General features: G+C 62.4%; 38 protein-coding genes and 1 pseudogene (1 of these 39 cut by a window edge). 17 read left to right on the forward strand and 22 right to left on the reverse strand.

The genetic code is table 11. The annotated features are described in order from the left end of the window. A protein-coding gene (polA, locus tag ABE528_RS05795; protein ID WP_152958422.1) for a DNA polymerase I crosses the window boundary here: on the forward strand, positions 1-2,105 show its 3' portion. Its footprint begins 643 nt before the window's first position; the window shows 2,105 of its 2,748 coding nt (coding positions 644-2,748); its start codon lies off the left edge, out of view; its stop codon occupies positions 2,103-2,105. Between the two features lie 336 nt (positions 2,106-2,441). Here the strand turns inward: polA and yihA are convergent, their stop codons facing one another. Continuing rightward, positions 2,442-3,074 carry a ribosome biogenesis GTP-binding protein YihA/YsxC gene (gene yihA / locus ABE528_RS05800; RefSeq protein ID WP_152958421.1) on the reverse strand — a complete coding sequence of 211 codons (633 nt, stop codon included), beginning with the start codon at positions 3,072-3,074 and terminating at the stop codon, positions 2,442-2,444. 193 nt (positions 3,075-3,267) lie between these two features. Between yihA and ABE528_RS05805 the strand changes: the two genes are divergently transcribed. The 7 genes from ABE528_RS05805 (at position 3,268) to ABE528_RS05835 (ending at position 10,464) form a co-directional block, all read left to right on the forward strand. After that, entirely contained in the window at positions 3,268-3,570 is a 303-nt protein-coding gene (locus tag ABE528_RS05805; RefSeq protein WP_027917189.1) for a c-type cytochrome, read from the forward strand. Between the two features lie 31 nt (positions 3,571-3,601). After that, positions 3,602-4,219, forward strand: a complete 618-nt coding sequence (locus ABE528_RS05810; RefSeq protein WP_152958419.1) for a c-type cytochrome — start codon at positions 3,602-3,604, stop codon at positions 4,217-4,219. Between the two features lie 153 nt (positions 4,220-4,372). Beyond that, a complete protein-coding gene (gene dsbA, locus ABE528_RS05815; RefSeq protein WP_152958418.1) occupies positions 4,373-5,008 on the forward strand; it encodes a thiol:disulfide interchange protein DsbA in 636 nt (211 codons plus the stop codon). A 12-nt stretch (positions 5,009-5,020) separates the two neighbouring features. After that, positions 5,021-5,875 (forward strand): endonuclease/exonuclease/phosphatase family protein, encoded by an 855-nt coding sequence (locus ABE528_RS05820; RefSeq protein WP_152958417.1) that lies wholly within the window; start codon positions 5,021-5,023, stop codon positions 5,873-5,875. A gap of 98 nt (positions 5,876-5,973) precedes the next feature. Next, the gene (locus tag ABE528_RS05825) at positions 5,974-7,920 is read left to right on the forward strand and encodes a diguanylate cyclase (RefSeq protein ID WP_346652419.1); all 1,947 of its coding nucleotides are present in this window, start codon (positions 5,974-5,976) and stop codon (positions 7,918-7,920) included. Between the two features lie 53 nt (positions 7,921-7,973). Further along, positions 7,974-8,762: an N-acetylmuramoyl-L-alanine amidase gene (locus tag ABE528_RS05830; RefSeq protein WP_346652420.1), complete on the forward strand. Its 789-nt coding sequence runs from the start codon at positions 7,974-7,976 to the stop codon at positions 8,760-8,762. A gap of 82 nt (positions 8,763-8,844) precedes the next feature. Then, the gene (locus ABE528_RS05835) at positions 8,845-10,464 is read left to right on the forward strand and encodes an EAL domain-containing protein (RefSeq protein WP_152958414.1); all 1,620 of its coding nucleotides are present in this window, start codon (positions 8,845-8,847) and stop codon (positions 10,462-10,464) included. 12 nt (positions 10,465-10,476) lie between these two features. On the opposite strand, the gene ABE528_RS05840 is transcribed toward ABE528_RS05835, so the two are convergent. After that, positions 10,477-12,255, reverse strand: coding sequence for a KinB sensor domain-containing domain (locus tag ABE528_RS05840; RefSeq protein ID WP_346652421.1), 1,779 nt, complete (start codon positions 12,253-12,255; stop codon positions 10,477-10,479). Further along, positions 12,252-13,598, reverse strand: coding sequence for a sigma-54-dependent response regulator transcription factor AlgB (gene algB / locus ABE528_RS05845; RefSeq protein WP_346652422.1), 1,347 nt, complete (start codon positions 13,596-13,598; stop codon positions 12,252-12,254). The genes ABE528_RS05840 and algB overlap by 4 nt, the downstream gene beginning before the upstream one ends. A 210-nt stretch (positions 13,599-13,808) precedes the next feature. Here algB and ABE528_RS05850 point away from each other — a divergent pair, with 210 nt between their 5' ends. The 6 genes from ABE528_RS05850 (at position 13,809) to ABE528_RS05875 (ending at position 19,212) form a co-directional block, all read left to right on the forward strand. Next, positions 13,809-14,630, forward strand: coding sequence for a BON domain-containing protein (locus ABE528_RS05850; RefSeq protein WP_346652423.1), 822 nt, complete (start codon positions 13,809-13,811; stop codon positions 14,628-14,630). A gap of 177 nt (positions 14,631-14,807) precedes the next feature. After that, entirely contained in the window at positions 14,808-15,101 is a 294-nt protein-coding gene (locus ABE528_RS05855) for a hypothetical protein (protein WP_152958411.1), read from the forward strand. A gap of 42 nt (positions 15,102-15,143) precedes the next feature. Next, positions 15,144-15,305 (forward strand): DUF1328 domain-containing protein, encoded by a 162-nt coding sequence (locus tag ABE528_RS05860; protein WP_003252966.1) that lies wholly within the window; start codon positions 15,144-15,146, stop codon positions 15,303-15,305. Between the two features lie 2 nt (positions 15,306-15,307). Then, positions 15,308-15,781, forward strand: a complete 474-nt coding sequence (locus ABE528_RS05865) for an inhibitor of vertebrate lysozyme family protein (protein ID WP_346652424.1) — start codon at positions 15,308-15,310, stop codon at positions 15,779-15,781. 729 nt (positions 15,782-16,510) lie between these two features. Beyond that, on the forward strand, positions 16,511-17,839 hold the full coding sequence (gene gltP / locus ABE528_RS05870; protein WP_152958409.1) for a glutamate/aspartate:proton symporter GltP: 1,329 nt from the start codon (positions 16,511-16,513) through the stop codon (positions 17,837-17,839). 143 nt (positions 17,840-17,982) lie between these two features. After that, positions 17,983-19,212 (forward strand): spore maturation protein, encoded by a 1,230-nt coding sequence (locus tag ABE528_RS05875; RefSeq protein WP_152958408.1) that lies wholly within the window; start codon positions 17,983-17,985, stop codon positions 19,210-19,212. On the opposite strand, the gene ABE528_RS05880 is transcribed toward ABE528_RS05875, so the two are convergent. The 9 genes and pseudogenes from ABE528_RS05880 to ABE528_RS05920 form a co-directional block, all read right to left on the reverse strand. Then, on the reverse strand, positions 19,194-19,829 hold the full coding sequence (locus tag ABE528_RS05880) for an ABC-type transport auxiliary lipoprotein family protein (protein ID WP_152958407.1): 636 nt from the start codon (positions 19,827-19,829) through the stop codon (positions 19,194-19,196). The two genes, ABE528_RS05875 and ABE528_RS05880, sit on opposite strands and share 19 nt — an antisense overlap. Then, positions 19,826-20,764 carry an MlaD family protein gene (locus ABE528_RS05885; protein WP_152958406.1) on the reverse strand — a complete coding sequence of 313 codons (939 nt, stop codon included), beginning with the start codon at positions 20,762-20,764 and terminating at the stop codon, positions 19,826-19,828. The genes ABE528_RS05880 and ABE528_RS05885 overlap by 4 nt, the downstream gene beginning before the upstream one ends. A 3-nt stretch (positions 20,765-20,767) precedes the next feature. Beyond that, on the reverse strand, positions 20,768-21,559 hold the full coding sequence (locus tag ABE528_RS05890) for an ATP-binding cassette domain-containing protein (RefSeq protein WP_346652425.1): 792 nt from the start codon (positions 21,557-21,559) through the stop codon (positions 20,768-20,770). Next, positions 21,556-22,689, reverse strand: a pseudogene (locus ABE528_RS05895) (MlaE family lipid ABC transporter permease subunit). The gene ABE528_RS05890 and the pseudogene ABE528_RS05895 overlap by 4 nt, the downstream one beginning before the upstream one ends. An 80-nt stretch (positions 22,690-22,769) precedes the next feature. After that, positions 22,770-23,792: a DUF5924 family protein gene (locus tag ABE528_RS05900; RefSeq protein WP_346652426.1), complete on the reverse strand. Its 1,023-nt coding sequence runs from the start codon at positions 23,790-23,792 to the stop codon at positions 22,770-22,772. A gap of 75 nt (positions 23,793-23,867) precedes the next feature. Beyond that, positions 23,868-25,274, reverse strand: coding sequence for a pitrilysin family protein (locus ABE528_RS05905; RefSeq protein WP_152958403.1), 1,407 nt, complete (start codon positions 25,272-25,274; stop codon positions 23,868-23,870). 30 nt (positions 25,275-25,304) lie between these two features. Then, the gene (locus ABE528_RS05910) at positions 25,305-26,963 is read right to left on the reverse strand and encodes a Na/Pi cotransporter family protein (RefSeq protein WP_152958402.1); all 1,659 of its coding nucleotides are present in this window, start codon (positions 26,961-26,963) and stop codon (positions 25,305-25,307) included. Positions 26,964-27,191: 228 nt separating this feature from the next. Then, the gene (locus tag ABE528_RS05915) at positions 27,192-27,962 is read right to left on the reverse strand and encodes a TerC family protein (RefSeq protein WP_085676644.1); all 771 of its coding nucleotides are present in this window, start codon (positions 27,960-27,962) and stop codon (positions 27,192-27,194) included. A gap of 70 nt (positions 27,963-28,032) precedes the next feature. Continuing rightward, complete coding sequence (locus ABE528_RS05920) at positions 28,033-29,340, reverse strand: CitMHS family transporter (RefSeq protein ID WP_346652427.1); 1,308 nt, start codon at positions 29,338-29,340, stop codon at positions 28,033-28,035. A 278-nt stretch (positions 29,341-29,618) separates the two neighbouring features. Between ABE528_RS05920 and ABE528_RS05925 the strand changes: the two genes are divergently transcribed. Continuing rightward, a complete protein-coding gene (locus ABE528_RS05925; protein ID WP_346652428.1) occupies positions 29,619-30,020 on the forward strand; it encodes a GFA family protein in 402 nt (133 codons plus the stop codon). Between the two features lie 69 nt (positions 30,021-30,089). On the opposite strand, the gene ABE528_RS05930 is transcribed toward ABE528_RS05925, so the two are convergent. The 10 genes from ABE528_RS05930 to ABE528_RS05975 all read right to left on the reverse strand — a co-directional run bounded on the left by ABE528_RS05930 (position 30,090) and on the right by ABE528_RS05975 (position 39,891). Then, the gene (locus tag ABE528_RS05930) at positions 30,090-32,048 is read right to left on the reverse strand and encodes a DUF4105 domain-containing protein (protein ID WP_346652429.1); all 1,959 of its coding nucleotides are present in this window, start codon (positions 32,046-32,048) and stop codon (positions 30,090-30,092) included. Further along, a complete protein-coding gene (locus ABE528_RS05935) occupies positions 32,045-32,365 on the reverse strand; it encodes a DUF2388 domain-containing protein (protein ID WP_346652430.1) in 321 nt (106 codons plus the stop codon). The genes ABE528_RS05930 and ABE528_RS05935 overlap by 4 nt, the downstream gene beginning before the upstream one ends. Before the next feature lie 36 nt (positions 32,366-32,401). Further along, complete coding sequence (locus ABE528_RS05940) at positions 32,402-32,695, reverse strand: DUF2388 domain-containing protein (protein WP_152958399.1); 294 nt, start codon at positions 32,693-32,695, stop codon at positions 32,402-32,404. A gap of 89 nt (positions 32,696-32,784) precedes the next feature. Further along, on the reverse strand, positions 32,785-33,102 hold the full coding sequence (locus ABE528_RS05945) for a DUF2388 domain-containing protein (RefSeq protein ID WP_152958398.1): 318 nt from the start codon (positions 33,100-33,102) through the stop codon (positions 32,785-32,787). 300 nt (positions 33,103-33,402) lie between these two features. After that, a complete protein-coding gene (locus ABE528_RS05950; protein ID WP_054884336.1) occupies positions 33,403-33,618 on the reverse strand; it encodes a DUF1127 domain-containing protein in 216 nt (71 codons plus the stop codon). Between the two features lie 353 nt (positions 33,619-33,971). Further along, entirely contained in the window at positions 33,972-35,465 is a 1,494-nt protein-coding gene (locus ABE528_RS05955; RefSeq protein ID WP_152958397.1) for an acetyl-CoA hydrolase/transferase family protein, read from the reverse strand. Positions 35,466-35,651: 186 nt separating this feature from the next. Continuing rightward, positions 35,652-37,103, reverse strand: coding sequence for an NAD(P)(+) transhydrogenase (Re/Si-specific) subunit beta (locus ABE528_RS05960; protein ID WP_152958396.1), 1,452 nt, complete (start codon positions 37,101-37,103; stop codon positions 35,652-35,654). A 2-nt stretch (positions 37,104-37,105) separates the two neighbouring features. After that, a complete protein-coding gene (locus ABE528_RS05965) occupies positions 37,106-37,420 on the reverse strand; it encodes an NAD(P) transhydrogenase subunit alpha (RefSeq protein ID WP_003256966.1) in 315 nt (104 codons plus the stop codon). Between the two features lie 11 nt (positions 37,421-37,431). Then, positions 37,432-38,553 carry a Re/Si-specific NAD(P)(+) transhydrogenase subunit alpha gene (locus ABE528_RS05970; RefSeq protein WP_015268506.1) on the reverse strand — a complete coding sequence of 374 codons (1,122 nt, stop codon included), beginning with the start codon at positions 38,551-38,553 and terminating at the stop codon, positions 37,432-37,434. Between the two features lie 423 nt (positions 38,554-38,976). Beyond that, positions 38,977-39,891: a LysR family transcriptional regulator gene (locus ABE528_RS05975; RefSeq protein ID WP_346652431.1), complete on the reverse strand. Its 915-nt coding sequence runs from the start codon at positions 39,889-39,891 to the stop codon at positions 38,977-38,979. Between the two features lie 162 nt (positions 39,892-40,053). On the opposite strand from ABE528_RS05975, the gene ABE528_RS05980 reads away from it, so the two are divergent. Together ABE528_RS05980 and ABE528_RS05985 are read left to right on the forward strand one after the other, a co-directional pair. After that, complete coding sequence (locus ABE528_RS05980; protein WP_346652432.1) at positions 40,054-41,235, forward strand: acyl-CoA dehydrogenase; 1,182 nt, start codon at positions 40,054-40,056, stop codon at positions 41,233-41,235. Between the two features lie 14 nt (positions 41,236-41,249). Further along, the gene (locus ABE528_RS05985; protein ID WP_152958394.1) at positions 41,250-42,470 is read left to right on the forward strand and encodes a CaiB/BaiF CoA-transferase family protein; all 1,221 of its coding nucleotides are present in this window, start codon (positions 41,250-41,252) and stop codon (positions 42,468-42,470) included. Positions 42,471-43,075 lie beyond the last annotated feature (605 nt).

The raw sequence follows: 43,075 nt of genomic DNA on the forward strand, positions 1-43,075 counted from the left end.
ACCTCGACAAGGTCCCGGCCCTGGCCATCCGTGGCGCCAAGACCTTGCCCGCCAAGCTCGAGGAGCACCGCGATGCAGCGTTCCTGTCCTATGAGCTGGCCACCATCAAGTGCGATGTACCGCTGGATGTGGAAGTCGAAGCGCTGGTCTGCGGCGAGCCTGACCGCGAAGCGCTGCTGGCGCTGTACACCGAGATGGAGTTCAAGAGCTGGATTGCCGATGTGCAGCGCGATGCGGCCAGGGCCGGCGATGTTGTCGCAGCGGTCGAAGTGCCGGCCGCCACGGTCGAGCCCAAGTACGAGACCATCCTCGATCAAGCTCGCTTCGACGCCTGGCTGGAGAAGCTGCGCCAGGCGCCGCTGTTCGCCTTCGACACCGAGACCACCAGCCTGGACGCCCAGCAGGCGCAGCTGGTTGGCCTGTCGTTCGCGGTCGAGCCCCATGAAGCCGCTTATGTGCCGCTGGCCCACGACTACGAAGGCGCACCGGCCCAGCTGGACCGCGAGGCTGTGTTGCTGGCGCTGAAGCCGCTGCTGGAAGACCCGGCCAAGGCCAAGGTCGGGCAAAACGCCAAGTACGACATCAACATCCTCGCCAACAACTCGCCAGCCATCGAGATGCGCGGCGTGGCCTACGACACCATGCTCGAATCGTACGTGCTCAATTCCACTGCCACCCGGCATGACATGGACAGCCTGGCGCTGAAGTACCTCGACCACACCACCATCGCCTTCGAGGACATCGCCGGCAAGGGCGCCAAGCAGCTGACCTTCAACCAGATCAACCTGGACAAGGCCGGCCCTTACGCCGCCGAGGACGCCGATATCACCCTGCGCCTGCACCACGCGCTGCAGGCGCGCCTGGCGCAGACGCCAAGCGTGCAGCCGGTGCTGATGGACATCGAGATGCCGCTGGTGCCGGTGCTGGCCAAGATCGAGCGCCAGGGCGCGCTGGTCGATGCTGCGTTGTTGCAGGTACAAAGCGGCGAGCTGGGCGTGAAGATGGTTGACCTGGAGCAGCGCGCCTACGCGCTGGCCGGCGAGGAATTCAACCTCGGTTCGCCAAAGCAGCTAGGCGCGATCCTCTATGACAAGCTGGGCATGCCGGTGCTGAGCAAGACCGCCAAGGGCCAGCCGTCCACTGCCGAAGCGGTGCTCGACGAACTTGCCGAGCAAGGCTACCCGCTGCCTGAGGTGCTGATGCAGTACCGCAGCCTGAGCAAGCTCAAGAGCACCTACACCGACAAGCTGCCAGGGCAGATCAACCCGCGCACCGGGCGTATTCACACGTCCTACCAGCAGGCAGTGGCCGCCACCGGGCGCCTGTCGTCGAGTGACCCGAACCTGCAGAACATCCCGATCCGCACCGCCGAGGGCCGACGCATTCGCCAGGCGTTCATTGCCAGCCCCGGCTACAAGCTGCTGGCGGCGGACTATTCGCAGATCGAACTGCGCATCATGGCCCACCTGGCCAAGGACGAAGGCCTGTTGCATGCCTTCCGCAACGATCTGGACGTGCACCGCGCGACGGCGGCGGAAGTGTTCAACGTAGCGCTGGAAGACGTCACCACCGACCAGCGCCGCAGCGCCAAGGCCATCAACTTCGGCCTGATCTACGGCATGAGTGCGTTTGGCCTGGCCAAGCAGATTGGCGTCGACCGCAAGCAGTCGCAGGACTACATCGACCGCTACTTCGCCCGCTACCCGGGCGTGTTGGCCTACATGGAGCGCACTCGCGCCCAGGCCGCCGAGCAGGGCTTCGTCGAAACCCTGTTCGGCCGTCGCCTGTACCTGCCGGACATCAACGCCAAGAACCCGGCCCTGCGCAAGGGCGCCGAGCGCACGGCGATCAACGCGCCGATGCAGGGCACAGCCGCCGACATCATCAAGCGCGCCATGGTCAACGTCGACAACTGGCTGAACGAGAGCGGCCTGGACGCACGGGTGATCCTGCAGGTGCACGACGAACTGGTGCTTGAGGTGCGTGAAGACCTGGTCGAGCAAGTGAAAGATGAAATTCGCACGCACATGAGCAACGCCGCGCAGCTGGATGTTCCGTTGGTGGTCGAGGCAGGTGTTGGTTCGAATTGGGACGAAGCTCACTGATTGAGCGGGGAAAGGTGTGTAGGATCTGCGACGTAGTGACGCGGATCCTGGCATGGCTCGATGCCATTAGTTCAGGAGTTGCATGAAACTATCGCAAATAGTTTTGAGCGCTCCGGAACTAAACCGGTGAAGCGGAACTCAGAGTAACTGAATGGCTGGTGAAGCCTTTCGATGCTCCTATGTTGTGTTAAGTGTTGGCAGATACCTGGACCCCGCCCTAGCGGTCCAGACTTGAACCCCGAACTTCCCCCTCCCCATACGAAGTCCGGGGTTTTTTTTGCCCGAAATTCGAGTATCGGTCCCTGCGGGCTGCCCACAGGGACCGCTATCTACAGATCAGGCAACCGGCTTGTCTTCCAGTTTCATCCAGTCAGCCAGCACCCGGTAGGCTTCTTCCAGGCCCAGGCGCTTGGGCGCCGAGAACAGCTGGATGGTCGCCGTGTCACCCCACCCTTTACGGATTTCCGACTGCACCTTGAGCAAGGTGTTCTTGCCAGCGCCGTGGGTGAGCTTGTCGGCTTTGGTCAGCAGAATATGCATCGGCATGCCACTGGCTCTGGCCCAGTCGAGCATCATCTTGTCGAAGTCGGTCATCGGGTGACGCACATCCATCATCAAGATGATGCCTTTCAGGCAGTCACGGCTGCCCAGGTAGGCTTCCAGGTGCTTCTGCCAGTGCTGCTTGAGCGGAATCGGGACTTTTGCATATCCGTAGCCCGGCAGGTCGACCAAACGCCGTTCATCGTCCAGACTGAAGAAATTCAACAGCTGGGTGCGCCCCGGGGTTTTCGAGGTACGCGCCAGGCTGGCATGAGTCAGGGTATTGAGGGCGCTGGATTTGCCGGCGTTGGAGCGGCCGGCGAAAGCCACCTCGTAACCCTGGTCGTCCGGGCATTGTTCGACCTTGGCAGCGCTGAGGGCGAATGTGGCTTTCTGGCAGAGGCCGAGGATGGGGTTCTTGACTTGCATGGGATATCCGATGTGGGTGTTGCCAAAGCCGAGGCTGGCAAGCGGTGTCGTTTCCGTTTGGATGGCGGAAGTATATAATGCCCCAGTTTTTGTGTGCTCATTCTCTCAGCGAAGGGGAATGTGCATGGGGTGTCGAACAATAGCTCGCGCATCAGAACGCAGCGCGTCCCCCAACCCTGTCAGGTCGTTTCGCTTGGCGAAATGGCTGCTAGCTGTCGGTATGTTCCTGCCGTTTTTCAGCGCACAGGCTACACAGGATCCCGAGGCGTTGTACAACCGCACGTGTGCGGCCTGTCACGCCGGGCAGTTGCCACAGGCACCCAAGAAGGGTGACCCGGCAGCTTGGGAGCCAAGGCTGGCGCAAGGCATGGAGCAGCTGGTGGTGCATGTTACCCAGGGTTTCAAGGCTATGCCGCCGCGTGGATTGTGCATGGACTGCAGTGCCGAGGACTACCGTTTGGTCATCCTTTGGATGAGCGGCAGTCCCGATACATAACATTTCACCCTTAGCCGTGTTGGATTAGCTGATGAACAAACTAGTCGTGAGTCTGCTGTTGACCCTGGGTGTCGCAGGTGCGGCCACTGCTGCGCAACCTATCAAAGGCGATGCCGCCGCTGGCCAGGCCAAGACGGCCGTCTGTGGTGCTTGCCACAACCCGGACGGCAACAGCCTGGCGCCGAACTTCCCGAAACTGGCTGGCCAGGGCCAGCGCTATCTGGAAAAGCAACTGCACGACATCAAGTCGGGCAAGCGCACCGTGCTGGAAATGACCGGCATGCTGGCCAATTTCAGTGACCAGGACCTGGCCGATATCGCCGCCTGGTTCTCCAGCCAGAAAGGCAGCGTCGGTGCTGCCGATCCCAAGTTGGTCGAGCGTGGCCGGGCGCTGTTCAATGGTGGCAACCTGGAAAAAGGCATGCCTGCCTGTACCGGCTGCCACTCGCCCAACGGCGCGGGTATCGCCCTCGCCGGCTTCCCGCACCTGGGCGGCCAGCATTCGCAATACGTGACCAAGCAGCTCACTGACTTCCGCGAAGGCAACCGCACCAACGACGGCGATGCGATGACCATGCGCACCATCGCCGGCAAGCTGAGCAATCATGAGATCGAAGCGCTGGCCAGCTACATCCAGGGCCTGCATTAACATTCGGTTAATGCTGCAACGCTAAAGATGAAAGGGCGGCGCGGGCCGCCCTTTTTTCTGTCCGCAGCCGTTACACTACAGAACTCGGGCCCTTCGCCACCGGTCACAGCACAGGTCGCGTCGAGGCGACCAATGAATGCTCAGGAGTAAAGCATGCGTAAACTGATTCTCAGCGCCGCGCTGGTCGCTGCCAGCGTCTTCGGGATGACTGCCGTCCAGGCTGCAGAGCCTGCCACTGCCGGCAAGGAATACATCGAGCTGAGCAACCCTGTTCCGGTATCCCAGCCAGGCAAGATCGAAGTGGTCGAGCTGTTCTGGTATGGCTGCCCACACTGCTACCACTTCGAGCCGACTATCAACCCATGGGTCGAGAAGCTGCCCAAGGACGTCAACTTCAAGCGCGTACCGGCCATGTTCGGCGGCCCGTGGGACGCCCACGGCCAGATGTTCCTGACCCTCGAAGCCATGGGCGTCGAGCAGAAGGTTCATGCCGCAGTCTTCGACGCCATCCAGAACCAGCGCAAGCGCCTGACCGACCCGCAAGACATGGCCGACTTCCTCGCCACCCAGGGCGTCGACAAGGACAAGTTCCTCGCTACCTTCAACTCGTTCGCCATCAAGGGCCAGGTCAACCAGGCCAAGGAACTGGCGAAGAAGTACGAAATCACCGGCGTACCGAGCATGGTGGTGAACGGCAAGTACCGCTTCGACCTGGGTACCGCAGGCGGTCCGGACGGCGTGCTGAACGTCGCCGACCAACTGATCGCCAAGGAGCGCGCCGCTAAGTAAGCGGCGTACCCCATGCGCCGCTTCAGAACCGCGCGTGGCATTGGCCTGCACCAGCCGCAGGTCAACGAGCATCACCTGCAGGCCACAGGCCTGCCCGAGGATGGTCGTCTGCGGCTGCTCAGCTTCAACATCCAGGTCGGCATCAGCACCGAGCGCTACCGGCATTACCTGACCCGCAGTTGGCAGCACCTGCTGCCGCACACCGGGCGGGCCGGTAACCTGCAGAAAATCGGTCAGTTGCTCAACGACTTCGACCTGGTGGCCCTGCAGGAGGCCGATGGCGGCAGCCTGCGCTCTGGCTACGTCAACCAGGTGGAGCACCTGGCCCAACTGGGTTCCTTCCCTTACTGGTACCAGCAGCTCAATCGCAACCTCGGGCGTTTTGCCCAGCACAGCAATGGCGTGCTCAGCCGCCTGAAGCCGCAGCTCCTCGAAGATCACCCGCTGCCCGGCCCGGCCGGCCGGGGTGCGATCCTGGTGCGTTTTGGTGAGGGTGAGGATGCGCTGATCGTGGTCATGATGCACCTGGCCCTGGGTGCCAAGACGCGCGCCCTGCAATTGGGCTACATCCGTGAGCTGATTGGCGGCTACCGCCATCAGGTCCTGATGGGGGACATGAATACCCACGCAACCGACCTGCTCGAGCATTCGCCCCTGCGCGATCTGGGCCTGATCGCACCCCAGGTCGAAGCCACCTTCCCCAGCTGGCGCCCGCAGCGCTGCCTGGACCACATCCTGCTCAGCCCGAGCCTGACCCTGGAGCGGGTCGAGGTGCTGGCGCAGCCGATTTCCGACCATCTTCCCGTTGCGGTGGAGATCCGATTGCCTGATGCACTGACTGTGGATACGCTGCCGGTCTTGAGCTAGATCAGCTAAAGCGCGGCAAGCCCTCAAGTGTTCGCTGGGCGCGCCGACAGCGTGTAATTACACAGCCCACAGATGCATTACCCGTCGCGGATCCAGGCATGACCGAAGAAGCCGAGCGCTGGAAAGAAAAATACCTTAAAAGCATCGAACAGCAGGAAAAGCTCGAACGCCGCTGGGACGCGCGTCTCGACCTGCTGCGCCGTGGCCTGGTGCGCAGTACCCTGGCGGCCGAAGGCAGCGACAAGGTCGTCGACCAGTGCATGAAGGAAATGCGCGAGGTCATCCGCAGCGACAACATGGACGCCGGCCTTGCCGGGTTGATTCCGCGTCTGGAAAAGGCGGTGCTGGACTCCGAGCAGCGCCGGGAAACCCGCATGAATCAGGTCAGTGATGCCCTGAACGCGCTGGTTACCCAGCTGCAAGCTTTGCCACTGCCCGGTGAAGTTGCCCGGCCACTGAAAAAGCTGGCGAAGAAGCTCGATGGCGGGGTCGCCCAGTCACGCGAGTTACCGCCACTGCTGGGTGAACTCAGTGGCCTGCAAGGGCGTGCCCTTTCGTCGCTGAGCAAGCCGGATGACGAGGCCCGGCCGGGCTTCTTGCAGCGCCTGTTCGGTAACCGAGACAACGAGCCTCAGGCAGAGGCTGGTCAGTCTGCACAAGCTGCGCCTGAAATCGCGCCGGCCGAAGCCCAACCGCAGCCGGACGGGCCTGTACTGGTCGACTTGCCGCCGCGTGATGCGGACGAGCTGCAACCTCTGGCTGCCGCCGCGCCTGCCCCGGAGCCTGAGGAGGCTGCCCTTGTCGCCCAGCCGGAGCAGCCTGTAGAGCCTCACGGCGTTGAACAGCCGGTAGTGGCCCAGGCTGAAGCTGAGCTGCAGGCCGCTCATGCGCCCGAGGTGCAGGAACAGCCTGAGCCCCCGGCAGCCGCGGTGCCTGCGACGCTCGAAGAAATCTTCGGTGAGGACGGCCCCTATTCCCTTCCCGATGCGGTGGAACCCCCTTACAGCCAGGTCGCTGCGCACATCGAGCAGACGCTGATCGGCCTGCTGGATGACCTCAGCCTGCCCGAGCGCCACAAGGCTCAGGCCCTGGAAATGCGCGAGCGGGTAGCACGCGGGCTGAACTGGTATGAACTGATCCCGGTCCTCGATGACCTGGCCGTGCTCATGCTGGCAATCACCGACAGCGGCCAGCACGAATTCGAAACCTACCTGCAGCAGCTCAATGAGCGCCTCGACAGCTTCCAGAGCCACCTGCACGAAGCCAGCGCCGGCCATGCCGACAACAGTTCCGCCGCGCGCGAACTGGACAGCCAGTTGCGTGAACAGGTCGATGGCTTGCAAAGCAGCGTGCAGGGCGCAGTGGATGTGGACAGCCTCAAGCACATCCTGGAAAACCGCCTGGAAACACTGCTGGGCACCATGGACGAGCACCAGCATGAACGTGACCGCCGTGAGCAGGAACTTGCCGGGCGCCTGCAGGGCCTGGCCGAGCGGGTGGCGAGCATGGAGCAGGAAGCGCTTGGCTATCGCGAACACCTGGAAGAACAACGGCAGAAGGCGCTGATCGATCCACTGACCGGCTTGCCCAACCGTGCAGCCTGGACCGAGCAGGTCGAGCGCGAAATGCTCGACTGGCAGGAAAGCGGCGGTCACCTGGCCATGGCAATCCTCGACCTGGACCACTTCAAGCGCATCAACGACAGTTACGGCCACCTGGCCGGCGACAAGGTGCTGAAGATCGTTGCCGACCAATTGCGCAAACGCCTGCGCCCACGTGATTTCATTGCCCGGTTCGGTGGCGAAGAGTTCGTGCTGTTGCTGCCGCAGACCTCGCCCGCCGCCGCTGTTCAAGTGGCCGAAGCGCTGCGCGCGGCGATCGAGGCCTGCCCGTTCCATTTCAAGGGTGAGCGCGTGGTCATCACCACATCCATCGGTTTGAGCGCCTTCCGTTCCGGCGAACGTGGCGACCAGGTGCTCAAGCGCGCCGATACCGCGTTGTACCGGGCCAAGGATCTAGGCCGTAACCGCGTGGAACAAAGCTGAACGGGTGGCACGCCCGCGCATACGTTATGCTATTGCGTTACTGCCTGATTAGCTTGGCTTCCCACATGAAAGCGTTTATTTCCGCATTGCTGATGCTCGTACTCGCCGGTTGCTCGACCGGCCTGCGCATCGACCGCAGCCACCCTTCCGCCAACCAGGACAACCGTATCCAGTTCGTCGTCCTGCACTACACCAACGCCTCGCTGGAGCGTTCGTTGGCATTGCTGACCCATGGCGAGGTCAGCGCCCATTACCTGATCGGCGACGGCCCGGGCACGGTCTACCAGCTGGTCGACGAAAACCGCCGCGCCTGGCATGCCGGTGACAGCCAGTGGCAGGGGCGCACCTGGCTGAATTCCAGCTCCATCGGCATCGAGATCGTCAACCCGGGGTTCGATGACACTGCCAATGGCCGCGTCTGGTACCCCTACAGCGAGGCGCAGATCCAGTCGTTGATCGCCTTGCTCAAGGACATCGTCAAGCGCAACAACATCGAGCCGCGTCACATCATCGGTCACAGCGATATTGCCCCATCGCGCAAGCTCGACCCAGGCCCGTTGTTCCCCTGGAAGCGCCTGGCAGATGCAGGCCTCGGCGTCTGGCCTGAGCCCAATGCCGTGGCCCGCCAGCAGGCTTATTTCAACGTCAATCCACCGACCATCGGCTGGTACCAGCAGGAGCTGGCGCGCTTCGGCTATGCCATCGAGCAGACCGGGCAGCTGGATGTCACCACGCGGCATGTGATCGCCGCCTTCCAGATGCACTTCCGCCCGCAGCGTTTCGACGGCATGCCGGACGCGCAGACCGCAGCCATGCTTTCGGTGCTCAATCGCATGCGCTAAGGCGAATTGCATTCGGGCGCCAAACGGCAGAGCCGATTCTCACTCCAGTTGCTATACCTTGTTAATCAACTGGATGCTGCCCATGTCTGCCCTGATTTCTGCGTTGCGCCAATTTTTTTACCGCCCCTGGATGCTGGCCTCCCTGGCAGCGTTGGCCAGCGCCGCAGTATTGCTGACCGCCAGCATCGGTATCGCGCTGCAGCAGATGAAGGAAAGCGAGAGCGCGCAGATGAACGCCCAGGGCGAGCGCTTTCTCGAACGCCTGGAGCAGGTGTTCGGCCAACTGCGCGAGGGCGTCGACGAACTGCAGGCGCAGTCGCTGCGCGGCTGCAGCCCGGCGATGATTTCGGTGTTGCAGCAGGTCGGCTTGGGCTCGCGCTTCATTTATGAAGCAGCTTATGTGGATGCCAATGTCGCTTGCTCCAACCGGGGCGGGGCAAGGGCATTCGTGCCAACGCGCGCGCCGGATATTCAGGGCCCGACCTACAGCTACTGGCTCAATACCACCACTGAACCCAACGAAAACCTCGCTGCCTTGATGCTGGCGCGGGGTAATTTCCTGGTTTCCACTTCACGCGGGCACCTGACCGACGTGGTCGACCTGCCACCAGGCGGCAGCTTGCTGGTGGTGCTGGACAACGGCACCCGTGCAATCCCTGTGCTGGGCCCGCCCCAGGCCTGGCCGCCGACCAGTGGCTGGCCACCGCCCAGCCAGAAGTCTTTGTTCGAGCTGCGCGATCGGCTGGTCTATCGCATGCCGACCAAGTCGCCGGACTACCAACTGGTACTGATTGCACCGCGGGCCAGCCTGCCGTTGCGCATGAACGGCATGCTCTGGCTGCTGTTCCCTGGCAGTGTGCTGGCGGCCTGCTGCATCGGCTGGCTGGTGCTGCAGCTGATCCTGCAGCGGCGCTCGATGAGTTCCGAACTGCAAAATGCCCTGCGCCGGGGTGAGCTGCAGGTGCTGTATCAGCCGATCATCGAGCTCGACAGCCGTCGCTGTGTCGGTGCCGAGGCCTTGGTGCGCTGGCGTCGTCCGGATGGCTCGTTGACCAGCCCGGACTTGTTCATTCCACTGGCGGAAAACACCGGGCAGATCCGCCAGATCACCGACTTCGTGCTGCAACGCGTGTTGGAGCAGCTGGGCCAGTTGCTGCGCTCGCATCGCAATCTTTATATCTCGGTGAACCTGGCGGCCTGCGATGTGATGGTGCCGCGCATTGGCCGGGTGGCAGCGCGGCTGCTGGCGTTGCACCGCGTCGCGGCCAGCCAGATTGCCTTTGAAGTCACCGAGCGCGGGCTGATCGACGTGGTGGTGGCGCGGGATAACTTGCAGGCCCTGCGTGCGGTCGGGCATCAGGTGCTGATCGACGATTTTGGCACGGGCTACTGCAGCCTGGCCTACCTGCAGACCTTGCCGGTGGACTGCCTGAAGATCGACAAGGCGTTCATCGATGCCCTGGGGCACGACGCCGCCAGCAGCGGTGTGGCGCCGCACATCATTCGCATGGCCCATGACCTGCATCTGCGGGTGATTGCCGAGGGCATCGAGTGTGAGGCGCAGGCAGTGCTGCTCAACAGCGAGGGGGTAAATTACGGGCAGGGCTGGCTGTTTGCCCATCCGCTCAATGCCCGGCAGTTCGCCGAGCTGGTGACCCGCGGCCGGCAGCCACGGCGGGCGCGGATCGATGATGAGCCCTGAGCGCTGACAAGGTCAGACTGGCAAGGCCATATAGAATTGAGTGCCCTGGCCTGGTCGGGAAAACACCCCCATGCGCCCGCCATGCAACTGCACGATCTCCTTGCACAGTGCCAGCCCCAACCCGGCGCCGCCTTTCTTGCGCCCGACCTGTACGAACGGTTCGAAGATCCTCCCCTGTTGCCCATAGGCAATGCCTTCTCCATTGTCCTCGACACTGATGATCACCCGCTCCGCGTGCCGCCGTGCAAGCAGGCGGATGCGCCCACCATTGGCGGTATGGCGGATGGCGTTGTGCAGCAGGTTGTCCAGCACCCGGTCGAGTTGCGCCACGTCGGCCTGAATGCGCGGCAGCGGAGGCTCCAGGGCTTTGATCAGCTCGATCTGCTTGTTGGCGGCCTGGTCGCTGAAGCGTGCTTGCGCCCTGTCGAGCAGTTCGTCGATGGCGCATGGGGCAAGCTCGAGCTTCTGCAAGCCGCTCTGGTAGCGCGAGAAGTTGAGCAGGTCGTTGATCAGCTGGGTCAGGCGCTGCATTTCCTCGCCGATGGTCTCCAGCAGATCGCTCTCGCGAGCCTCGGGCGGGAATTTCAACCGCTCGCGCAGCAGGCCAAATGCCATGTGCATGCCGGTGACCGGGGTGCGCAATTCATGGGAAGCACGTAGCACGAACTCACTGCGCACGCGCTCGAAAGCGCGTTGCTCGGTGACATCGTGCAAGACCATCACCGCACCCAGAATCGGCCCTTGCGGATGGCTGACCGGGGTAAGGCTGTAGGTCAGCAGGCGGGTTTCTTCGTCGACCTCGATGCTCAGGTCTTCCGGTGGCCGATCCAGGCTGCCGCCACGCAATACCTGGCGCAGCTGTTGTTCCAGCTCCGGGCGCTGCAGGGCGTCGGCCAGGCCGCTGCCGACCCGGCTGTCGCTCCAGCCCAGCTGCCGCTGGGCGACCGGGTTGAGGTGTTCGAGATGCCCTTGGCGGTCGATGATCAGCAAGCCATCGTCGATGCTGTCGAGCACGGCCTGCAGACGCTGCTGGCCGGCCAACAGTTCATCGACATTGGTTGCCTGGTGTTTGCGCAGGGCATCGGCCATCAGCCCGAAGCGGCGGGTCAGCTGGTTGAGCTCGATGGCCTGGGTGACCGGCAAGGTGATGTCGAAATCCCCTTGGCCTAGCTGGTCGGCAGCCTTGGCCAGCGCTTCGATCGGCTGGCCGAAGCGGCGGGCGATGTTGTGCGCGGTGACGAAACCGAGCACCAGCACTACCAGGCCCATCAGGCCGAGTACCCCGCTGACCAGCAAGGCGCGGTCACGGGTGTGCTCTTCGCTGCGGGTGATGTAGTCGAGGGCTTGCTTGTGCGAATCGATCAGGTCGGTGCGCACCTGGTTGAATGCCGCGCCCAGTGGCTGCTCTACACCCATGCTGCGGGCCGGTGCCGGGCTGTCGCGGTAAGCCTGCAGGAAGGCTTGGTAGTTGCTGCTGGCCTTGCTGAAACCGGTGCGTTCGCCGCCTAGCGCCAGCCCTTGGTTGAGCAGCTCCTGGAAATTGTCCTGCAGGGGGCGCAGGCTGTCCGGTGCGGTGTCCTCGTCCAGCAGCAGTGTCAATTGCTCGCCGAGGTTCTGCCGCAGTTTCAAGCCCACTTCCAGCGCATGGGTGGTTTCGCGCACCGACTGTTGCTGCACCGTGGCCATCTGCAGCACGCTCACCAACCCCAGCAACAAGCCCAGCAGGGCCACGGTCACCAGGGCCGAGATGCTGAGGAAGAGCCGCGTGCGCAGCTTCATCGGCAGCTTCACAGGTTGTACTGCTTGCGTTTGCGGTAGAGCGTGGAGGCGTCGATGCCGAGGGTCTTGGCAGCCTGGTCGAGGGTGTCGCTGGCAGCCAGCACTGCGCCGATGTGCGCGCGCTCCAGCTCATCCAGGCTCATGGCTGCGCCTACCCGAGGCGCATTGCCTGCCGTTTGTTCGCCCATCCCCAGGTGGATGATCTCCACGCGTTCCTGAGGGCAGATGATGCTGGCGCGTTCGATCACGTTGCGCAGTTCGCGGATATTGCCCGGCCAACGGTAGTTGAGCAGCGCGCTGCGCGCCTCGTCGCTGAAACCACGGGCGGGACGGGAGTATTCCTTGACGAAGCGGGCCAGGAAGCGGTCGGCCAGGGTCAGGATGTCCTCGCTGCGCTCGCGCAGCGGCGGCAGGTGCAGGGTAATGACGTTGAGGCGGTACAGCAGGTCTTCGCGGAAACGGTTCTCGCGCACCATGTCGTCAAGGTTGAGGTTGGTCGCTGCGAGGATGCGCACGTCGGCGCGGCGGGTGACCGGGTCGCCCACCCGCTCGTATTCCTTGTCCTGGATGAAGCGCAGCAGCTTGGGCTGCAAGGTCAGGGGGAAATCGCCGATTTCATCGAGGAACAGCGTGCCGCCGTCCGCCTGGTTGACGCGACCCAGGGTGCTTTCGCTGGCGCCGGTAAACGCCCCGCGGGTATGGCCGAACAATTCGCTTTCCATCAGTTCGGCATTCAGCGACGGGCAGTTGATGGTCACGCAGGCCTTGCGTGCTCGCTTGCTCCAGCCGTGAATGGCGCGGGCCAGTTCGCCCTTGCCGGTGCCCGACTCGCCGAGAATGAGGATGTTGGCATCGGTGCTGGCCACCTGGCGGGCGGTTTCCAGCACGGCCATCATCGCCGGGCTGTGCGAGTCGAGGCCGTCCTTGGGTTTGCGCACTTCGCCTTCGAGGGCCTCCAGGCGCGCCGAGAGTTGACGGACTTCCAGCTGCTTGGCGGTGGCCAGGCGCAACTGATCGGGGCTGCAGGGCTTGACCAGGTAATCGGCGGCGCCCGCCTGGATGGCATCGACTGCGGTGTCGATCGCTGAATGCGCGGTGACGATCACCACCCGCATCCACGGCGCCTGAATGCGCATCTGCGCCAGCACATCCAGGCCGTTGTCCTCGCCCAGGCGCAGGTCGAGGAAGCACAGGTCGAACACCTGGCGCTGCAGCAAGGCGTCAGCCTGTGCGGCGCTGTTGGCCGTGGCCACGCTGTATCCCTCGTCTTCCAGGCAGTAGCGGAAGGTGCGCAGGATCGCGGACTCGTCATCCACCAGCAGAATGCGGCCTTGGTTGTCCTGGGCTGGTTCCATTTCCTGCGCTCCTTCGGGTAGATCTTCAATTAGTGTGGGGAAAATCGGGCAAGTTGCACGGTCAATTGTGAAGGAATCTGTCCTTTGCATGCTAGCCAATGGCCAAACCGTGCCGTGACGCCGGATATCTCGATGATTTTCTTAGAGCAGCGCGCTGGCACATTGGTTGCGATGATTTTCTGCTTTTGCCAACTTAAAGGAGGTACACCCGTGTCCCCTACCATCCGAATGGCCGTGTTGGCGGCCACCCTGCTGTCCGTTTGCACACCTGCGTCCGCCGACCCTGTTCAGGACGCTCGCCTGGAGGGTTCGCTGCAAACTGCGCTGGCCCTCAACCGGATGCTCAACCCGTTTCGCATCAAGGCCGAGGTCGATGGCCAGCGGGCTCGCCTGTCCGGTGAAGTCGAGAATAGCGTCGAGCGCGAGTTGGCCGCGCAGGTGGCCTTGGCCACACGGGGTATCGAGCAGGTCGACAACCAGTTGCGGGTCAACCCTGAACTGGTCGAGCGCCCGCTGGAGCTGCGCGCCTACGCCCAGCGGCTGGAGGATGTGACCTTGGCGGCGGTGATCCGCGCGCGCTTGCTGTGGAGCCGGACCACGGAGAAAGCCCCGATCGAAGTGCAAAGCAGCGATGGCGTGGTGACCCTGCGTGGCAAGGTCGACACTGCCGAGGCCAAGGAACTGGCGGGCGTGGTGGCGCGCACCACCGCCGGCGTACACCTGGTCAACAACCTGGTCAGCCTGGATACCGCCGCAATGGCCAAGGCCAGGGAGAACCCTGCGGGCGCTGCGAGCGGTCCGCAGCCAAGCGATAGCTGGGTGGTCGACAAGATTCAGACCAGCTTGCGCTTCAGCCGCAATCTGGACGGCCTGAATATCAAGGTGGCCAGCGAACAAGGCATGGTCCGGCTGACCGGTGAGGTGGTCAGCAGCGAGCAGAAGACCATCGCCGTGGCTATCGCCCGGCAGATCATCGGGGTGCGGGGTGTCGACGCCGATTTGCTCAAAGTGGCGACCAAGGTCGAGGGTTGAATCGTGCAATTCGCACGACGCCAGCAGGGGCATCGTGCAGGATACGTCCTCAATGGCATTGTACGATAATCATAACTAATTGATTTTAAAGGATTTTAATTGATTAGAGGAGCTGGCATGCAGGCTGCAATTACTTGTTCAGGTTTGAACAGAAAAATTACAGTAGGAGAAGCCGGCATGAACCGCCCATCCGTCAAACGCTCGCTGAATGTCGCACTCCCCGTGCGCCAGTTCCTGTTCCTCGGGATGGCATTGCTGCTGACTTTGGCCGCCGGCCTCTTCTATTACAGCTGGCAGACCGCGCGCCTGGCTGATCAGGTGGCAGCGCAAACCGCGCTGCTGACGCAGATTCAGGCAAGCCGCGCCAACACCCTGGTAAAAGCCGCCGAACCTGCCGGGCAGCGGCCTGCCGCCAATACTTCACCGGCCACTGTGGATAACGTCGCGCCCCAGCAGCGCTGGGTGTTCTGAGACGCTGGCCGGACCGATTTCAAAAAAGAAAGGAGAAGCATCATGCTTAGCTGGGCTATCACTTTCCTCATCATCGCCATTGTCGCCGCTGTGCTTGGCTTCGGTGGTATCGCTGGCGCCGCTACGGGTATCGCGAAGATCCTGTTCATTGTCTTCCTGGTCCTGTTCGTAGCCTCCTTCTTCTTTGGACGTGGACGAGGTTGAAGATGAGCAGGAAGCTATGCGCAGCCCTGGCTGCTGCTGCCTTGCTGTCGGGCGGTAGTGCAACGGTGATGGCGGCCAACGATGGCCAGGTCCGGGTCGAGCAGTTGCTCGGCTCGGACCCCGAATACCGGGAAACCTGGCAAGACACGATCAAAGGCGAGGAACGCTTGCCCGATTGGGTGATCAACCTGAGTGGCAGCGGCCAGGAGCAGATGTCTGCGGTGACCGAAGACGGCGACAAGTATCTGGTCGGCCCGCTGTGCGAGTCGCCGCAGAACTGCACCTACAAGCGCCTGATCGTGGCGTTCAGCTGGGACAAGGACGACGCCTACGGAATGCTTGTGGAAGTGCCCGAAGGCTTGCCGAGTGACAAGTCGCCCACCCGCCATGCGCAGTACCGCTGGCTGGGTAAACCGGACGACGGCATGAAGGCTATGTTGCGGGAGCAACTCAAGCGCGATCCGAAGTGGTACTGACCAGCGGTCGCGCGCTGTCATGCAATAGAAGCGGAACCTTTCTATCTTTCTCGCTTCTATGATGCGCCGCCCCGAGGAGGGGTAGCGCATGACCAGGGGGCCGGGCTGTTCTGATTGTTGCAGGATCGGAGTGGCCTAGGGGTACAGGGAGTACCTCCAGCATTGGGCCGGGTCAGGAAAAGGCAGAATCGGAAGCTTCAGGCCGGGGGTGTCTGACAAACACCGCAACCGGGCCTGGCTTCCGAGGCGCCATGTCCCCTTTTGCTGATTCCTTTCAGGTTTTGACCTACAAGACACATTTTGTCTTGACCGTACATCCATTTTTTTTCATCCAGTACTGTGGTCACGCAAGTGGCATTTCGGCCATTCGGTTTGTCGAACAAGCCGTTTTTATCCCCGCCAACACACCGCCAAAACTGCCGAATTATGGCGGTTTGGTCTTGTTCGGATTTCCGAACGTTATAAATCAATGACTTACGTGTGCCGGGATTTGACTCGTTTTGTTATGCCGAATCTGCATGGGGTATGCGTTTCCGGCATTAGATTTCGGCCTTCCCCATCGCAATAGTTGCCGCCTTTTTCGCTGGCCCGAGCGCCCTGTCGCTCGCTCGCGGTGTCCTTACACGAGGTCCCCGGACGGAAGCCAAAAGCTCACCGTGACGTTGCCAACGGCTCTGTTACGCGCTTTTCCGGTCGGTACCCGTGACCACTACAACAAAGGGTAAAGACATGAAGAAGGCAAAACTGAGCCTCGCCTGGCAGATCGTCATCGGTCTGCTCCTGGGCGTTGCTGTCGGCGCGCTGCTGAACCACTTCAGCGCGGAAAAGGCCTGGTGGATCAGTAACGTCCTCCAGCCTGCCGGTGACATCTTCATTCGCCTGATCAAGATGATCGTCGTCCCGATCGTGATTTCGTCGCTGATCGTGGGCATCGCCGGGGTTGGCGATGCGAAGAAACTGGGCAGCATCGGCCTGAAGACCATCCTCTACTTCGAGGTGGTGACCACCATCGCCATCGTAGTCGGCCTGGTGTTGGCCAACCTGTTCCACCCAGGCGCCGGCATCGACATGAGCACCCTGGGTACCGTCGACATCTCCAAGTACCAGGCCACCGCGGCCGAGGTGCAGCATGAGCACGCGTTTATCGAGACCCTGCTCAACCTGATTCCGTCGAACATCTTCGCAGCGCTGATGCGTGGCGAAATGCTGCCGATCATCTTCTTCTCGGTGATGTTCGGCCTTGGCCTGTCGAGCCTGCAGGCCGACCTGCGCGAGCCGCTGGTACGTACCTTCCAGGCCGTGTCGGAGACCATGTTCAAGGTCACCCACATGATCATGAACTACGCCCCGATCGGCGTGTTCGCCCTGATTGCCGTGACCGTTGCCAACTTCGGTTTCAGCTCGCTGCTGCCGCTGGCCAAGCTGGTAGTGCTGGTGTACTTCGCCATCGCCTTCTTCGCCTTCATGGTGCTGGGCCTGGTGGCGCGCCTGTTCGGCTTCTCGGTGATCAAGATCATGCGCATCATGAAAGATGAGTTGATCCTCGCCTACTCCACCTCCAGCTCCGAAACCGTGTTGCCGCGCGTGATCGAGAAGATGGAGAAGTACGGTGCGCCGAAGTCGATCTGCTCGTTCGTGGTACCGACCGGCTACTCGTTCAACCTCGACGGTTCGACCCTGTACCAGAGCATCGCGGCCATCTTCATCGCCCAGCTGTACGGCATCGACCTGTCCTGGAGCCAGCAGCTGCTGCTGGTGCTGACCCTGATGGTCACCTCCAAGGGCATCGCCGGTGTACCGGGCGTTTCCTTCGTGGTGCTGCTGGCGACCCTGGGCAGCGTAGGCATCCCGCTGGAAGGCCTGGCCTTCATCGCCGGTGTCGACCGCATCATGGACATGGCGCGTACCGCCCTGAACGTGATCGGCAACGCCCTGGCAGCCCTGGTGATCGCCCGTTGGGAAGGCATGTACGACGCCGCCAAGGGCGAGCAGTACTACGCCTCGCTGATGGCGGACAAACAGCAGGCTGCGGTTATTGGTGAAGCGGCCAAGCGCTGAGCCTGACCTGCTGAACCAGAAAGCCCCGACTTGTCGGGGCTTTTTGTTGGCTGTGAGTTTACCGCGGTCTGCAGGGGATCTCGGTCGCCAGTGATGGGCCCCGATACGCTATCATTCGGGCAATTTTCAGGGGGAACACACGGATGCTCAACGGCCTTTGGCTCGGCTTTTTCCTGGTGGCGGCCGTCTCCGCCCTGGCCCAATGGCTGGTCGGTGGCAATGCCGGCATCTTCGCCGCGATGGTCGAGAGCATCTTCGCCATGGCCAAGCTGTCGGTGGAGGTCATGGTCCTGCTGTTCGGCACCCTGACCCTGTGGCTGGGCTTCCTCAAGATCGCTGAAAAGGCCGGCATCGTCGAATGGCTGGCCAAAGTACTCGGGCCGCTGTTCGCCCGCCTGATGCCGGAAGTGCCGCCCGGCCACCCGGCGCTGGGCCTGATCACCATGAACTTCGCCGCCAACGGCCTGGGTCTGGATAACGCCGCCACGCCGATCGGCCTCAAGGCCATGCGCGCGCTGCAGGAACTCAACCCCAGCAGTACCACGGCGAGCAACGCGCAGATCCTGTTCCTGGTGCTCAACGCCTCGTCGCTGACCCTGCTGCCGGTGACCATCTTCATGTACCGCGCCCAGCAAGGCGCCACCGACCCAACCCTGGTGTTCCTGCCGATCCTGCTGGCGACCAGTGCCTCGACCCTGGTCGGCCTGCTGTCGGTGGCGGTGATGCAGCGTCTGCGCCTGTGGGACCCGGTGGTGCTCGCCTACCTGATCCCCGGTGCGCTGCTGCTGGGCGGCTTCATGGCCTTCCTGGGTACCCTGTCGGCGGCAGCGCTGGCCAGCCTGTCGTCAATCCTTGGCAACCTGACCTTGTTCGGGGTGATCACCCTGTTCCTGGTGATTGGCGCGCTGAAGCGGGTGCAGGTGTACGAAACCTTCGTCGAGGGCGCCAAGGAAGGTTTCGACGTGGCCAAGAGCCTGTTGCCCTACCTGGTAGCCATGCTGGTCGCTGTGGGTGTGCTGCGGGCGTCGGGCGCACTCGAGCTGGCCTTGGACGGCATTCGCCACGCGGTCAACTGGATGGGCCTGGATACCCGCTTTGTCGAGGGCCTGCCGACGGCGCTGGTCAAGCCGTTCTCCGGCAGCGCGGCGCGGGCCATGCTGATCGAGACCATGCAGACCCACGGCGTCGATAGCTTCCCGGCCTTGGTGGCAGCGACCATTCAAGGCAGTACCGAAACCACCTTCTACGTGGTGGCGGTGTATTTCGGCGCAGTCGGTATCCAGCGTGTGCGCCACGCCGTCGGCTGTGCCCTGCTGGCCGAGCTGGCCGGTGTGATCGCAGCCATCTGCGTCTGCTACTGGTTCTTCGCCTGAGCCTGATTCTGGGCCTGGCCGCTCTGCGCTACGGTCCAGTTCACCACCAGTCCGGCCAGTTGATCGCTGGCCGCGCCAAAGCCGGCGACTACGGCTGACACCTGGGTATCAGCCAGTGGCTGGCGCACTTCGAAGCGCTTGCTGCTGAGGATGCGCTGGCTGCGGCCTTGCACCAGGCGTGCGTCGTAACGGATCACCACTTCCACCTTGCCCCCCGGCTGATACTCGCTCTGGAACGCCTGCAGCTCACCGCTGAGCTCGTAGTCGGCCTGCAGGTTGCTGTCGTCAGCGCTCAGCCGCTGCACCCGGCCGTCGCGCTGGAAACCATCGAGCAGGCGGTTGCGCACCAGCAGCGGCACCGGGTCGCTCCAGCGGGCGCCCTTGTAGCTGCTGATCACATCGCCTTGAGGCAGCACGGCGATGCGTGGCCCGGCCAGCACTTCGCTGGCCAGCGGCTTGTTCAGGCGCAGCGACCAGTCCACCGGGCTGGCGCTGTGGCTGGCCTGGTTGACCGGCAGGCGGTAGATATCCACCGGCTCGCTCTGCGGCAGGATCGAGCAGGCGCTGGCCAGGCTCAGGGTGGCTGCGAGGGCCAGCAGGCGCAGCGATGGGGTCATGGCTGGAACTCCTTGTTGTTGTCACGGCCAAGCAGGTAGCCGCTCGGGTCGGCCTCCAGGCGCCGGGAAATACCCTTGAGCGAGTTGAGGGTTTCGCGCAGCTCGCGGATGGCCGGGCTCAGCTGGTTGAGCCCTTGGGCGCCGTCGTCGATGGATTGGCGGTTGTCCTGCAGCAGGCTGTTGAGGGTCGCGGCGCTTTCGGCCAGCGACTGCATGGCCTGCTCGGCGCTGCCGATGGCTTGCTTGCCTTGGCTACCGAGCAGGCCGTTGGCGTTGCGCATCAGTGCCTGGGTTTCGGCCAGGGTGGCATTGGCCTGTTTGCCGACCTGGGCCAGCTGGGCGATCGCCTCGCTGATGCCGCCGTTCTGGTTGGCGAAGGCGCCCGTGGTCTGGTCGAGGTTGGCCAGGGTGTTGCTCAGGTGCTCGATGTTGCTGTCCGAGAACATCTGCGTGGCGTTGTGCAGCAGCATGTTGATGTTGGTCACCAGGTCACTGCTGTCGTTGAGCAGGCGGGAGATCGGTGACGGCGAGGCGACGATCACCGGCAGCTTGCCGTCCTTGCCCTTGAGCTCCGGGCTGTGTGGCGTGCCGCCGCTGAGCTGGATGAACGAGTTGCCGGTGACCCCGGCCAGGGTCAGCTTGGCCTGGGTGTCTTCCTTGACCGGGGTGTCACCGCTCAGGCGCACCCGGGCCAGCACCCGGCGCGGGTCTTTCGGGTCCAGGCGCAGGCTGGTGACATCGCCGACCTTGATGCCGTTGTATTGCACCGGGCTGCCACGTGACAGGCCCGAGACCGCCTCGTTGAAGATCACTTCGTAGTCCTTGAAGGCATCGTCGACACTGGACTTGGTCAGCCACAGGCCGAACAGCATGGCGCCGGCCACCACCAGGACGGTGACCAGGCCAATCAGGACGTGATGAGCTCGGGTTTCCATTGTTCAGCGCTCCTGCCTGGCACTGGCGGCGGCGTGTTCGGCCGCGCGCCCGCGTGGGCCGTGAAAGTATTCGTGGATCCAGGGGTCGTTGGTCTGCTCGACCTCGGCCAGGGGGCCGGCAACCAGCACCTTCTTCTGTGACAACACGGCGATGCGATCGGTGATGGTGTAGAGGGTGTCGAGATCGTGGGTGATCAGGAACACGCTCAGGCCCAGGGCATCGCGCAGGGTCAGGATCAGCTGGTCGAAGGCGGCGGCGCCGATCGGGTCGAGGCCGGCGGTGGGTTCGTCGAGGAACAGGATGTCCGGGTCCAGCGCCAGGGCGCGAGCCAGGGCTGCGCGCTTGATCATGCCGCCGGAGAGCGACGCGGGGTATTTGTCGGCAGCGGAGATCGGCAGGCCCGCCAGGGCCAGCTTGACCCCGGCCAGGTGCTCGGCATCGGCGCGCGACAAGCCTGCGTGCTCGATCAGCGGCAGGGCGACGTTTTCGGTGACAGTCAGCGACGAGAACAGCGCGCCTTTCTGGAACAGCACGCCAAAGCGGCGCTCGACCAGTGAGCGCTGTTCCTCGCGCAAACCGGCCAAGTCTTCGCCGAATACCTTGACCTGCCCTTCGTTGGGGCGTCGCAGGCCGATGATGCTGCGCAGCAGCACCGACTTGCCGCTGCCCGACCCGCCGACCACTGCGAGGATTTCGCCACGGTACAGGTCGAGGTCGAGGTCCTTGTGCACCACCTGGCTGCCGAAGCGATTGCAGATGCCCCGTGCCTCGATCACCGCTTCCCGGCCACTCACCAGCCCATCTCCATGCAGAACAGCGCCGCCACCGCATCCAGCACGATGACCACGAAAATCGATTGCACCACGCTGGAGGTGGTGTGAGCGCCGACCGATTCGGCGCTGCCGCTGACTTTGAAGCCTTCGAGGCAGCCGATGGCGGCGATCAGGAAGGCGAAGATCGGTGCCTTGGCCAAGCCGACCAGGAAGTGCTGCACGCCGATGTCGGTTTGCAGCAGCGACAGGAACATGGCCGGCGAGATGCCCAGTGACAGGGCGCAAACCACCGCACCGCCGACGATGCCTCAGATCATCGCGACGAAGGTCAGCAACGGCAGCGAGATCAGCAGTGCCAGTACCCGCGGCACCACCAGCAGCTCTATGGGGTTGAGGCCCAGGGTGCGGATGGCGTCGACCTCTTCATTGGCCTTCATCGAACCGATCTGCGCGGTGAAGGCACTGGCGGTGCGCCCGGCCATGAGGATGGCGGTCAGCAGCACGGCAAATTCGCGCAGGAACGAGAAGGCCACCAGGTCGACGGTGAAGACGGTTGCACCGAAGTCGGCCAGCACCGTGGCGCCGAGGAAGGCCACCACGGCGCCGACCAGGAAGGTCAGCAAGGCGACGATGGGGGCAGCGTCCAGCCCGGTCTGCTCGATGTGCGCAATCACCGGGGTGACGCGCCAACGGTGTGGCTGCAGCAGGCGACGCAGCAGGGTGTCGATGATCAGGCCGAGGAAGCCGAGCAGCTGCAGGGTGTCCTGCCACAGCTTACCGACCGCGCAACCGATACGCTCCAGCAGCACCAGCAGCACGTTGCGCTCGGGCTGCTTGATCGGGATGCAGTAGTCCTGCACCGAGCAGTAGACATTCTTGAGCAAGGCGCGACTGGCTTCGGGCAGGTCGTTGGTGCAGTGCGAGAGGCGCTCGGAGCCCAGCAGTTCGGCCAGCAGCGAGGCGCCGGCGGTGTCCAGGCGGCCCAGCTGGCTGAGGTCGGCAAGGGTGTCCGCGCCATACTGCGTGCGCAGGCGCTCGCTGTCGCGCTTGAGGCTGGCGTAGTGGGCCAGGGTCCAGTCACCGGCGATCCGCAGGCAGGCCGGCTGGCAGCTGGTGTCCAGGGTGGCACTGGGGGTGGTCATAGGCTCCATGCATCCGGCTGGGCTAGAGGCTGATCATAGCGCAGCGGACATGGAGCGGTTTGTTGAATATGTGCTGTCCTGCATCCGTGTTACGGCGCAGGCGCGTCGTCCACCACCTTGAAGCGCAGCACGCCGATCACCTGGCCATCCTCGGTCAGCACGCGGACCTGCCACTTGCCCACCGGGTTGGGCGGAAAGTTCTGCTTGTGGGTCCAGGCACGGTAGCCCTCCTTGCGCCCGCCATGGATATCCAGGGCAATGCGATCGACCTCCTGGCCGTCCTTCTGCCACACATGGTAAATGCGCTCATCCAGGCCCCGCGGTGCGTTGATCGCGGTGTAGGCGTAAAGGCCGTTGCTGCGGATGCGGCTGGCGGCAATTTCTTCCAGCGATTCGCCGGGTTGGCGATTGAGTACTTCGGTGCTGACCGCTACGTCCGTCATCCACAGCGTTGCGGGTGGCACCCACGAACGCAGCAACCAGCCACTAGCGCCTACAGCCAGGGTAACCAGTACCAGTGCCACGCCGCGGCGCCAGGTATTGACCGGGAAGCTGCTGAGCAGGCTTGGGAACGACAGCGCCATGGCGGCAATCAACGCCAGCTTGTAACTCTGTGCGGTGGTCAGGTGCAGGATGATCGGCAGCGCGGTGAGCAGCGCGGCGAACAGCGTCAGGGTGTGCAGCGCGAGGAACAGCCAGCGCCGGGGTGCCAGCCACTTGTAGTAGAGCGGGTCGATGATCGAGATGAGCCCGGCGGCGCCTAGCAGGCCGGTGAATACCAGCTGGCCGCTGTTCCAGGTGGTGGTGATGAAGAAGAACGGCAGGACGAAGAACAGGCTTTCCTGGTGGATCATCTGCGTCGCGTAGCGCAGCAGTGGCTGCGGGATTTCGCGGTTGAAGGTGCGCGCGAACAGGCCGGTCAGGGTGTTTTCCAGCATCAGCCAGACCCAGCTGACCAGCATGAGGATGGCGATCCAGCTGGCCAGGCTGGCCTGGCGGTCGACCAGGATGAAACTGCCGATACCGGAAAGGAAGCCACCGAGTGCGATCACGCCGGGGTAGCGTTTGAGCAGCTCGATGACGCGCTGGACGAAGTGGGGTATTGGGGGCATGGGTCTACGACAAGAATGTGAAGTGGTTGTGCCGGCCTGCGAAAGGGCCGGTACTGGCAAAAGGATACCGCCGATTCACTGCTGCCGTGTAGCACCACTCGGTCGTTCCGGCTTGTGCCGCCGCCAGCGCAGCAGCCCCAGCGCCAGTATCAGCCCCACCAGCAAGGCAACCAGGCCATAAAGCTCGTCATACCCCAGGAACGGCTTTTCGATCCGCAGGTAGCCCTGATCCTTGAGCAACTCCTTCAAGGCCGCGTTGGCCTCTTCCAGCGTTACCTGGCGCAATTGGCGGGCCGGGTCGGCAAAGCGGCCGTTGTTGTAATCGTTCAGCGCCCCCCAGTAATAATCGGCCAGCGCACTGTTGCCCTGGGTGCTCCAGCTTTCCTTGGCCACGGCAGCATCCTTGATGCGGGCGAAGGTATCCGGGTCGAGGCCTTCCTTGCGCAAATGATCGAACAGCTGCTGCATGACCTTCACGGCCTGGTTGATATCATCGCGCTCAAGGTCGGCATTGAGGCTGAGCATGCCACTGTCGCCAAAGCTCTCGCGTTGTACGGACGGCCCATACGACAGGCCGTTGCGCAGGCGCAGCTGGTCGTATACGGCCCAGTCGAGGTAGCGTGACAGCAGGTCAAGGGTCTGCTGATGGTCACTGTCCAGCACCGGTTCGATGAACAGCCAGTGCAATTTGACGCTATCGCCCAGCAGGCCATGGGTCAGGTCGCGGCGCTGCTCGGCCTGTTTGCTGATGCTTTCGAGGGTGCGCCGCTCTTCCGGCTCGGTGGCAGGCAGTTCGCCGAAGGTGCGCTCCAGATAGGCCGGCAGCAGGCGATCCAGGCCGCCGACGACGATCAGGCTCATGTTGTTGGCGGCGTACCAGTGGTCACGCAGGGTTTTCACCTGCTCCAGGGTCATGTCCGCGACATTGGAGCGTTCGGGGCATTTCAGGCCCAGCTCGGTGGCCAGCTGGTCGCTGGCCGGGTGGCCGATGTCCTGGCGGTCGAGCCAGCGCTGCAAGTGGCCATAGTGGCCGCCATCCTCGCGTTCGATGATGTGCTTGGCCGTGGCCAGGGCCTTGGCGTCGATGCGGGTGTCGCGGATGATCGCCAGTAACAGGTCGAGCACCTTGCGCTGGTTGCGCGCTGGCGCCTCGATGACGAAGGTGGTGTCGGCGCTGCTGGTGTAGGCGTTCCACTCGCCACCCAGGCTCTGCAAGCGTTCTTCCAGGCCGCCTTCGCCGGTCTCGTCGATGCCAGTGAACAGCAGGTGTTCGAGCAGGTGCGGCAGCTCTTTCTGCTCGCAGTCGAAGTCATCCAGGCCCACCCCCACCACCAGGCGGATCGCCACATGGTCACGCTCGTAACCGGACTTCAGGATCACCTGCAGGCCGTTGGGCAACAGGTAACCCTCGACCCGCGAGCGATCGAGGGCAAATGAGGGCAGGCTGCAGATCAGCAGGCAAACGAACATCAGGCAACGCATGGGCGAGCGACGGTCTCCAGGTGTGCGAGATCAGGACAGGTGGGCATCTTCCGGGACGCTGTCGAGCAGCAGCCCGCCAGTGTCCGAGCCACCCAGTACCACATAGGCACTGCTGCAGAACAAAGAGTTCAACCGCTTCATGTCGGCGATCAGCTCCAAGTGTAGCGAACTCGTCTCGATACTTTGCACTACCTTACGCTGCAAACGGCTGACATGGGCATGCGCCAGGCGCCGTTCCTGGGCGCGGAAGCGGCGTTTTTCACGCAGCAGCAGGCGCGCGCTTTCCGGGTCGGCGCTGAGGAATACCGACAGGCCCAGACGCAGGTTGGCCAGCAATTGCTCCTGCAGCCCGGTGAGTTCTTCCAGGCCGACCTGGGAAAACTCCCGGCGCTGGCTGGTTTTCTGCTGCTGCACCTTGCGCAGCATGCGCTCGATCAGGTCGCAGGCCATCTTCAGGTTGATCGCCAGTTCGATGATTTCGGCCCAGCGCCGGTTGTCCTGGTCGCTGAGGTCTTCCCGTGGCATCTGCGCGAGGTACAGCTTGATCGCGCTGTACAGCGCTTCGGCATCCTCGCTCAAGGCCCGCACCTGCTGGGGTATGGCAGTGTGGGTGCCGCGCAGGGCGCCGAGCATTGCCTCCAGCAGGCTGTCGACGATGTCGCCCAGGCGCAGGGTTTCCCGCGCGGCATTGGCCAGGGCCAGGCTGGGCGTGGTCAGCGCCGAGGCATCGAGATGACGCGGGCGTATCTGGCCATTGCTGGCCTCGCGTTCGGGCAGCAACGCATTGCACAGGCGGCCCATGGGTTTGACCGTCGGCAGCATGATCAGGCAGCGCAGGGTGTTGTAGAGCAGGTGGAAGCCGATCACCAGCTCCTGCGGGCTGAAGCTCAGGCTGTCCATCCACTCTACCAGTGGGTGCAGCACAGGGATGATCAGCACCAGGCCGATCAGCTTGTACAGCAGGCTGCCCAGGGCCACCCGGCGACCTGCGGCGTTCTGCATGCTGGTGCTGATGAAGGCCAGCAGGCCGCTGCCGATGTTGGCGCCTACCACCAGGCCGATGGCTACCGGCAGGCTGATCACTTCGGCGCCGGCCAGGGTGGCGGTGAGCAGCACGGCAGCCAGGCTGGAATACGAAACCATGGCGAACAGCGCGCCGACCAGGGCGTCGAGCATGATGTCGCCGGTCAAGGACGCGAACAGCACCTTCACGCCTTGTGCGTGGGTGATCGGCGCTGCCGCCTGCACGATCAGCTGCAGGGCCAGGATGATCAGGCCCAGGCCGATGCCCACGCGGCCCAACTGGCCGGCACGGGTCTGCTTGCGCGAGAGGAAGAAGATCACCCCGAGGAACACCAGCAGTGGCGACAGCCACGACAGGTCGAAGGTCAGTACCCGGGCCATCAGCGCGGTACCCACGTCGGCACCGAGCATGATCGCCAGCGCCGGGGTCATGGCCATCAGGCCCTGGCCGACGAAGGAGGTGACCAGCATGGCGGTGGCGTTGCTGCTCTGCACCACGGCAGTGACCACGATGCCGGCAATGAATGCCAGCGGCCGGCGGTTCATGTTCTGGCTGAGTACACGGCGCAGGTTGGAGCCGAACACCCTGAGGATGCCGGTACGGACGATATGCGTGCCCCACACCAGCAAGGCCACGGCGGAGAGCAGGTCGAGCAGGGTCAGCATGGTCGAGCCCCCCTTTGTTCTCGGGCTCCAGCAGTGGAGCCAAAATGTGTGAAGCCGTAAGCCTGGCCCGGGGGTGGGTGTTTTGATCCAGTGCTTACTCAAGCTTTAGTTGTTTTGCGGACCTCGCGCCAGCTTGGCACGCTCTGCAAGCATTTGAAATGTTTGTGTCATGAAAGCTTGCACATGAAAAAGGGCCCCGGAGGGCCCTTTTTGCTGCGCGTCCTGATCTTATTGACCCGGAATGTCCTTGCGCAGTTTCACCGGCTCATGCTCCTTGCCTTGTTTGCGTGCCATGGCGGTGCGCATGCGGATGTTGATCGCCTCCACGGCCAGCGAGAAGGCCATGGCAAAGTAGACGTAGCCCTTTGGCACGTGCACGTCGAAAGATTCGGCGATCAGCACGGTACCGACGACGATCAGGAACGAAAGTGCGAGCATTTTCAGCGACGGGTGTTTGTCGATGAAGTCGCTGATGGCGCCGGCGCAGGCCATCATCACCAGCACCGCGACGACGATGGCGGCAATCATCACTGGCACGTGCGAGACCATGCCGACGGCGGTGATCACCGAGTCCAGCGAGAACACGATGTCGATGATGGCGATCTGGATGATGGTGTACAGGAACTTGCCGCCAGCGCCCTTGGGTTCGTCGGCGCTCTCTTCCTCGCCTTCCAGGCCGTGATAGATCTCTTGCGAGCTTTTCCACAGCAGGAACAGGCCGCCGCAGAACAGAATCAGGTCACGACCGGAAATGCCCTGGCCGAATACCACGAACAGATCGGCGGTCAGGCGCATGACCCAGGTGATCGACAGCAGCAGCATGATGCGGGTGACCATGGCCAGGGCCAGGCCGAAGATCCGGGTGCGCGGCTGCATGTGCTTGGGCATGCGGCTGACCAGGATCGAGATCATGATGATGTTGTCGATCCCGAGCACGATCTCAAGCGCTGTGAGGGTAAAAAAGGCAACCCAGATTTCCGGGCTGGTCAGCCATTCCATGTGTATTCCTTCAAACGATAAAGGCGATGCACCCCTTCAGGGGCGCATCGCATTGGGTGATGCGTGTTAATTAAAGACTACTGAACAGTGGGAAAATGCCCATCAGCAGCGCGGCGAACATTATGCATAGGCATACCAGCACTGCCCACTTGAGCGTGAAGCGCTGGTGATCACCGAACTCGATACCGGCCAGGGCCACCAGCAGGTAGGTCGAAGGCACCAGTGGGCTGAGCAGGTGAACCGGCTGCCCGACGATCGAGGCACGGGCCATTTCCACTGGGCTGATGCCGTAATGGCTGGCCGCTTCCGACAGTACCGGCAGCACACCGTAGTAGAAGGCGTCGTTGGACATGAAGAAGGTGAACGGCATGCTCACGATCGCAGTGATCACCGCCAGGTACGGGCCCAGTGCTTCAGGGATGACCGCCAGCAGGCTCTTGGACATGGCCTCGACCATGCCGGTACCGGACAGGATACCGGTGAAGATGCCCGCGGCGAAGATCAGACCGGTCACGGCCAGCACACTGCCGGCGTGAGCGGCGATGCGGTCTTTCTGTTGCTGCAGGCACGGGTAGTTGACGATCATGGCGATGCTGAAGGCGATCATGAACAGTACCGGCAGCGGCAGCAGGCCAGCGATCAGCGCGACCATCAGGCCGGCGGTCAGGGCACCGTTGAAGTAGATCAGCTTGGGGCGACGCGCTTCCGGGAACTGCGACACGCTGATTTCGCTGTGATCGATGTCGTCGGTCGGCAGGTGCAGTTCACCCAGGCGGGCACGTTCGCGCTTGCCGTACAGGTAGGCGATGGCGAGGATCGCCAGCACACCGAAGGCCATGGCCGGGATCATCGGCACGAAGATGTCCGACGGGTCTACATGCAGGGCGCTGGCAGCGCGGGCGGTCGGGCCACCCCATGGCGTCATGTTCATCACCCCGCCGGCGAGGATGATCAGGCCGGCCATGATCCGCGGGCTCATGCCCAGGCGGCTGTACAGCGGCAGCATGGCGGCGCAACAGATCATGTAGGTGGTGGCGCCGTCACCGTCGAGTGAGACCACCAGGGCCAGCACCGCCGTGCCGACCGAGACTTTCAGCGGGTCACCCTTGACCAGCTTGAGGATCTTGCGCACGGCCGGGTCGAACAGGCCGGAGTCGATCATCAGGGCGAAATAGAGAATGGCGAACATCAGCATCACGCCGGTGGGCGCAAGCTTGCTGATGCCTTCGAGCATCATCGGGCCGATCTTGGCGGAAAAACCGCCGAACAGGGCGAACAGGATCGGTACCAGGATCAGCGCGATCAAGGCCGACAGGCGCTTGGTCATGATCAGGTACATGAAGGTGATGACCATGGCAAAGCCGAGGAAGGTCAGCATGGCAATACTCCAGGCGTGGCGCGGCGAAAGGAATGGCTATTCGGGCGGATCAGCGCGATTGGCGCTGCACGGGGAGCATGCGGAGGGGGGCTACATAAAGGCGTGCGTAAAGGCGGGCGCAGGAATACATCAGAATCACCATTGTTGTTGTTGATGGGCCGGGCGCGGAGACTTCCGGGTGCCCTGGCTGACCGGTCTTGTGCCGGTAGTGGCGGCTATCCTAGGGGGACAAGCTTTCAGCCAGCTTTCGCCGGGAAAACGGCGACGGGAGGTAGGTGATGCTGGATGTAACCGAGGGTGGCTGCCATTGCGGGGCCTTGCGTTATCGGCTGCAGGGTGACCTGACGGATGTCGCCCATTGCCATTGTTCGATCTGTCGGCGGGTCAGCGGCGGGCTGGTGGTGACCTGGGTCACCCTGCCCCGCACCGGTTTCCGCTGGTTAGCCGGGCGGCCCCAGTGCTATGTGGCGCCGGCCAGTTGCAAGCGGTATTTCTGTGGGGAATGCGGGGCGCATGTGGCGTTGGTGACCGAACATAGCCCGGGAAGTATCGATGTGACGGTGGCGACGCTGGATCACCCGGAACGGGCGCCGGCCAGGCGGCATATCTGGATTGGCAGCCGGTTGCCCTGGCTGCACCTGGATGAGGAGTTGCCTGGGGAGGCGCAGGAAAGTCTGTAAGCCTTGTGTTGCCTGTACCGGCCTCATCGCGGCTGAAGCCGCTCCTACAGGGTGGGGCCGGTACAGGGTTCAGGGCAACTGCAGGCCGCCAGCTGCCTTGTGCAAGGCCCGCAAATGCTCGCCAATGTGCTTCACGTTGGCCTCGACCGCGGCAATTTCCTTCGCCCGTGAAGGCTCCAGCAGCGCCCTCACCTCTTTGTCCAGGTCGCTGCTCAGGCGCAGCAGCTTGGCCTGTCGCTCGGCGCTGACCTGCTCCAGGTGCTTGCGCTCTTCCGGCTGTGGCAACCCATAGCCCTTGGCATCCAGCAACTCGGCCGGGCGGCTGAGGAAGCCGCTGTTGGCAAGCATCTGCTTCAGGGTCTCGTCGGCTTTGTTGATGCTGCCGTCCTTCAGCGCTGCGGCGTTCAGGTAGCGCTGTTTCACTTCGTCCTGAGCCAGCAGCAACTGCCGGCGCAGGCTGGCCTGCTCGAGCAGCAGCAAGGCCGCGCTGGTGCGCAGGTCGGCCTTGTCGAACCACGCGCGCCTCTGCTCTGGATCCTGGGCCAGCCAGTCCTCGACCTCGGTCTGCTTGATCGGCAACTGCTTCCTCAGCACATCGAACATGGCCTGGTAGCGGTCGCGGTAAGAGTCGAAGCGGTAGCCCAGGCGCAGGGCCTCTCGCGGGTCATCGAGCACGCTGGTATCGGCCAGTCCCCTGCCCTTGAGCACGGCCAGCAACCCATTGGGCATGATGCTGTCGAGATCACTCAGGCGTGGGTTGGCCGTGCCGCTGCGCAGCAGCTTCAACGATTCCACCGCGCAGTTGTTGGACAGGAACCAATAATTGCCGTCGTAGCTCCAGTGCATCTCGGCGGCCTGGCGCACCAGGTTCTCGATTTCGTCGCGGTTGAGCTTGAGTGGTACCGAGGCCAGGCTGCGCAGTTCGGTCTTGGTGTATTCATCGATCACCTGGCCCAGCGGCAGCACGAACAGCCGTGAGGGATAGGTGCCGACCAGGCCGTCCCAGCTGGACAGCTGCACGTCGTTGACGAACGCACGGTAAGACAGCACCAGGCTCTGGTCGAGGTCCAGGCGGCAGTCCGGGCCACGTGGACGACCGGGTTTGCAGATCACCAGGCGCAGCATGCTGTGGCCCCAGCGGCTGACCAGGTTCTGGTTGGCCTCAGCCAGCAGGAAGTCGACCTCGTAGACCCGCTCGGGGTCGATCTCGCCCAGCGGCTGGCGGGCGAAGTCGCTGCCGGCATTGATGAACGGCAGGCCTTTGACACAGGTGTTCTGCTGTGGCGCCCAGCTGAAGTGGTCACGCAGGTAGCGGTTGAGCGCCGGTCGACGGCAGCCGTAGCTCGGGTCGAGGAGGAAATACTCCATGTTGACCGCGATGTATTCCTTGGGGCTGCTCAACTCGTAGCTGTCGGGGCTGCGCATGAGCTGGGCGTTGTGCTGCTCACGCTCGCCACGGCGACCGACGTATTGCGGCCAACCAGCCAGGTCGAGCAGGCGCGGGTCGTCGCTGAGGGTAAAGCGGCGTTCGGCCTGGCCGCGGCACTCTTCCGGCTGGCCGATCTTGCCCAGCGTGCCTTGCTGGCGCGCACAGCGGGCGATCATCGAGCGTTCGGCGCTTGGCCACAGGCGGGCACGATCATAAATATGGGTGAGCTCATGCAGGACAGTGGCCAGCAGCTCTTCACGCACCGTGCCATGGGGGCGGTTGGTGCGCTCGGTGGCAGCACTGCCGTCAGTCAGGCTGGGCAGCAGGCGGCGGTTGAGTTCGAGGGTCGATACCAGCGAAGCCTGGCCATAGGCATCGGCTGGCATGTTGTCGCTCCAGCTGACCGTGACGCGCCGGTCCAGGCGTTGTTTAAACAGTGGCGGCAGCTTGACCATGGCCTCGTCGAGCAGGGCCTGGCTGGCTTGGGTCTGTTGCGGGTCGAGGCCTGCCGCCTGCAGTTCGAGCTGCAGGTCGGCCAGGGCGGGCGTGCCCAGCAGCGTCAGGGCGCAGCCGAGCAGCCAGGCACGCACGCGGTTCACAGCGCGAGGATGGCTTCGGCCAGTACTTGGTCGCTGGCGTCGCGCGCTTCAGGTACACGCTCGCGCAGGGTGCTGAATGCAGCTTCGAGCTGTGCACCACGGATATCGCCATTGCTGGCGACAAAGCTGGCGGCGTCGTCATGGGCTTCGCGCACGACTTTGGCGTCGCGGATCGAAGTGGTGGTGTCAGAGGTGAAATCGATCGAGCGGCCAAAGGCGCGCACGATGATGTTGCTGGTGGCCACCAGGGTCTGTGCTTGGGCCAGGTCGGCCAGCAGCAACATGCCGAGGGTAGCGGCAATCAGCGGTTTACGCATGGAGCATCTCCGAAAAATACAGGGAGTCAGGGATAGTTATTGGACGAGAATTGCTTCTGCCAGTTCAAGGTCACCGACGGAGTGCCGGGCGCAGTTGTGGCGCAGCGAGTCGAGTGCCGCTTCCAGGCGTGCACCACGGATCAGGCCATCGCTGGCAACGAATGCCGCAGCATCGTCGCGGGCCTGCCTGACCAGTTTGCGGTCGAAGGGGGCGGCGGTGACCTGGCTGGTAACGTAGCCCGTGATGACCAGGCCTTGTGTGGTGGTGTCCATGGCGTGGGCACTGGCCATGGCAGTGGCGGTGAACAGCAACGGCAACAGATAACGCATGAGCTTTCTTGACGGCAGGGGGAGTGAACGGCAAAGGCTAGCCCAGGTGCGTGGCCGCTAGCCAACGCACCTGCTTTGCATAGCCTTGATCAGATCGCGAGGATGGCCTGAGCCAGCTGCGCATCACTGGCTTGCAGTTGCGGCATGGTCGAACGGATGTGCAGGAAGGCACTTTCCAGCCGCGCACCACGAATGGCGCCTTGGGTACCGACGAAGCTGGCGGCGTCATCACGGGCGGCCTGCACGATCTTGTCATCGCGGAACGATGAGGTCAGGTCGGAAGTGGCATCGGTGGAGGCGGCGAAGGCGCGTACCACGGTATCGGTGGTAACAACAAAACTGCTGGCTTGGGCGGTGCTGGCCAGGCCGAGCAGCAGGGCGGCTCCAATCAGGTATTTACGGGTCATGTTCTAGGACTCCTGGATAGGGTTCTGCTTAATCGGACGCTTGCACAGCTCGTTGCGCTACGTGTTTGACAACGGGTTCTACCAGACTGCTGAGCGAAGCGTATCACGCGGTGCTGTTTTTGGATGTTAATAGGAGCGGAAGCGGACAACTGTTATGGTCAATTTAATAATTATCATAACTGTACAGGTTGTGCGCGGAACGGCTCTGAAACGTAGCTTGCGGGCAATAAAAAACCCGCTGCAGTCGCCTGCAACGGGTTGGGGAATTCGCGGTGCCGGCCGCAGCCGGCAAACCGGAGCTTAGCGCCAGAACGGCTTGCTCAGCTCTTCGTAACGCTGCGACTCGCTGATACCGGCGTCGGCCAGCAGGCGGGCATCCAGGCGAGCCAGTTGACGGCGGCTGGCCATGCGACGCTGCCACAGCAGCAGAGTGGAGATAGCGCGCAGTGGCAGGGAAGCCTGGGACTGCTGGGCATTGCTTTCAAAAACCAGACCGGAACTGAGGGTACGTTCCATGATGTTTCATCCTTCCGCTTATGGCGGGATTAGGTAGTGATTTAACTGATGCCAATGATCCTCCTCTGCTGTCCATAACAGTAGATACAGTTCAACAGTAATGCGATGGGCCAGTTAACTGTTTAACCCGACTGTTGCACTCGAAATAGGCGAAACTGTACCGGTCCGCACTGAGTTGGTGCGTTCTGACGAGGTTCAGAAGATTTGAAAGGCAGAGGGGCGCGAAAATAGCAGTACAGTAGTACAGTTTGTGCGGGTGAATTAAGCGAAGTGTTCAGGCGGGGGTGGTTTGACTGTACTGGCCCTGTCGCCGGCGTGGCGACGACAAGGCCCGAACAGTTGAGGTGGCTGGATCAGCTGGCGAGCATGCGCCCGGTTTCTTCCAGGTTCTCGTGCCAGCTCAGTGCTTCACGCAGGATGTGCGGGGTGTGGCCACCACGCTGGCAGGCGCGATCGAAGTAATCGTTCAGCGCTGCGCGGTAGTCCGGGTGCACACAGTTGTCGATGATCGCCCGCGCCCGCTCACGCGGTGCCAGGCCACGCAGGTCGGCCAGGCCTTGCTCGGTGACCAGAATGTCGACGTCGTGCTCGGTATGGTCAACGTGGCTGACCATTGGCACCACGCTGGAAATGGCACCGCCCTTGGCGATCGACTTGGTGACGAATACCGCCAGGTGGGCGTTGCGGGCGAAGTCACCCGAACCGCCAATGCCGTTCATCATCCTGGTGCCGCAGACGTGGGTCGAGTTGACGTTGCCGTAGATGTCGAACTCCAGCGCTGTGTTGATGCCGATGATGCCCAGGCGGCGGACCACCTCAGGGTGGTTGGAGATCTCTTGCGGGCGCAGGACCAGTTTGTCCTTGTAACGCTCCAGGTTGCCGAACACATCGGCATTGCGACGGGTCGACAGGGTGATCGAGCTGCCCGAGGCAAAGCTCAGCTTGCCGGCGTCGATCAGGTCGAAGGTCGAGTCCTGCAGCACTTCGGAGTACATGGTCAGTTCTTCGAACGGCGACTCGATCAGGCCACACATCACTGCGTTGGCGATGCTGCCGATACCGGCCTGCAGCGGGCCGAGCTTGTTGGTCATGCGGCCAGCTTGCACTTCTTGCTTGAAGAAGTTGATCAGGTGGTCGGCAATGCCCTGGGTTTCGTCATCTGGTGGCAGCACAGTGGATGGCGAATCCGGCTGGTCGCTGATGACGATGCCGACGATCTTGGCCGGGTCGATCGGGATCGCGGTGCTGCCAATGCGATCGTCAACCTTGACCAGCGGGATTGGCGTGCGGGTCGGGCGATAGGTCGGGATATAGATGTCGTGCAAGCCTTCGAGATTGGCATTGTGTGACAGGTTGATCTCGACGATCACTTGTTTGGCGAAGATCGCGAAGCTGGCCGAGTTACCCACCGAGGTGGTTGGCACGATGTGACCCTGTTCGGTGATGGCCACGGCTTCGATGACCGCGATATCCGGCAGCTTGAGCTGCTGGTTGCGCAGCTGCTCGACGGTTTCCGACAGGTGCTGGTCGATGAACATCACCTGGCCGTCGTTGATGGCCTTGCGCAGGGTGCTGTCGACCTGGAACGGCATGCGACGGGCCAGCACGCCGGCTTCGGTCAACTGCTTGTCGAGGTCGTTGCCCAGGCTGGCGCCGGTCATCAGGCTGATTTTCAGTGGCGACTGCTTGGCGCGTTCGGCCAGGGCATGCGGCACAGCCTTGGCTTCGCCGGCGCGGGTGAAACCGCTCATGCCGACGGTCATGCCGTCCTCGATCAGGCCAGCGGCATCAGCCGCACTCATTACCTTGCTGTGCAGGGAGGACAAGCGGATACGATCACGGTACATGGATTGTTATCTCGGGCTACTGAAACTACTGAAGCGCAGTCTAGAGATTTCGCCCATTGCCGTCCCACGACCATGGTCGTATGAGAAGCATTGAAATAGAGCCGTTGATCCGGATCAACAAAAGGAAAGCCCCGGCAGATTCTGACCGGGGCTTCCTTTATATCAGCGGGTTTGCAACAGCCGCTGTCACTCCACCGCTTTCACCATGTCTTCGATGACCTTCTTCGCGTCACCGAACACCATCATGGTCTTGTCCAGGTAGAACAGTTCGTTGTCCAGGCCGGCATAGCCGCTGGCCATCGAGCGCTTGTTGACGATGATGGTCTTGGCCTTGAAGGCTTCGAGGATCGGCATGCCGGCGATTGGCGACTTCGGATCGTTCTTCGCCGCCGGGTTGACCACGTCGTTGGCGCCCAGCACCAGCACCACATCGGCCTGGCCGAACTCGGCGTTGATGTCTTCCATCTCGAACACCTGGTCGTACGGCACTTCGGCTTCGGCCAGCAGTACGTTCATGTGCCCAGGCATGCGCCCTGCCACCGGGTGGATCGCATACTTCACGGTCACCCCGTTGTGGCTCAGCTTCTCGGTCAGTTCCTTCAGGGCGTGCTGGGCACGGGCCACCGCCAGGCCGTAACCCGGAACGATGATCACGCTGTCAGCGTTGCTCAGCAGGAAGGTGGCGTCGTCGGCAGAGCCGGACTTCACCGGGCGCTGTTCTTTCGAGCCTTGCGCCGCGCCGGCATCGGTATCGCCGCCAAAGCCGCCGAGGATGACGTTGAAGAACGAGCGGTTCATCGCCTTGCACATGATGTACGAGAGGATGGCACCGGACGATCCGACCAGGGAGCCTGCGATGATCAGCATCGAGTTGTTCAGCGAGAAACCGATACCGGCCGCTGCCCAGCCCGAGTAGCTGTTGAGCATCGACACCACCACCGGCATGTCGGCACCCCCGATCGGAATAATGATCAGCACGCCCATGATGAAGGCCAGGACCAGCATCAGGGTGAAGGCACTGTAGTGGCCGGTGAAGGTGAACAGCAGGCCCAGGGCGATGGTGGTCAGGCCCAGAATCAGGTTCAGCTTGTGCTGGCCGGCAAACTGTACCGGTGCGCCCTGGAACAAGCGGAACTTGTACTTGCCCGACAGCTTGCCGAAAGCGATTACCGAACCGGAGAAGGTAATGGCACCGATGGCCGCGCCAAGGAACAGTTCCAGGCGGTTGCCGGTGGGGATCGGGTCGCTGATGGCCGTAACGATGCCCATCGACTGCGGCTCCAGCACGGCGGCGATGGCAATGAACACCGCGGCCAGGCCGATCATGCTGTGCATGAAGGCGACCAGTTCCGGCATCTTGGTCATCTCGACACGCTTGGCCATGACCGAACCGGCAGTACCGCCGACCAGCAGGCCGACGATGACGTAGCCGATGCCGGCAGTCGCGCCGCCGTTGCCAACAGAGAGGGCGCCCAGCTTATAGATGAGGCCAACCGTCGTGAGGATCGCGAGCCCCATGCCGATCATGCCGAACAGGTTCCCGCGCCGCGACGTGGTCGGGTGCGACAGGCCCTTGAGCGCCTGGATGAAACACACCGAGGCGACGAGGTAGAGGAGCGTTACCAGATTCATGCTCATGCTTACTTCTGCGCCTCGTTCTTGGTTTTCTTCTTGAACATCTCAAGCATGCGGCGGGTGACCAGGAAGCCACCGAACACGTTGACCGCGGCCAGGGCCACCGCCAGGGTGCCCATCAGCTTGCCGGCCGGGGTCACGGTCAGGGCCGCCGCCAGCATGGCGCCGACGATGACGATCGCCGAAATGGCGTTGGTAACCGCCATCAGCGGGGTGTGCAGTGCCGGGGTGACGTTCCACACCACGTGGTAGCCCACATAGATGGCCAGCACGAAGATGATCAGGTTGTAGATGCCATGGGAAATCAGCATGTCTTCCATTGTCGTGCTCCTTAGCCGTTCTTGCGGACAACCTGGCCGTCGCGGCACATCAGGCAGGCCGCGACGATGTCGTCTTCGAGGTTGATGACCAGCGCGCCGTCTTTGTCGAACAGCAGCTTCATGAAGTCCAGCAGGTTGCGCGCATACAGCGCCGAGGCATCGGCACCCACTTGGGCCGGCAGATTGGTCGGGCCGACGATGATCACGCCGTTTTCCTGCACCACCTGGTCGGCGACCGTCAGCGGGCAGTTGCCGCCCTGGGCTGCCGCCAGGTCGATGACCACAGAGCCAGGTTTCATCTGTGCGACCGTTTCGGCGCTGAGCAGGGTCGGTGCCTTGCGGCCGGGGATCAGCGCGGTGGTAATGACGATATCGGCCTGCTTGGCACGCTCGTGGACCGCCTGGGCCTGACGTTGCATCCAGCTGGCCGGCATAGGCCGGGCATAGCCGCCGACGCCTTCGGCGCATTCACGCTCTTCGTCGGTCTCGTAGGGCACGTCGATGAACTTGGCGCCCAGCGATTCGATCTGCTCCTTCACCGCCGGGCGTACGTCGGATGCCTCGATCACCGCACCCAGGCGCTTGGCGGTGGCGATGGCCTGCAGGCCGGCAACACCTGCCCCCAGGATCAGCACGCGCGCGGCCTTAACGGTACCGGCGGCGGTCATCAGCATGGGCATGAAGCGAGGATAGTGGTGGGCCGCCAGCAACACGGCCTTGTAACCGGCGATGTTGGCCTGCGACGACAGCACATCCAGGCTCTGGGCCCGTGAGGTGCGTGGCGCGGCTTCCAGGGCGAAAGCGGTAATCCCGCGTTCAGCCATCTTGCCGATCAGCTCGCTGTTGAAGGGGTTGAGCATGCCTACCAGGAGGCTGCCACTGTTGATCAGAGCCAGTTCCTGGTCGTTGGGAGCGACCACCTTGAGCACCAATTGGGCGCCGTAGGCATCGGCTGCGCTTCCCAGGGAAGCCCCCACGGCCTCATAGGCACTGTCCGGAATGCTGGCGTTGAGCCCTGCCCCCCGTTGGACGGTGACCTGATGGCCCTGGCCAATCAGTTTCTTGATGGTTTCGGGGGTCGCAGCGACCCTTGTCTCACCGGTCTGCGTCTCGAGAGGAACACCAATGTGCACGACTATTTCTCCTGCGGTGACCTTTTGTCTTTGTAAAAGCCAGCACACTACGGATGGTGCGCTGGGGCGGCTGTTGAGCGCCGAACCCGCCGAATCCAAGGCGGGCGAAGCATTTTGCAGACGAACCAAGGGGCCTTCAACCGGTTCTGGAGCGAAACGAAGTTAAAACTACAAGTCACCCTGTGACCGTATGTCGCAAGTGATAGGCTACAGCCCGTCAAACATGGGCTATTGGCAGATTAGGGGAAAAATAGAAATTTTTTGCGATGATTTCGCTGATGGGCTCGTGAATGTCGTAAAACCCTCTGAAAGCCGCGTGTTTAGCGGTTTGGAAGGGGTTTTTCGTTTCACCTGAACAGTTTTCGCTTATGCGACAAAAACGTATATCTGTAGGTGTTTAAAATAATTGACTACAAAGGTAGGTCAGGCGCTTTCGTCTTTGTGCGAGGCGGTATAGAGCTGTGCCTGGCTCACCAGCCAGTCACGGAAGGCGCGCAGTGACGCGGACTCTACCTTGCGGTCGGGAATCATCAGATAGTAGGCCTTGTCGCTGGATAGCGCGTATCTGTTAGCGACCACCAACCTGCCCTCCTCCAGTTCACGCTGGATCAGGAACGGCGGGATCAGTGCGATGCCCATTTCGTGCATCGCCGCCTGAGCCAGCATGGAGAATAGTTCATAGCGCGGGCCTGTCATGTCGCCTGCGATATTCAGGCCCAGGCCATTGAACCACTGGCGCCAGGCGTAGGGCCGGGTGGTCTGTTGCAGCAGTGGCAAGCTGGCGATGCGCTGGGCATCGAGCATGCCCTGCCCGTTCAGCAAGGCCGGGCTGCACACCGGCACGGGGTTTTCGCCCATCAGGCGATGGGACTGGGTGCCGGACCAGTCGGCATCACCAAAGTAAATGGCGGCGTCGAACGGGGAGTCGGCGAACAGGAACGGGCGGGTACGGTTGGTCAGGTTGACAGTGACCTCGGGATGACGTTGCTGGAAGTCCTTGAGCCGTGGCAGCAGCCATTGGGTGCCGAAGGTAGGCACTACAGCCAGTTCGATCACGTTGGCGCCCTGCTGTCGCATCACCGACAGCGTGTCGCGCTCTACCGCATCCAGCTGCGCGGCCACCTGCCGGCTATAGGAAAGCCCGGCCTCGGTGAGTTTCACGCCGCGACGTGAGCGCCTGAACAGTTCCACATTGAGAAACGCTTCAAGTCCGCCGATCTGGCGACAGACGGCGCCCTGGGTCAGGGCCAGCTCCTGGGCTGCCTTGGTAAAGCTCTCGTGGCGTGCGGCCGCTTCGAAGCAGACCAGTGCTGTGGTGCTGGGAATCTTGCGGCGCATGTACGACAACCTCACTCATGGGGCCATGAATATGGCGTTTTTGACTATTTCGGAGTGACAAAATATCACTGATGCGTGCGCAATCCTCGTTTGTCGTGGTGCCGGATCAGGCCTAGCATCAATGGCACAAGAAACCGCTCCCCTATTTCGAGGATTTCGCTCATGGCCGGTAAAGCAAGCTTCAACTGGATCGACCCGCTGCTGCTGGATCAGCAGCTCACTGAAGAAGAGCGCATGGTGCGTGACAGCGCTTATCAGTTCGCCCAGGACAAGCTGGCCCCGCGCGTGCTGGAAGCCTTCCGTCACGAGCAGACCGACCCGGCGATCTTCCGCGAGATGGGTGAAGTCGGCCTGCTCGGTGCAACCATTCCCGAGCAATACGGTGGCAGCGGCCTGAACTATGTGTGCTACGGCCTGATTGCCCGCGAAGTGGAGCGCATCGACTCTGGCTACCGTTCGATGATGAGCGTGCAGTCTTCGCTGGTGATGGTGCCGATCAACGAATTCGGTACCGAAGCGCAGAAGCAGAAATACCTGCCCAAACTGGCCTCTGGCGAGTGGATTGGTTGCTTTGGCCTGACCGAGCCTAACCATGGCTCCGACCCAGGCTCGATGATCACCCGTGCCAGGAAGGTTGATGGCGGCTATCGCCTGAGTGGCAGCAAGATGTGGATCACCAACAGCCCGATCGCCGATGTGTTCGTGGTCTGGGCCAAGGATGATGCCGGCGATATCCGCGGCTTTGTTCTGGAAAAAGGCTGGGAAGGCCTCAGCGCCCCGGCGATCCATGGCAAGGTTGGCCTGCGTGCTTCCATCACCGGTGAGATCGTCATGGACAACGTGTTCGTCCCTGAGGAGAACATCTTCCCGGATGTGCGCGGCCTCAAAGGTCCGTTCACTTGCCTGAACTCGGCGCGTTATGGCATTTCCTGGGGTGCGCTGGGTGCGGCTGAAGCCTGCTGGCACACCGCTCGCCAATACACCCTGGATCGTCAGCAGTTCGGTCGTCCGCTGGCGGCCAACCAGCTGATCCAGAAGAAGCTGGCTGACATGCAGACCGAGATCACACTGGCCCTGCAAGGCTGCCTGCGCCTGGGGCGCATGAAGGACGAAGGCGCTGCGGCGGTGGAAATCACCTCGATCATGAAGCGCAACTCTTGCGGCAAGGCCCTGGATATTGCCCGTATGGCCCGCGACATGCTTGGCGGCAACGGCATTTCCGATGAGTTCGGCGTGGCGCGCCACCTGGTCAACCTTGAGGTGGTCAACACCTATGAGGGTACCCATGACGTGCATGCGCTGATCCTCGGGCGTGCACAGACCGGCATCCAGGCCTTCTACTGATAAGGAGCCAGCCCATGGGCGCGCTATCTCATCTGCGGGTGCTGGACCTCTCCCGTGTGCTGGCGGGGCCTTGGTCTGGCCAGATCCTGGCGGACCTGGGTGCTGACGTGATCAAGGTCGAGCGCCCTGGCAGCGGCGACGATACTCGCTCCTGGGGGCCGCCCTTCCTCAAGGATGCCGAGGGGGAGAACACCAGCGAGGCGGCCTATTACCTGTCGGCAAACCGCAACAAGCGCTCGGTGACCATCGATTTCACCCAGCCGGAAGGCCAGCGCCTGGTGCGGGAGCTGGCGGCCAGGTCGGATATCGTCATCGAGAACTTCAAGGTAGGTGGGCTGGCGGCCTATGGGCTGGATTACCCGAGCCTGAGGGCGATCAACCCCAAGCTTATCTATTGCTCGATCACAGGCTTCGGCCAGACGGGGCCGTATGCCAAGCGTGCGGGGTATGACTTCATGATCCAGGGGCTGGGCGGGCTGATGAGCCTGACCGGGCGCCCGGATGGAGAAGACGGTGCCGGGCCGGTGAAGGTAGGTGTTGCACTGACCGATATTCTCACCGGGCTCTACTCGACGGTGGCGATTCTGGCTGCTCTCGCCTACCGCGATCAGCATGGGGTTGGTCAACATATCGACATGGCGTTGCTCGATGTGCAGGTGGCGTGCCTGGCCAACCAGGCGATGAACTACCTGACCACGGGCAGTCCGCCGCGGCGGTTGGGTAATGCTCACCCTAACATTGTGCCTTATCAGGATTTCCCGACGGCGGATGGCGATTTCATCCTCACTGTGGGTAACGATGGCCAGTTCCGCAAATTCGCCGAGGTGGCTGGCCAGCCGCAGTGGGCGGATGACCCGCGTTTCGCTACCAATAAGCAGCGGGTGGCGAACCGGGCCGAGCTGATTCCACTGATTCGCCAGGCGACGGTATTCAAGACCACTGCCGAATGGGTGAGTCAACTGGAGGCCGCCGGGGTGCCATGCGGGCCGATCAACGATCTGGCGCAGATGTTCCAGGATCCACAGGTGTTGGCGCGGGGGCTGGCGGTAACCATGCCCCATGTGCTGGCTGGGAGCGTGCCGCAGGTGGCCAGCCCGATTCGGCTGTCCGAAACGCCTGTAGAGTATCGGCGTGCGCCGCCGCTGCTGGGCGAGCATACCGAGGCGGTGCTGGGTGATGTGCTGGGAATGGATGCCGATGCTGTAGGGCGTTTGCGCAGTGCTGGCGTGCTTTGACTCTATATAGAGCGGTTGAAGAGCGGGGAGGCCGTCAGGCCTCCCCGCTTTGCTTTTCAGCGATATTGAAGTTTCTTCAAAATAAGGGTTGACGCGCCTTCGAATCCCCTTATAATGCGCCCCACTTCCGACGTAGTCGAAACGGAAAACTCCTTGAAATTCAATGAGTTGGATGAATCAGGTGGTGTCGGAAGCGCTTCGGTTGAATGATCGATAGCGGTTGAGATGAAGGTTGACAGCGGTTTCAAATGCTGTATTATTCACCTCCCGCAACGAGAGATCGAAGCGAGTTAAGTGTCTGAAGTTAAACGAGTTTCTCGCAAAAAACTTCAAAATAAACGCTTGACAGACCCTGAGGGAAGCGTAGAATGCGCGCCTCGGTTGAGACGAAAAGCTCTTAACCAAACGCTCTTTAACAAATCGAATCAAGCAATTCGTGTGGGTGCTTGTGAGTACGGACTGATAGTCACAAAGATTATCAGCATCACAAGTGACCATGCGAGAAATCACATAGTCATTTGAGATTGCTGAGCCAAGTTTAGGGTTTCTTAAAAACCCAAGCAGTATTGAACTGAAGAGTTTGATCATGGCTCAGATTGAACGCT

It is taken from the genome of Pseudomonas sp. TWI628 (genome assembly GCF_039673865.1).
GTDB lineage: Bacteria > Pseudomonadota > Gammaproteobacteria > Pseudomonadales > Pseudomonadaceae > Aquipseudomonas.

Bases quoted from the DNA above. Each gene is read 5' to 3' on its own strand.
- ABE528_RS05905 (WP_152958403.1), bottom strand. From the start codon at position 25,274: ATGCGTTGCCTGATGTTCGTTTGCCTGCTGATCTGCAGCCTGCCCTCA.
- ABE528_RS05855 (WP_152958411.1), top strand. From the start codon at position 14,808: ATGAACCGCCCATCCGTCAAACGCTCGCTGAATGTCGCACTCCCCGTG.
- ABE528_RS05960 (WP_152958396.1), bottom strand. From the start codon at position 37,103: ATGAGCATGAATCTGGTAACGCTCCTCTACCTCGTCGCCTCGGTGTGT.
- ABE528_RS05915 (WP_085676644.1), bottom strand. From the start codon at position 27,962: ATGGAATGGCTGACCAGCCCGGAAATCTGGGTTGCCTTTTTTACCCTC.
- ABE528_RS05910 (WP_152958402.1), bottom strand. From the start codon at position 26,963: ATGCTGACCCTGCTCGACCTGCTCTCCGCCGTGGCCTTGCTGGTGTGG.
- ABE528_RS05985 (WP_152958394.1), top strand. From the start codon at position 41,250: ATGGGCGCGCTATCTCATCTGCGGGTGCTGGACCTCTCCCGTGTGCTG.
- ABE528_RS05885 (WP_152958406.1), bottom strand. From the start codon at position 20,764: ATGGAAACCCGAGCTCATCACGTCCTGATTGGCCTGGTCACCGTCCTG.
- ABE528_RS05955 (WP_152958397.1), bottom strand. From the start codon at position 35,465: ATGTACCGTGATCGTATCCGCTTGTCCTCCCTGCACAGCAAGGTAATG.
- ABE528_RS05820 (WP_152958417.1), top strand. From the start codon at position 5,021: ATGCGCCGCTTCAGAACCGCGCGTGGCATTGGCCTGCACCAGCCGCAG.
- ABE528_RS05860 (WP_003252966.1), top strand. From the start codon at position 15,144: ATGCTTAGCTGGGCTATCACTTTCCTCATCATCGCCATTGTCGCCGCT.
- ABE528_RS05900 (WP_346652426.1), bottom strand. From the start codon at position 23,792: ATGCCCCCAATACCCCACTTCGTCCAGCGCGTCATCGAGCTGCTCAAA.
- ABE528_RS05875 (WP_152958408.1), top strand. From the start codon at position 17,983: ATGCTCAACGGCCTTTGGCTCGGCTTTTTCCTGGTGGCGGCCGTCTCC.
- yihA (WP_152958421.1), bottom strand. From the start codon at position 3,074: ATGCAAGTCAAGAACCCCATCCTCGGCCTCTGCCAGAAAGCCACATTC.
- ABE528_RS05950 (WP_054884336.1), bottom strand. From the start codon at position 33,618: ATGGAACGTACCCTCAGTTCCGGTCTGGTTTTTGAAAGCAATGCCCAG.
- ABE528_RS05810 (WP_152958419.1), top strand. From the start codon at position 3,602: ATGAACAAACTAGTCGTGAGTCTGCTGTTGACCCTGGGTGTCGCAGGT.
- ABE528_RS05940 (WP_152958399.1), bottom strand. From the start codon at position 32,695: ATGCGTTATCTGTTGCCGTTGCTGTTCACCGCCACTGCCATGGCCAGT.
- gltP (WP_152958409.1), top strand. From the start codon at position 16,511: ATGAAGAAGGCAAAACTGAGCCTCGCCTGGCAGATCGTCATCGGTCTG.
- dsbA (WP_152958418.1), top strand. From the start codon at position 4,373: ATGCGTAAACTGATTCTCAGCGCCGCGCTGGTCGCTGCCAGCGTCTTC.
- ABE528_RS05975 (WP_346652431.1), bottom strand. From the start codon at position 39,891: ATGCGCCGCAAGATTCCCAGCACCACAGCACTGGTCTGCTTCGAAGCG.
- ABE528_RS05980 (WP_346652432.1), top strand. From the start codon at position 40,054: ATGGCCGGTAAAGCAAGCTTCAACTGGATCGACCCGCTGCTGCTGGAT.
- ABE528_RS05965 (WP_003256966.1), bottom strand. From the start codon at position 37,420: ATGGAAGACATGCTGATTTCCCATGGCATCTACAACCTGATCATCTTC.
- ABE528_RS05825 (WP_346652419.1), top strand. From the start codon at position 5,974: ATGACCGAAGAAGCCGAGCGCTGGAAAGAAAAATACCTTAAAAGCATC.
- ABE528_RS05880 (WP_152958407.1), bottom strand. From the start codon at position 19,829: ATGACCCCATCGCTGCGCCTGCTGGCCCTCGCAGCCACCCTGAGCCTG.
- ABE528_RS05945 (WP_152958398.1), bottom strand. From the start codon at position 33,102: ATGACCCGTAAATACCTGATTGGAGCCGCCCTGCTGCTCGGCCTGGCC.
- ABE528_RS05920 (WP_346652427.1), bottom strand. From the start codon at position 29,340: ATGCTGACCTTCCTCGGCTTTGCCATGGTCATCACCTTCATGTACCTG.
- ABE528_RS05865 (WP_346652424.1), top strand. From the start codon at position 15,308: ATGAGCAGGAAGCTATGCGCAGCCCTGGCTGCTGCTGCCTTGCTGTCG.
- algB (WP_346652422.1), bottom strand. From the start codon at position 13,598: ATGGAACCAGCCCAGGACAACCAAGGCCGCATTCTGCTGGTGGATGAC.
- ABE528_RS05835 (WP_152958414.1), top strand. From the start codon at position 8,845: ATGTCTGCCCTGATTTCTGCGTTGCGCCAATTTTTTTACCGCCCCTGG.
- ABE528_RS05925 (WP_346652428.1), top strand. From the start codon at position 29,619: ATGCTGGATGTAACCGAGGGTGGCTGCCATTGCGGGGCCTTGCGTTAT.
- ABE528_RS05935 (WP_346652430.1), bottom strand. From the start codon at position 32,365: ATGCGTAAACCGCTGATTGCCGCTACCCTCGGCATGTTGCTGCTGGCC.